50 protein-coding genes (1 of these 50 only partly in view) are annotated in these 56,787 nt (G+C 71.6%); 30 read left to right on the top strand and 20 right to left on the bottom strand.

Features of this window, described 5'->3' with window-relative positions; translation table 11 throughout:
* Nucleotides 1-424 precede the first annotated feature (424 nt).
* The 4 genes from ACFYL6_RS14735 (at nt 425) to ACFYL6_RS14750 (ending at nt 2,641) form a co-directional block, all read left to right on the top strand.
* On the top strand, nt 425-1,057 hold the full coding sequence (locus ACFYL6_RS14735) for a LysE family transporter (protein WP_387171349.1): 633 nt from the start codon (nt 425-427) through the stop codon (nt 1,055-1,057).
* Nucleotides 1,058-1,171: 114 nt separating this feature from the next.
* The gene (locus ACFYL6_RS14740) at nt 1,172-1,819 is read left to right on the top strand and encodes an acVLRF1 family peptidyl-tRNA hydrolase (RefSeq protein ID WP_387171351.1); all 648 of its coding nucleotides are present in this window, start codon (nt 1,172-1,174) and stop codon (nt 1,817-1,819) included.
* A gap of 97 nt (nt 1,820-1,916) precedes the next feature.
* Nucleotides 1,917-2,216 (top strand): muconolactone Delta-isomerase family protein, encoded by a 300-nt coding sequence (locus tag ACFYL6_RS14745; RefSeq protein ID WP_091405207.1) that lies wholly within the window; start codon nt 1,917-1,919, stop codon nt 2,214-2,216.
* A 65-nt stretch (nt 2,217-2,281) separates the two neighbouring features.
* On the top strand, nt 2,282-2,641 hold the full coding sequence (locus ACFYL6_RS14750; protein WP_387171353.1) for a YybH family protein: 360 nt from the start codon (nt 2,282-2,284) through the stop codon (nt 2,639-2,641).
* A 65-nt stretch (nt 2,642-2,706) separates the two neighbouring features.
* Here the strand turns inward: ACFYL6_RS14750 and ACFYL6_RS14755 are convergent, their stop codons facing one another.
* Nucleotides 2,707-3,627, bottom strand: coding sequence for a neutral zinc metallopeptidase (locus ACFYL6_RS14755; protein WP_387171355.1), 921 nt, complete (start codon nt 3,625-3,627; stop codon nt 2,707-2,709).
* A 263-nt stretch (nt 3,628-3,890) separates the two neighbouring features.
* On the opposite strand from ACFYL6_RS14755, the gene ACFYL6_RS14760 reads away from it, so the two are divergent.
* Nucleotides 3,891-5,495, top strand: coding sequence for an ABC-F family ATP-binding cassette domain-containing protein (locus tag ACFYL6_RS14760; RefSeq protein ID WP_091403713.1), 1,605 nt, complete (start codon nt 3,891-3,893; stop codon nt 5,493-5,495).
* A gap of 55 nt (nt 5,496-5,550) precedes the next feature.
* Here the strand turns inward: ACFYL6_RS14760 and ACFYL6_RS14765 are convergent, their stop codons facing one another.
* On the bottom strand, nt 5,551-6,150 hold the full coding sequence (locus ACFYL6_RS14765; RefSeq protein ID WP_387171357.1) for a cadmium resistance transporter: 600 nt from the start codon (nt 6,148-6,150) through the stop codon (nt 5,551-5,553).
* A 216-nt stretch (nt 6,151-6,366) separates the two neighbouring features.
* On the opposite strand from ACFYL6_RS14765, the gene ACFYL6_RS14770 reads away from it, so the two are divergent.
* From ACFYL6_RS14770 to ACFYL6_RS14780, 3 genes are all read left to right on the top strand, one after another.
* Nucleotides 6,367-6,594, top strand: a complete 228-nt coding sequence (locus tag ACFYL6_RS14770; protein WP_007462679.1) for a helix-turn-helix domain-containing protein — start codon at nt 6,367-6,369, stop codon at nt 6,592-6,594.
* A gap of 46 nt (nt 6,595-6,640) precedes the next feature.
* On the top strand, nt 6,641-7,408 hold the full coding sequence (locus tag ACFYL6_RS14775) for an enoyl-CoA hydratase/isomerase family protein (RefSeq protein ID WP_387171359.1): 768 nt from the start codon (nt 6,641-6,643) through the stop codon (nt 7,406-7,408).
* Nucleotides 7,409-7,521: 113 nt separating this feature from the next.
* Nucleotides 7,522-9,498: an ABC transporter ATP-binding protein gene (locus ACFYL6_RS14780; RefSeq protein ID WP_387171768.1), complete on the top strand. Its 1,977-nt coding sequence runs from the start codon at nt 7,522-7,524 to the stop codon at nt 9,496-9,498.
* Nucleotides 9,499-9,509: 11 nt separating this feature from the next.
* Here the strand turns inward: ACFYL6_RS14780 and mug are convergent, their stop codons facing one another.
* From mug to ACFYL6_RS14810, 6 genes are all read right to left on the bottom strand, one after another.
* Nucleotides 9,510-10,100, bottom strand: coding sequence for a G/U mismatch-specific DNA glycosylase (gene mug / locus ACFYL6_RS14785; protein ID WP_387171361.1), 591 nt, complete (start codon nt 10,098-10,100; stop codon nt 9,510-9,512).
* A complete protein-coding gene (locus tag ACFYL6_RS14790; protein ID WP_387171363.1) occupies nt 10,097-10,858 on the bottom strand; it encodes an SDR family oxidoreductase in 762 nt (253 codons plus the stop codon). Before ACFYL6_RS14790 ends, mug begins: the two co-directional genes overlap by 4 nt.
* Complete coding sequence (locus tag ACFYL6_RS14795) at nt 10,843-11,388, bottom strand: hypothetical protein (protein ID WP_387171365.1); 546 nt, start codon at nt 11,386-11,388, stop codon at nt 10,843-10,845. Before ACFYL6_RS14795 ends, ACFYL6_RS14790 begins: the two co-directional genes overlap by 16 nt.
* A complete protein-coding gene (locus ACFYL6_RS14800; protein ID WP_387171367.1) occupies nt 11,385-12,203 on the bottom strand; it encodes a DUF692 domain-containing protein in 819 nt (272 codons plus the stop codon). The genes ACFYL6_RS14795 and ACFYL6_RS14800 overlap by 4 nt, the downstream gene beginning before the upstream one ends.
* Complete coding sequence (locus ACFYL6_RS14805; RefSeq protein ID WP_387171369.1) at nt 12,200-13,132, bottom strand: TIGR04222 domain-containing membrane protein; 933 nt, start codon at nt 13,130-13,132, stop codon at nt 12,200-12,202. Before ACFYL6_RS14805 ends, ACFYL6_RS14800 begins: the two co-directional genes overlap by 4 nt.
* 81 nt (nt 13,133-13,213) lie before the next feature.
* Complete coding sequence (locus ACFYL6_RS14810; protein ID WP_091403732.1) at nt 13,214-13,786, bottom strand: TetR/AcrR family transcriptional regulator; 573 nt, start codon at nt 13,784-13,786, stop codon at nt 13,214-13,216.
* 77 nt (nt 13,787-13,863) lie between these two features.
* Between ACFYL6_RS14810 and ACFYL6_RS14815 the strand changes: the two genes are divergently transcribed.
* The 3 genes from ACFYL6_RS14815 (at nt 13,864) to ACFYL6_RS14825 (ending at nt 16,577) form a co-directional block, all read left to right on the top strand.
* Nucleotides 13,864-14,724, top strand: a complete 861-nt coding sequence (locus tag ACFYL6_RS14815) for a carbon-nitrogen hydrolase family protein (protein WP_387171371.1) — start codon at nt 13,864-13,866, stop codon at nt 14,722-14,724.
* A 65-nt stretch (nt 14,725-14,789) separates the two neighbouring features.
* Nucleotides 14,790-15,434 (top strand): HAD family hydrolase, encoded by a 645-nt coding sequence (locus tag ACFYL6_RS14820; RefSeq protein WP_355431705.1) that lies wholly within the window; start codon nt 14,790-14,792, stop codon nt 15,432-15,434.
* A gap of 210 nt (nt 15,435-15,644) precedes the next feature.
* Nucleotides 15,645-16,577, top strand: coding sequence for a serine protein kinase RIO (locus ACFYL6_RS14825; RefSeq protein ID WP_387171373.1), 933 nt, complete (start codon nt 15,645-15,647; stop codon nt 16,575-16,577).
* Nucleotides 16,578-16,715: 138 nt separating this feature from the next.
* On the opposite strand, the gene ACFYL6_RS14830 is transcribed toward ACFYL6_RS14825, so the two are convergent.
* Complete coding sequence (locus tag ACFYL6_RS14830) at nt 16,716-16,964, bottom strand: DUF2630 family protein (protein WP_091403743.1); 249 nt, start codon at nt 16,962-16,964, stop codon at nt 16,716-16,718.
* Between the two features lie 445 nt (nt 16,965-17,409).
* Here ACFYL6_RS14830 and ACFYL6_RS14835 point away from each other — a divergent pair, with 445 nt between their 5' ends.
* The 9 genes from ACFYL6_RS14835 to ACFYL6_RS14875 all read left to right on the top strand — a co-directional run bounded on the left by ACFYL6_RS14835 (nt 17,410) and on the right by ACFYL6_RS14875 (nt 27,117).
* A complete protein-coding gene (locus ACFYL6_RS14835; protein WP_387171770.1) occupies nt 17,410-18,747 on the top strand; it encodes a cytochrome P450 in 1,338 nt (445 codons plus the stop codon).
* On the top strand, nt 18,744-19,661 hold the full coding sequence (locus ACFYL6_RS14840) for a terpene synthase family protein (protein WP_387171374.1): 918 nt from the start codon (nt 18,744-18,746) through the stop codon (nt 19,659-19,661). The genes ACFYL6_RS14835 and ACFYL6_RS14840 overlap by 4 nt, the downstream gene beginning before the upstream one ends.
* On the top strand, nt 19,654-21,270 hold the full coding sequence (locus tag ACFYL6_RS14845; RefSeq protein WP_387171376.1) for a prenyltransferase/squalene oxidase repeat-containing protein: 1,617 nt from the start codon (nt 19,654-19,656) through the stop codon (nt 21,268-21,270). Before ACFYL6_RS14840 ends, ACFYL6_RS14845 begins: the two co-directional genes overlap by 8 nt.
* A gap of 124 nt (nt 21,271-21,394) precedes the next feature.
* Nucleotides 21,395-23,938 carry a nitrate- and nitrite sensing domain-containing protein gene (locus ACFYL6_RS14850; protein WP_387171378.1) on the top strand — a complete coding sequence of 848 codons (2,544 nt, stop codon included), beginning with the start codon at nt 21,395-21,397 and terminating at the stop codon, nt 23,936-23,938.
* Nucleotides 23,939-24,024: 86 nt separating this feature from the next.
* Nucleotides 24,025-24,447: a roadblock/LC7 domain-containing protein gene (locus ACFYL6_RS14855; RefSeq protein ID WP_091403761.1), complete on the top strand. Its 423-nt coding sequence runs from the start codon at nt 24,025-24,027 to the stop codon at nt 24,445-24,447.
* Nucleotides 24,448-24,452: 5 nt separating this feature from the next.
* Complete coding sequence (locus ACFYL6_RS14860; RefSeq protein WP_030337267.1) at nt 24,453-24,839, top strand: DUF742 domain-containing protein; 387 nt, start codon at nt 24,453-24,455, stop codon at nt 24,837-24,839.
* On the top strand, nt 24,820-25,431 hold the full coding sequence (locus ACFYL6_RS14865) for an ATP/GTP-binding protein (RefSeq protein WP_030337265.1): 612 nt from the start codon (nt 24,820-24,822) through the stop codon (nt 25,429-25,431). Before ACFYL6_RS14860 ends, ACFYL6_RS14865 begins: the two co-directional genes overlap by 20 nt.
* 85 nt (nt 25,432-25,516) lie before the next feature.
* Nucleotides 25,517-25,852: a YciI family protein gene (locus ACFYL6_RS14870; RefSeq protein ID WP_387171380.1), complete on the top strand. Its 336-nt coding sequence runs from the start codon at nt 25,517-25,519 to the stop codon at nt 25,850-25,852.
* Nucleotides 25,853-25,857: 5 nt separating this feature from the next.
* The gene (locus tag ACFYL6_RS14875) at nt 25,858-27,117 is read left to right on the top strand and encodes an RNA polymerase sigma factor (protein WP_387171382.1); all 1,260 of its coding nucleotides are present in this window, start codon (nt 25,858-25,860) and stop codon (nt 27,115-27,117) included.
* 319 nt (nt 27,118-27,436) lie between these two features.
* Here the strand turns inward: ACFYL6_RS14875 and ACFYL6_RS14880 are convergent, their stop codons facing one another.
* Both ACFYL6_RS14880 and ACFYL6_RS14885 read right to left on the bottom strand, forming a co-directional pair.
* Complete coding sequence (locus ACFYL6_RS14880) at nt 27,437-27,625, bottom strand: DUF397 domain-containing protein (RefSeq protein ID WP_387171384.1); 189 nt, start codon at nt 27,623-27,625, stop codon at nt 27,437-27,439.
* On the bottom strand, nt 27,616-28,383 hold the full coding sequence (locus ACFYL6_RS14885) for a Scr1 family TA system antitoxin-like transcriptional regulator (RefSeq protein ID WP_387171386.1): 768 nt from the start codon (nt 28,381-28,383) through the stop codon (nt 27,616-27,618). Before ACFYL6_RS14885 ends, ACFYL6_RS14880 begins: the two co-directional genes overlap by 10 nt.
* A gap of 229 nt (nt 28,384-28,612) precedes the next feature.
* Between ACFYL6_RS14885 and ACFYL6_RS14890 the strand changes: the two genes are divergently transcribed.
* On the top strand, nt 28,613-28,939 hold the full coding sequence (locus tag ACFYL6_RS14890) for a hypothetical protein (protein ID WP_387171388.1): 327 nt from the start codon (nt 28,613-28,615) through the stop codon (nt 28,937-28,939).
* An 88-nt stretch (nt 28,940-29,027) separates the two neighbouring features.
* Here ACFYL6_RS14890 and ACFYL6_RS14895 read toward each other — a convergent pair whose 3' ends face one another.
* Nucleotides 29,028-31,880 carry an aconitate hydratase gene (locus ACFYL6_RS14895; RefSeq protein WP_387171390.1) on the bottom strand — a complete coding sequence of 951 codons (2,853 nt, stop codon included), beginning with the start codon at nt 31,878-31,880 and terminating at the stop codon, nt 29,028-29,030.
* Nucleotides 31,881-32,094: 214 nt separating this feature from the next.
* Between ACFYL6_RS14895 and ACFYL6_RS14900 the strand changes: the two genes are divergently transcribed.
* Nucleotides 32,095-32,886: a DedA family protein gene (locus ACFYL6_RS14900; RefSeq protein ID WP_387171392.1), complete on the top strand. Its 792-nt coding sequence runs from the start codon at nt 32,095-32,097 to the stop codon at nt 32,884-32,886.
* Nucleotides 32,887-32,965: 79 nt separating this feature from the next.
* Here the strand turns inward: ACFYL6_RS14900 and ACFYL6_RS14905 are convergent, their stop codons facing one another.
* The 3 genes from ACFYL6_RS14905 to ACFYL6_RS14915 all read right to left on the bottom strand — a co-directional run bounded on the left by ACFYL6_RS14905 (nt 32,966) and on the right by ACFYL6_RS14915 (nt 35,745).
* Nucleotides 32,966-33,625: a C39 family peptidase gene (locus ACFYL6_RS14905; protein ID WP_387171394.1), complete on the bottom strand. Its 660-nt coding sequence runs from the start codon at nt 33,623-33,625 to the stop codon at nt 32,966-32,968.
* Nucleotides 33,626-34,770: 1,145 nt separating this feature from the next.
* Nucleotides 34,771-35,493, bottom strand: coding sequence for an alpha/beta hydrolase (locus ACFYL6_RS14910; protein WP_387171396.1), 723 nt, complete (start codon nt 35,491-35,493; stop codon nt 34,771-34,773).
* 63 nt (nt 35,494-35,556) lie between these two features.
* Nucleotides 35,557-35,745 carry a hypothetical protein gene (locus ACFYL6_RS14915; protein WP_145794764.1) on the bottom strand — a complete coding sequence of 63 codons (189 nt, stop codon included), beginning with the start codon at nt 35,743-35,745 and terminating at the stop codon, nt 35,557-35,559.
* Between the two features lie 19 nt (nt 35,746-35,764).
* On the opposite strand from ACFYL6_RS14915, the gene ACFYL6_RS14920 reads away from it, so the two are divergent.
* The 5 genes from ACFYL6_RS14920 to pulA all read left to right on the top strand — a co-directional run bounded on the left by ACFYL6_RS14920 (nt 35,765) and on the right by pulA (nt 44,067).
* Nucleotides 35,765-36,460, top strand: coding sequence for a hypothetical protein (locus ACFYL6_RS14920; protein ID WP_387171398.1), 696 nt, complete (start codon nt 35,765-35,767; stop codon nt 36,458-36,460).
* 37 nt (nt 36,461-36,497) lie between these two features.
* A complete protein-coding gene (locus ACFYL6_RS14925) occupies nt 36,498-36,887 on the top strand; it encodes a hypothetical protein (protein ID WP_238658501.1) in 390 nt (129 codons plus the stop codon).
* A 97-nt stretch (nt 36,888-36,984) separates the two neighbouring features.
* Nucleotides 36,985-37,665 carry a hypothetical protein gene (locus ACFYL6_RS14930; RefSeq protein ID WP_387171400.1) on the top strand — a complete coding sequence of 227 codons (681 nt, stop codon included), beginning with the start codon at nt 36,985-36,987 and terminating at the stop codon, nt 37,663-37,665.
* Nucleotides 37,666-37,765: 100 nt separating this feature from the next.
* Nucleotides 37,766-38,461 carry a cellulose binding domain-containing protein gene (locus ACFYL6_RS14935; protein ID WP_387171402.1) on the top strand — a complete coding sequence of 232 codons (696 nt, stop codon included), beginning with the start codon at nt 37,766-37,768 and terminating at the stop codon, nt 38,459-38,461.
* A 110-nt stretch (nt 38,462-38,571) separates the two neighbouring features.
* Nucleotides 38,572-44,067, top strand: coding sequence for a pullulanase-type alpha-1,6-glucosidase (gene pulA, locus ACFYL6_RS14940; RefSeq protein WP_387171404.1), 5,496 nt, complete (start codon nt 38,572-38,574; stop codon nt 44,065-44,067).
* Between the two features lie 80 nt (nt 44,068-44,147).
* On the opposite strand, the gene ACFYL6_RS14945 is transcribed toward pulA, so the two are convergent.
* From ACFYL6_RS14945 to ACFYL6_RS14955, 3 genes are all read right to left on the bottom strand, one after another.
* Nucleotides 44,148-45,800, bottom strand: a complete 1,653-nt coding sequence (locus ACFYL6_RS14945; RefSeq protein ID WP_387171406.1) for a hypothetical protein — start codon at nt 45,798-45,800, stop codon at nt 44,148-44,150.
* Nucleotides 45,801-46,093: 293 nt separating this feature from the next.
* Nucleotides 46,094-48,022, bottom strand: coding sequence for a hypothetical protein (locus ACFYL6_RS14950; RefSeq protein WP_387171408.1), 1,929 nt, complete (start codon nt 48,020-48,022; stop codon nt 46,094-46,096).
* Between the two features lie 854 nt (nt 48,023-48,876).
* Nucleotides 48,877-50,358, bottom strand: coding sequence for an aminopeptidase P family protein (locus tag ACFYL6_RS14955; RefSeq protein WP_387171410.1), 1,482 nt, complete (start codon nt 50,356-50,358; stop codon nt 48,877-48,879).
* 131 nt (nt 50,359-50,489) lie between these two features.
* On the opposite strand from ACFYL6_RS14955, the gene asnB reads away from it, so the two are divergent.
* Nucleotides 50,490-52,451, top strand: a complete 1,962-nt coding sequence (gene asnB, locus ACFYL6_RS14960; RefSeq protein WP_091405235.1) for an asparagine synthase (glutamine-hydrolyzing) — start codon at nt 50,490-50,492, stop codon at nt 52,449-52,451.
* A 119-nt stretch (nt 52,452-52,570) separates the two neighbouring features.
* On the opposite strand, the gene ACFYL6_RS14965 is transcribed toward asnB, so the two are convergent.
* Nucleotides 52,571-53,686, bottom strand: a complete 1,116-nt coding sequence (locus ACFYL6_RS14965) for a lytic polysaccharide monooxygenase (protein ID WP_387171412.1) — start codon at nt 53,684-53,686, stop codon at nt 52,571-52,573.
* Nucleotides 53,687-54,037: 351 nt separating this feature from the next.
* On the opposite strand from ACFYL6_RS14965, the gene ACFYL6_RS14970 reads away from it, so the two are divergent.
* A complete protein-coding gene (locus ACFYL6_RS14970; RefSeq protein WP_387171414.1) occupies nt 54,038-55,258 on the top strand; it encodes an XdhC family protein in 1,221 nt (406 codons plus the stop codon).
* A gap of 113 nt (nt 55,259-55,371) precedes the next feature.
* Nucleotides 55,372-56,307: a carbohydrate kinase gene (locus ACFYL6_RS14975; protein ID WP_387171415.1), complete on the top strand. Its 936-nt coding sequence runs from the start codon at nt 55,372-55,374 to the stop codon at nt 56,305-56,307.
* Between the two features lie 128 nt (nt 56,308-56,435).
* On the opposite strand, the gene ACFYL6_RS14980 is transcribed toward ACFYL6_RS14975, so the two are convergent.
* Nucleotides 56,436-56,787, bottom strand: the 3' portion of a protein-coding gene (locus tag ACFYL6_RS14980) for an MBL fold metallo-hydrolase (RefSeq protein WP_091403816.1). Its footprint extends 479 nt past the window's final position; only the last 352 of its 831 coding nucleotides appear in the window; its start codon lies beyond the right edge, outside the window; its stop codon occupies nt 56,436-56,438.

Raw genomic sequence — 56,787 nt, forward strand, 5'->3', positions numbered from 1 at the left:
GGTTCGAGCGTGACCTTGGCGGCGGATGCCCCCCGAACGCCGCTCCCGGTCCAGTCGGGGGCGGTGTTCGTCGTCAAGATCCGCGCAGTATCGGGGATGTTGCTGCCTGTGGCGTGTCGGAGGCAGCAACATCGGGGAAGTTGCGGAGACCTTGGCGCGGGGCGCGGGGCGCGGGGCGCGGGGCGCGGGGCGCGGGGCGCGGGGCGCGGGGCGCGGGGCGCGGGGCGCGGGGCGCGGGGCGCGGGGCGCGGGGCCCGAGGCCCGAGGCCCGAGGCCCGGAAATTCGGTGGCGGGGGCCCGGGTTCGGCGCGGAGGATGCGCGTGTGATTGAGGCGTACCCGATGCAGGTCCCTGTCCGTGCGGCGACTGCCGTGCGTCGACAGCGGCCGTTCCGGGGACGAGCCTCGATTCGGCACCGACGTCCGTGACCGGGGCGTTCCTCGCCGGTCTCGTGGCCGGCTACGGCGTCGCCATTCCCGTCGGCGCGATCGCGATTCTCATCCTGGGGCTCAGTGCCCGTACCTCGTTTCGGGTGGGTGGGGCCGCGGCGCTCGCGGTGGCGACTGCCGACGGGCTCTACGCGGCGGTGGCCGTGCTCGGCGGCGCCGGCCTGGCCGGGATCATCGCGCCGGTCGCCGGGCCGCTGCGGGTGGTCGCCGCCGTGGTCCTGCTGGGTCTCGCCGCGCACGGCCTCTGGCGGACGTGGTCTGCTCACCGCTCGCAGCGACCACCGACGGCGCGTGCCGGTCGGGGCATGAGCACTCCGGGGCGGGCCTACGCGGCGCTGCTCGGGTTGACCCTGCTGAACCCGATGACGGTGCTCTACTTCACCGCGCTGGTGCTCGGCCGCCGCGACACTGCCGACTCGGGCGTGGTCTCCGTTGCGCTCTTCGTGGCCGGGGTGTTCCTGGCGTCGGCGAGCTGGCAGTTGGTCATCGCCGGCGGTGGCACGGTGGTCGGCCGGGCGCTGACCGGGCCGCGCGGCCGACTGGTCACCGGCCTGGTCTCCAGCGCGCTCATCGCCGCGCTGGCGGTGGCCGCGGTCCTACCGGACTAGCGGTCACCACCCGACTGCTCAGCCACCCGGCCGGCCCGACGGGTCGCCCGACCGCGTGGGAACCAGGTGCCGCCCGGGGGCCCGGACGGGGTGGCTGTGCCGTACGGTCGGGCGGTGACCAGTCGACCCGCAGCCGGCGGAGGCCGGTGGGTCGAGGTCGACCCGGCCCGCGTCGGCCGTTGGGTCGAGGGCTTCGCCGACCGGCACGGCCCGCCCACCACCAGCGCGCAGGAGTACGGCCTACTGCTCGCCGCCCCGGACGGAGCAACCGCCGAGCTGTACGCCCCACCGGGTGCACCGGCGGGCGTGGACGTTGCCGGGTTCGTGGCTGCCGCTGTCATGCCCCGCCGGATCGGCCTGCTGCTGGCCCGCAAGGGCGCGGTGGCGCTCGGGGTGGCCGAGGGCGCCGACCTCGTCGTCTCCAAGGTGGACACCCGGTACGTGCAGGGGCGCACCGCCGCTGGGGGGTGGTCGCAGCACCGGTTCGCCCGCCGACGCGACAACCAGGCGAAGGCGGCGCTGGGCGATGCGGCGGACCTGGCCGTACGGCTGCTGTTGCCGGAGGCGGCGACGCTCGCCGCGCTGGTCTGCGGCGGTGACCGGCGGGCGGTGGACGGGGTGCTGGCCGACCGGCGGTTGGCCCCGCTCGTGCCGTTGCGCGCGGAGCGGCTGCTCGACGTGCCGGAGCCCCGGCACGCGGTGCTGGTCGCGGCGGTGGGCGCGGCCCGGGCGGTACGGATCCTGGTGCGCGATCCCGACTGACCTCGGCCGATCCCCGGCGTCGCCCCTGGGAGAGACGACCGCCACCCAAAACGGGGTTCCCGGCGTGCTGCCCCGCCGGCGGCCGGAGGATGGGCGCGTGGAGTTTCTGGTTGACATGGTGACGACGGTGCCGCAGGGAACCTCGGAGGACGGGGTGGCCGACATGCGCGCGCGTGAGGCGGCGCGTTCGGCCGAGCTGACGGCCCAGGGCAGTCTCCTGCGGCTGTGGCGGCCGCCGCTGGCGCCGGGGGAGTGGCGTACCTGGGGGCTGTTCCAGGCCGCCGACGCCGATGAGCTGGAAGCCGTGCTCGCGTCGATGCCGCTGCGCGCCTGGCGGCGCGAGACCGTGACGCCGTTGACGCCGCATCCGAACGACCCGGGCCAGCCGCCTCGCTGAGCCGGCAAGGGCACGGCGGCTCGACAGGCACGACATGGGACACGTCCGTCAGCAGGGAGATCATCATGTCCGAGGCGCAGATTCTGCGTACCGTCCTCGACCGGTGGAAGTCGGCGGTCGACGCCCACGAGCCCGACCAGGTCGCGGCGTGCTTCACCGATGACGCGATCTTCCAGGGGTTGCACCCGTACACGGTTGGTCGTGCCGGTGTCGCCGCGTACTACGCCGGGCAGCCGCTCGGCCTGACCGCCGCGTACGACATCCGGGAGATCCGCCGTCTCGCCGACGACGTGGTCCTCGGCTACCTGGAGGTGGAGTTCGGCTTCACCGACCGGCCGGCCCTGACCGTCAACCTCGGCGTACTCCTGCGGCGGGTCGACGACGACTGGCTCATCGGCCACTATCAGGTCTCCCGGCTCACCTGACCCGCGACCGCCGTCGGATCGTGGCAGGCCCACCGGGGGCCTGCCACGATCTCAGGGCGAGGTCGTCAGAGCTGGTCGGTGCCGAAGGTGTCGCAGGTCTTCGGGTCGCCGCGGTCGTAGCCCTGGGTGAACCAGCGCTTGCGCTGCTCGGACGTGCCGTGGGTGAACTGGTCCGGGTTGACCCGCCCGCCGGAGCGCTCCTGGATGCTGTCGTCGCCGATCGCCTCGGCGGCCTGCACGGCCTCGCTGATGTCGGCCTCGGTGATGGACGTGAACAGCGGTTCCTGGCCGGTCTTGTCCTTGCTCTCGGTGGCGTGCTTGGCCCAGGCCCCGGCGTAGCAGTCGGCCTGCAGCTCCAGCCGTACGGAGGCGGAGCGGGGGCCGCTCTGGTCGCCCTGGCCGGCCTTGGCGTTGGTGCCGAGCAGGTTCTGGATGTGGTGCCCGTACTCGTGGGCGAGCACGTAGGGCTGGGCGAACTCGCCCTTGGCGCCGAATCGGGAGGCCAGCTCGTCGTAGAAGCTCAGGTCGATGTACACCTGCTTGTCGGCGGGGCAGTAGAACGGGCCGACGCCCGAGTCGGCCTGCCCGCAGCCGGTGTTCACGGCGGCCTGGAAGAAGTTGGTGTCGGTCGGCTCGTACTCTCCCTTGCCCAGCTCCGGGTACGCCTTCTGCCAGTAGGCCTGGATGCTGTTGACGTAGAGCGCGTTGCGGCAGCGCGCGTCGTCGAGACGTTCGGGGTTGTCGCGGGAGCACAGCTGCTCCAGGTCGGTGCCGCCGGCCTGACCGCCCTCGTCGCCGTTGGTCATGGCGTTGAGGCCGAAGCCGCCGCCGAGCAGCGCGATGAGCACGGCCACCACGATGCCGATGATGCCGCCGCGACCGCCGCCACCGGGGATCGGGATGCCCATGCCGCCGCCGGATCCGCCCCCGCGGCCCACGTCGTTGACCTGGGAGGTGTCGATTTCGGCCCGCTCGTTGAGTTCCATGGTGACCCCGATCGCCGTATGTCGGTGATTGTCTGTTGTGTGTTGTTTCGTCCATCGAGTGCCGGACGGGGTCCGGACAGGCGTTCCGGTACCCGATGATCTTGATTGGTAATCCGGGCAGGCCATTCGGTGGCGCCCGGTACACTTGTCAGGTGCTGCGCTGCGAAGGCTGAACCGCCCCGCGCCGTCGGGCCCCTTGAGCCCGCCGGCCGTTTCGCGTGCCCCGAGTCAGCCTTCCGAACCCCGAGAGCGAGCCCGCAAACATGATCACTGCCACCGGCCTGGAACTGCGTGCCGGTTCCCGGATCCTGCTCTCCGACACCACGCTGCGCGTGCAGCCAGGTGATCGGATCGGCCTGGTCGGTCGCAACGGCGCCGGCAAGACCACCACGCTGAAGGTGCTCGCCGGCGAGGGGCAGCCGTACGGCGGCCAGATCGACCAGCGCAGCGCCATCGGCTACCTGCCGCAGGACCCGCGCACCGGTGACCTGGAGGTCACCGGCCGCGACCGGGTGCTCTCGGCGCGCGGGCTGGACGTGCTGATGGCGCAGATGCAGGAGGTCGAGGCCCGCCTCGCCGAGGACGCCAACGACAAGCTGGTCCGTCGGTACGGCGCGCTGGAGGACCAGTTCGCCGCCCTCGGCGGGTACGCGGCCGAGGCTGAGGCCGCGCGGATCTGCGCCAACCTCGGCCTACCGGACCGGGCGCTCGCGCAGACCATCGGCACCCTGTCGGGCGGTCAGCGTCGGCGCATCGAGCTGGCCCGGATCCTGTTCCGGGACGCGGGCGAGAACGGCGGCGGCATCCTGCTGCTCGACGAGCCCACCAACCACCTCGACGCCGACTCGATCACCTGGTTGCGGGGCTTCCTCGCCAACCACAAGGGCGGTCTGATCGTGATCTCCCACGACGGCGCGCTGCTGGAGTCGGTGGTCAACAAGGTCTGGTTCCTCGACGCCACCCGGTCGGTCATCGACGTGTACAACCTGGGTTGGAAGGCGTACCTGGAGGCGCGCGAGACCGACGAGCGGCGCCGCCGTCGGGAGCGGGCCAACGCGGAGAAGAAGGCCGGCGCGCTGATGGCGCAGGCCGACAAGATGCGGGCCAAGGCCACCAAGACCGTGGCCGCGCAGAACATGGCCCGTCGCGCCGAGAAGCTGATCTCCGGCCTGGAGGAGGTGCGCGTCGCCGACCGGGTCGCCAAGGTGCGTTTCCCCAGCCCCGCGCCGTGCGGCAAGACTCCGCTCACGGCGACCGGCCTCTCCAAGTCGTACGGGTCGCTGGAGATCTTCACCGACGTCAACGTGGCGGTGGACCGGGGCTCCCGGGTGGCCATCCTCGGGCTCAACGGCGCCGGCAAGACGACCCTGCTGCGGATGCTCGGCGGTCTGCTCAGCCCGGACACCGGCGAGGTGCACGCGGGGCACGGCCTGCGGCTGGGCTACTACGCCCAGGAGCACGAGACGCTGGACGTGGAGCGGACCGTGCTGGAGAACATGCGCGCCGCCGCCGTCGAGCAGTCCGACACCGACCTGCGCAAGATCCTTGGCGCGTTCCTGTTCTCCGGTGACGACGTGAACAAGCCGGCCGGCGTGCTCTCCGGTGGCGAGAAGACCCGGCTGGCCCTGTCCACCCTGGTCTGTTCCGGCGCCAACGTGCTGTTGCTCGACGAGCCGACGAACAACCTCGACCCGGTCAGCCGGGAGCAGGTGCTCGACGCCATCGCCAACTACCCCGGCGCGATCGTCCTGGTCACCCACGACCCGGGTGCGGTGCTGGCGCTCAAGCCGGACCGGGCCATCCTGCTGCCCGACGGTGACGAGGACGCCTGGAGCGACGACCTGCTCGAACTGGTCGAGCTGGCCTGACCCGGGACGGCTCGGCCCGTTCCCAGGCCTGGCCCGCTCGCAGCCCCGCCGGCTCTCAGCCGAGCAGGTCGACCAGTCGGCCGAGTACACCGGAGCTGACCAGGATCACCAGCCCGATGGCGATGAAGATCGTCGGCACCAGCCAGGCGCCGGCGCGTTCGACCAGCCGGACCACCCTCCGGTGCCCGCCCAGCCAGGCCCCGGCCACGCACCACAGGGCGATCAGCAGCACGAACACCAGCAGGAACACCGCGCTGTCGGCCACCCCGAGGGCCCGGAAGACGGGTACGTAGACCGCGACGTTGTCGGCGCCGTTCGCGATCGTCACCCCGGCCACGCCGAGCGCCCCGGTCACGACCGCGGGCGCCTCGCCGTCGCCCGAACTCCGCAGCGCGCGTACGCCGAGCGCGATCGGCAGCAGGCCGAGCAACCCCGTCCACGGGTCGGGAACCACCAGGAGCCCACCCGCTATCACCGCGCTGGCCAACGCGAGCGCACCGATGCCGAGGTATTGTCCGGCGACGATTTCCCAGGTGCGGGGTCGACCGGTGGTACGAGCCGCGACGAAGAACAGCGTCAGGATGACGATGTCGTCGATGTCGGTGGCGGCGAAGACCACGGCCGCCGCGCCCGCGGTGCTGAGCAGGTCGATCACGGACCGAAGGGTACGGGTCGTCGGCAGCCACCAGCTCGCAGCGGTCGTACGCCCGGACGCCGCGGTGGCTCGATCGCCAGGATCACTCTATCGGGAAGCTGACATTGCATAGCGTGTCGGTTGGCGAAGAGTTGATATCTGGCGCATGATCGTTCGAGGCGGTCTAATAGGTGGGACCGTATCCGAACCGCACAGTCTGGGACGTGAGGACACAGCATGGCAGCCACTGGCACAGCCACCAGCACTGAGAAGGGTCGCCGGATCGTCGGAGCCGAGCGTCAGACGCTCGCCAAGGACCTGGTAAAGCGGTACACCTCGGGGGAGAGCATCCGCGCGTTGGCGGCCTCGACCGGCCGTTCGTACGGGTTCATCCACCGAGTGCTCACCGAGTCCGGCGTGCAGCTGCGTCAGCGCGGTGGTGCCCGGCGCCGCAAGAAGGCGTGACCCGCCCCTCAGCGTCGTCCACCAGCGCCGCGCCCCGGGACGTCCGGTGACCGCCGAGGCGACCGGGGTTCGGCTGACTTGCGACGGGCCGGTCGCCACGGTGACGTTGTGCCGGCCCGACGTGCTCAATGCCCAGACGCCCGCGATGTGGCGCGCGATGAGCGACTTCTCCCGTGACCTACCCGGCGACGTGCGGGTGGTGGTGGTCCGCGGTGAGGGCCGGGCGTTCTCGGCCGGCCTCGACCTCGCGGTGGCTGGCGCCTCCGGTCCGGGGTCGTTCGCCGAATTGGCCACGCTGCCCGAGCAGGAGTGCGCGGAGCGCATCGCGGAGTTCCAGGCCGGTTTCACCTGGCTGCACCGGCCGGATGTCGTCTCCGTAGCGGCCGTGCAGGGCCATGCGATCGGTGCCGGCTTCCAGCTCGCGCTCGCCTGTGACCTGCGTGTGTTGTCCACGGACGCGAAGCTGTCGATGGCCGAGGTGACGCTCGGCCTGGTGCCCGACCTGGCCGGCACGAAGCGCCTCGTCGAGTTGGTCGGCTACGCCCGGGCGTTGGAGATCTGCGCGACGGGCCGCCGGTTGGACGCCGCCGAGGCGGACCGGATCGGGCTGGCCACCCTGGTCGTACCCCCGGCCGAGCTGGACGGCGCGGTGCGGGACCTGACCGCCGGCCTGCTCTCCGGGGCCCGCGACGCGGTGGTGGAGATCAAGGCGCTAATTGCCGGTGCCGCCGGGCGGTCGCACGCCGACCAGCAGCGCGCCGAGCGGGAGGCGCAGACCCGTCGGCTGCGTGACCTCGCCGGCAGGGGAGAATAGTAAGGACCGCACGGGAAGATCCGGGTTACGACTGAGGTTGTCACACTCGTCGGGAGAATTGACCTGACGGTGCGGTCTGCCCGGCAACCCGGAGGTGAGCGATGTCCAACCCGATGTCCGGCGGTGGCATGGCCGGGTGGAGCATGCTCCGGTCGATGCGTAACCGCGACGAGGTCTCCACCCATCGGCTCAAGCGCGGGGTGGCCCGCCGCATCGTCGCGTTCGCCCACCCCTACCGGCGCGACATCGTGGTCTTCCTGGCCACCGTGGTGTTGGCCGCCATCATCGGCGTGGCCACTCCGGTGCTCGCCGGTGACGTGATCAACGCGATCAACCGTGGCGGCACCGAGGCCGGCCGGCTCGTGGTGCGGCTGGCCCTGTTCATCGCCGCGCTGGCCGTCGCCGACGCGCTGCTGTCGCTGGCCCAACGGTGGTATTCGGCCCGCATCGGCGAGGGCATCATCTACAACCTGCGCACCCGGGTCTACGACCACGTGCAGCGGATGCCGTTGCAGTTCTTCACCCGTACCCAGACCGGCGCCCTGGTCAGCAGGCTCAACAACGACGTGCTCGGCGCCCAGCGGGCGTTCACCTCCACCCTGTCCGGTGTGGTCAGCAACGTCATCCAGTTGGTGCTCACCGCGGCGGTGATGTTCACCCTCTCCTGGCAGATCACCGCGCTGTCACTGGTGCTGCTGCCGATCTTCATCATTCCGGCGCGCCGGGTCGGTCGACGGCTGGCGGACATCACCCGCGAGGCGTACAACCTCGACGCCAAGATGAACGCGACAATGACCGAGCGGTTCGGGGTGGCCGGCGCGCTGCTGGTGAAGCTCTTCGGCCAGCCCGAGATCGAGGCCCGCCGGTTCGGCGACCGGGCCGAGCGGGTCCGCGACATCGGCATCCAGTCCGCGATGTACTCCCGCACGTTCTTCGTGGCGATGCTGCTGGTCGCCTCACTGGCGCAGGCGCTGACCTACGGTCTCGGCGGTTGGCTCGCGGTGACCGGCGGCGTCAGCGCCGGCACCGTGGTGACGCTCGCGCTGCTGCTCACCCGCCTGTACGGGCCGCTCACCGCGCTCTCCAACGTCCGGGTGGACGTGATGAGCGCGCTGGTCTCCTTCGACCGGGTCTTCGAGGTGCTCGACCTCAAGCCGGGCATCGTGGAGAAGCCCGACGCGGTGCCGGTGCCCCGGGGCGCCGGCCGGGTCGACTTCCGCGACGTGCGATTCCGCTACCCGAGCGCCGCCGAGATCTCCCTCGCCTCCCTGGAGGAGGTCGCCACGCTCGACCGGACCGTCAACGAACCGGTCCTCAAGGGTGTCTCGTTCAGCGTCGAGCCGGGGCAGATGGTCGCGCTGGTCGGCCCGTCCGGGGCGGGCAAGTCGACCCTGTCGATGCTCATCTCCCGGATCTACGACGTCAGCGACGGGCAGGTGCTCGTCGGCGGGGTGGACGTACGCGACGCGACGCTCGCCTCCCTGCGGGACGAGATCGGTGTGGTCACTCAGGATTCGCACCTGTTCCACGAGACGATCGCCGAGAACCTTCGCTACGCCAAGCCCGATGCCACCGACGACGAGATCTGGGCCGCACTGGCCGGGGCGCAGGTGGCCGATTTGGTCCGGGCGCTGCCCGACGGCCTGGACACCACAGTGGGGGAGCGCGGCTACCGGTTCTCCGGTGGCGAGAAGCAGCGCATCGCGATCGCGCGACTGCTGCTCAAGGCCCCGTCGATCGTGATCCTCGACGAGGCGACCGCACACCTGGATTCGGAGAGCGAGGCGGCGGTGCAGCGGGCGCTGTCGGTGGCGCTGGCCGGGCGTACCGCCCTGGTGATCGCGCACCGGCTCTCCACCGTGCGCGACGCCGACCAGATCCTGGTCCTCGACGGCGGGCGGATCGTCGAGCGGGGGCGGCACAACGAACTGGTCGCGGTCGGCGGGCTCTACGCCGAGCTGTACCGGACCCAGTTCGCGGTCGCCGACTCGCCCACCCCGTTCGTCGACGCGACCGGCCCCGAGCCGGTGGTCATGCCGCTGGGCACCTACCGTGCCGACGAGGTGCTGCCGCCCGCCGCCGCCAACTGACGGCAACCGGATCAAAGGGCCGGTAGCTCGGTCGCCGCCCGCAGCTCGGCGAAGGCCAGGCCCAGGGTGACCGGGGTGAAGTGCGCGTTCAGGCCGCTCGGGTTGGGCAGCACCCACAGCCGGGCGCCGGCCAGCGATTCCGGCTGCGGCCCGAAAGTGGCTTTCGGCCGCTGAAAACCGATCCGGTACGCGGTCACCCCCACCACCGCCACCCAGCGCGGCCGGTACCGGGCCACCTTCTCGGTCAGGATCGCCGCGCCGTCGAGGAGTTCTTCGGTGCTCAGCTCGTCCGCGCGGGCGCTGGCCCGGGCGGCCATGTTGGTGATGCCGAGCCCGAGCGCCGGTAGCTCGTCCTGTTCGCTGGGGTGCAGCAGCCGGGGGGTGAACCCGCCCCGGTGCAGGGCGGGCCAGAACCGGTTGCCGGGCCGGGCGAAGTGCCAGCCCGTCGCCGCCGACCACAGGCCCGGGTTGATGCCGACGAAGAGCACCGCCAGCCCCGGCGCGAGGACGTCAGGAATGGTCCGATCGGCGGCGGCCGCCAGCTCCGCCCGCGTGGGCCGGGGGTGCCGGATGCCGGAGGGGCGGACCGGGTCGGCCGTCACAGGCCGCGCAGCGCGCCGCCGTCTACCGGCAGGGTGATCCCGGTGAGGTAGCTCGCGGCGGGGGAGAGCACGAACGCGGCCACCCGACCGAACTCGGCGGGGTCGCCGAGGCGGCGCAGCGGGATGCTGGCCTCCGCGTCGGCGCGGGCGCGATCCGGGTCGCCGGTCGCGGCGAAGAGTTCCCGGTTGCGGTCGGTCATGATCCGGCCGGGCAGCAGCCCGACCACCCGGACCCCACGCGGGCCGTAGTCGTCGGCGATGTCCTTGGCCGCGCCGACCAGGCCGGGCCGGAGCCCGTTGGAGATGCCCAGGCCGGGCACCGGGCCACGGGCCGAGGTGGAGAGCACCAGACCGATCGCGCCGCCCTCGGGCAGCGCGGCGGCGATCGTGCGGACCGCGCGGACCGTGCCCAGGAAGACGGTTTCGAAGGAGAGCCGCCACTGGTCGTCGGTGATCGCCGCGGCGTTGCCCGCCGGTGGGCCGCCGACCGAGATCAGTGCGCCGTCGAGCCGGCCGAAGTGCTCCTGGGCGGCGGCGACGAGCTGCCCCGGGGTCTCCGGGTCGGTCAGGTCCGCGGTCAGCCCGACGGCGTGCTCGGGGCCACCCAGCCGCTGTGCGGCGGCGGCCACCGCGTCCGGGTCCCGGGCCGAGAGCACCACCCGCGCGCCGTCGGCGACCAGGCTCTGCGCGGTCGCGTAACCCAGGCCGCGGGAGGCACCGGTGAGGACGTACACGCGGTCGGTCAGTCCGAGATCCATGAGTCCGATCCTGCCGCATCCGATACACCGTTGCCAGCACGGGTGGGTGCCCGTGGGGCGGGGCGCAGCAGGCGTACCCGGCCGGCGATCTGCACCGCGACGGCGCCGCCGGCGCGGCCCACCGCCGGCACCCGGCGCGGACGCGGCGCCCGGCGCCCGTCGTAGCGTAGGCGGGCCTCCCGGACGGCCAACTCCTCGGCCGCCGCCGGGGGGAGCGCGTGCTGGTCGTGCAGTGCGCGGGCCAGGTCCCAGCCGTCGCGCAGTGATCCGGTGGTGGGTCGCCGGGCGGCCCAGTCGGCGAAGGTGGCCGACCACCTGGCACCGAGGCCGGCGGCGAGCAGTGGCCAGTGCCGGGCCACCTCGCCGGCCCGCTTGCGCAGGAGGGCCGCGCGGGTGGCGGCCAGCGGGCCCGGCGCGAACCCCGCCGGTGGCGCACCCCCGGCGACCAGCGCCGCGACCAGTTCGGCCTGCCGCTCGGCGAGCCCGGCGCGCGGCGTGGGCACCAAGCCGTTGTCGGGTGTGCCGGTCATGTGACGGCCGGGAAGCCCGCGGCGGCGGCAAGGGCGTCCAGTTCGGCGCGGAGTTCGGCGGCCGGCGGATAGTGGCCGTCGCGTTCCAGCAGCAGCGCCGGTGGTCGCCGCCGGGCGCAGAGCGCGCCGACCAGTTCCAGCACCACCGCCGGCACCGGGTCGGTGTGGGTGTCGTGGTAGAAACCGCCGTGCTCGGCGCCGCCGGCCACGTGGGCGTACGCGACCCGCTCCAGCGGCAGGCGGTCCAGCAACGCGAGCGGGTCGGCGCCCCGGTTGCGGGCGTTGGCGTGCACGTTGGCGACGTCCAGCAGCAGCAGCGCGCCGGTCCGGTCGAGGATCTCGGTGAGGAAGTCCGCCTCGTCCAGCTCGTCGTCGGGCCAGTCGACCAAAGCGGCGATCGGCTCCAGCGCGATCGGCACCGGAAGCTCGGCCTGGGCCCGCGCCACGTTGGCGCAGACCGCGTCGACGGCTTCCCGGCTGCGCGGCAGCGGCAGCAGGTGGCCGGCCTCCAGGCCGCCGGCCCGGACGAACGCGATGTGCTCGCTGACCAGCGGGGCGTCCAGCCGTTGCGCCACCGCGGCCAGGTGGGCGACCCGGGCCGGGTCGACCGGCTCGGCGCCGCCGAGGGAAAGCCGCACCCCGTGCGGTACGACGGTCACCGCGCGTTCCCGCAGCTGCGTCAGACCGGGCGGGAGCGGCCCGGACGCGGGCACCCCCTCGGCCACCACCTCGACGAAACGCAGGCCGGGTAGCTCGGCCACGAAGCCGGCGATCTCCGGACGCCAGCCGATGCCCACGCCGGACGGGCCGGTCATCCGCCGCACCCGCCGCCGCCCCCGCACCCGCCGCCTCCACCGCCGCAGGAGCTGCCGCCGTCTCCACCGGAGCTGTCGCCTCCGCCACCGGACGATCCGTCGGAGCCGCCCGTCCAGCCGCCGCTGCCGGAGAGGGCCTGGCGCTGGATCTCGGCCTGCTCGGCGAAGCCCGGGTCGAGCGCCCACAGCGAGGCGGTGCCGTACAGGGCCACGCCCATCGCCGCGCCGGCCGCTCCGTACGTGGCGTAGGCGGGCGCGGAGGCCGGCGCGAGGTGGGTGTGTTCGCGGCGGACGGAGCGTAGGGCGGCTTGACCGGCCCGGGTGCGGACGGGCGCTCGGCCCAGCAACAGGGCCGCGCCCAGGAGCGCCGCCAGGGTGAGTAGCAGGTAACCCACCGGGCGGCCGCTGAACAGGCCGAAGAACAGTCGGAGCACGCCGAGGCCGAGCAGGGCCCACAGAAACTGGTTCCAGAGTCGGGCGCGGGCGCGCTGCGTGTCGTTCGTCAACAGCCCGCGCTGCTCCAGGCCGTTGCGGATCTGGTCCAGCGCGGTGCGTACGCGCTCGTCCTGGGGCAGGTCACGGACCCGCGAGTGTTGGTGGGCGGCCCAGTGGACGGCCTGATCCAGTGGCGTGAGCCCGGTCGGCGGGGCACCGCCGGTGGTCAGCCGACGGTCCGGTCGTACGCCGACCGCGCCGCTGCCGCGCAGCCCGCCCAGCGCGGCGTGCACCGCGAGCTGGGGGCCGCCGTTGAGGTACGCGACCTGCTGTGGTCCGAGTGGGTCGAGGGTGGCGTGCCCCGGGCCGGCCAGCAGGCGGATCCGGTGGTACGCCACGATCGCCACCACCAGGATGGCCGCCGTGACGTAGTACCGGAGGAAGGTCGGGCCGGAGATGCCCCAGGTGTCGCCGGACGCGGCGTTGACGATCATCGACTGCTCCTGTCACCGGAGGGATCGGCGGCCCCATTGTGGAGCAGCCTCGCCACGGTCGACAGCCCGGTGTCCGTGCGGTCAGTGGCGGCGGACCGCCTCCTCGACCAGGTCGAGCACCGGGCCCAGGTCACCGGCCGGTCGGCCCATGGCGAGGTGCAGCACCAGGCCGTCGTAGGCCAGCTCCAGGAACTGGGCAAGCACGTCGATGGGGACGTCCTCGCGCAGTACCCCGGCGTCGCGTTGGCGGGCCAGCCGGTCCCGGGTCGCCTCCGCGATCGCGGCGGACCGTTCCGCCCACCGGCGAGCGAACGCCGGGTCGGTGCGCAGCCGCCGGGAGACCTCCAGTTGGCTGCCCAGCCAGCCGGTGGTGTCCGGCGAGACGGCGCGGGCGAGCAGGTCGCGCATCACCTGCACCAGACCGTTGCGGGCCACCGTCTCGACCATGGCGGCGGCGTCGTCCTCGGCGACGGCCAGGAAGAGCGAGTCCTTGTCGCGGAAGTGGTGGAAGATCGCGCCACGGGACAGGCCGGTGGCCTCCTCGAGGCGGCGTACGGTCGCTCCCTCGTAGCCGAGCCGGGCGAAACACGCCCGCGCTGCGGCGAGGATCTCCTGCCGGCGCGCGTCGAGCTGGTCCTGGCTTACTCTGGGCACACGTCGATCGTTGCAGGTCACCCCGGGGCATGCAAACCGTACGTACGGCTTGGGACGTCCCGGATTACCATCGCCCGGTGACCCAACCCCGCACCGTGCCCAACTCCCCGCTGACCGTGGCCACCGTCCAGGCCACCCCCACACCGGGCGACGTCGCCGGCAACGCGGTCATCGCCGCCGACCTGATCCGCCGGGCCGGCGAGCGGGGCGCCCGGGTGGCCGTCCTGCCGGAGCTGTTCCTGTGCGCGTACCACCCGCCCGTCCTCGCCGCCGACCCGGCCGGCACGGACGTCGCGGCCGATCCGGCCGGGATGGTCGCGGATCCCCGGCTCGACCCGCTGCGCGTCGCGGCACGCGAGGCCGGCGTGACCGCGCTGGTCGGCGCGGCCGTCCGGCACCCGGACGGCCGGCGGACCATCGCGGCGCTGGTGGTCGACCACGCCGGCGAGGTGCGGGTCGGGTACGACAAGCAGCAGTTGTGGGGCGACGAACGGGAGCTGTTCATTCCCGGCGAGCGGGGTGCCACGTTGCTCGTCGACGACTGGCGGCTCGGGCTGGGCATCTGCTACGACGGCTGTTTCCCCGAGCACGGCCGGGCCGCCGCCCTCGACGGCGCACACGCCTACCTGTGCCCCAGCGGATACCTGGCCGGCTCCGAGCACCGCCGGGATCTGTACTACGCCGCGCGTGCCCTGGACAACACCATGTTCGTGGTCTTCGCCAACGCGGTCGGGGGCGTCGACCCGTGGCGGTTCAACGGCGGCGCGGCCATCTACGACCCCGAGGGGCGGGTGCTGGCCCGCGGGGCCGACGACGGCACGGCGGTGCTGGTGGCGACGCTGGATCCCGCCGTGCTCGCGGCCACCCGGGCGGCCCACTCGATGCTCGTCGATCGGCTGTCGGACCAGGGCGGCCCGCGGCTGTCGATGGCTGGCTGAGCCCTTCGTCAGGTCGACACCCGCCGCATCTGTTGGCGGACACGTCGGTCCCGTAGGGTGCCCGAGTGCCACTGCTCCTGCTGGACCTGGACAACACCCTGCTGGATCGGGCCGGGCCGTTCCGCCGCTGGGGTGAGCGCTTCCTGGACAGCATCGGCGCGCCCCACACCGACATCGACTGGTTGGTCTCGATCGACGCAGACGGTCTGACCGACCGCTGGGACCTCGCCGACGCCATCCGGGACCGCTACGAGCTGCGCATTCCCTCGATCGACCTGGTGGAGGAGCTGCACGACGGGGTGGTGGCGCAGACTCGGCTCGACCCGCTGACCGCCTGCGCGCTGCGGATCGCCGACGACGCCGGCTGGGTTCCGGTGGTGGTCTGCAACGGCACCGTACGCGTCGAGGACGCCAAGATCCGCCAGACCGGCCTGGACCAGTACGTCGCGGACTGGGTGATCTCCGAGGAGGCCGGCGTCAGCAAACCGAATCCGAGGATCTTCGCGCTCGCCGCCCAGCGGGTCCGGATGCCGCTACGGGGAGCGTGGGTGATCGGCGACAGCCCGGAGGCGGACATCGGTGGCGCGGCGGCCGTCGGGCTGCCCAGCGTCTGGCTGCACCGGGGGCGCACCTGGTCGGACGTCCGGTTCGCGCCGAGCCGCACCGTGGACGGGTTGATCGCCGCGGTCGCCACCGTCCTGGCCCGCTGAGGGGTTCCCACGCCGGCGGTCGCGTCCGAGCGGCCGTTCGGGTGGTGGCGCGGTAATTCGGTTGACCAGCCGCCGTGGTGGTACCAGCATTGTCCGCGCATGGTGCATCCCGGGCGTGTGCCCGGTCGAGGAGAGGGGGTCGGTCATGGCCGTCTTCGCAGGTCGCTTCCAGCCGCCTATCTCAGCCTCGACCAAGGGAACCTCACCACAGTGCGCAATCATGATCTTCCGGCGCTTGAGCGCCGTACCCGCGGCAAGAGCCGCTTTGACGACGACGAACCGCAGTTTCTGAAGCGCGGGCGGCCCACCGAGCCGCTCGCCGACCCGGACACCGAGCCCGACCCGGACACCGGCGAGCGCTGGTCGTCCTGGGACGACGCCGTGCACGGGCCGCAGCCGCACCCGGCGTGGCTGGTCACCGAGTTGGCCGCGAAGGACACCGAGCTGGGTGTGCTGAAGACCGGCAAGGAGGCGGACGTCCACCTGGTCCGTCGGGCGGTGCCCGACACCAACCGGTCCTGCCTGCTCGCGGTGAAACGCTACCGCGATCCCGAGCACCGGTTGTTCCACCGCGATGCCGGCTACCTGGAGGGCCGTCGGGTGCGCCGGTCCCGGGAGAACCGGGCGATGGCCAGCCGGACGGCGTTCGGCCGGCAGATGATCGCCGGGCAGTGGGCGGCGGCCGAGTTCGCCGCACTGAGCCGACTCTGGGAGATCGGCGCCGGGCACGACCGGATCGCCGTGCCGTACCCGGTGCAGTTGCGGGGCACCGAGCTGATGCTGGAGTTCGTCGGTGACACCGAGTCGGGGGAGGCGGCGCCCCGGCTGGCCCAACTGCGACCCGAGCCGGCCGAGCTGCGTGACCTGTGGGCTCAGTTGGTGGAGGCGCTGCGGGTGCTGGCTCGGGCCGGCTACGCGCACGGCGACCTGTCGCCGTACAACCTGCTCGTGCACCGGGGTCGGCTGGTCGTCATCGACCTGCCGCAGGTGGTCGACGTGGTGGCGAACCCGCAGGGGCCGGAGTTCCTGGCCCGCGACGTGCGGGTGGTCGGCGCCTGGTTCGCGGCCCGGGGTCTCCCCGCCGAGCAGGTCGACCCCGCCGTGGTGACCGGAGAACTCCTGCACGAGGCGGGCCTGCGCTGATCGGAGCGGGGGGGGGGGGGGCGCCCCCCCCCCCCCCGCCGCCCCCCGGGGGGGGCCCCCCCCCCCCCCGGGGGGGGGGGGGCGGGGGGGGGGGGGGGGGGGGGGGGGGCCCCCCCCCCCCCCCCCCCGCTCCGGCGGCTATTGCAGGTAGCGCTCCACCTCGGGCTTGGGGCGTTCGCCCTGGGCGTCCGGGTCGCCGTGGGTCTCCCGGGCGGCCCGTCGGCGGCGCAGCAGGTCCCAGCACTGGTCGAGGGACTCTTCCAGGGCGCGCAGTCGCTCGCTGGCCTCGCCCTCGGTGCCCGACTCGTGGGCCTGGGCGTCGGCACGCAGCTTGTGTTCCTCGTCGACCAGCTCGGAGATCCGGTTCAGGATGGTCTTGTCGTCCATGCCACAGAGCCTGGCACAGGGTGCGGGGCATCGCCCGGATTCGGGGGTACCGGTGCGTCCCGGGTCACTGACCCGCGCCGGCCAGCCCGACGCCGCCCGTGTGGTGTCGATGCCGCGGTCGGGACGGTGGCACGCGGCAGTTCCGCCCGTCGCGCTGGTTCCTCGACCCGCCCGGGACGGTGTCGTGCCTGAGTATCCTTTCAGGATTTGATCAAGTGACAGACATCGACGGATGTACGTGTGCTTAGATGGAAATTGCGCCGTCCGCAAGTCTGGAGGTGCCCCTCGTTTGGTGAGATGCTTCCGTCGGCCCAGAAGGTGAAAGTTTCATCAACCCACCCGACCGAAGTGGACCACTGCGGTCGCCGGGACGACGAGGAGACGTGGTTCGATGTCGCAGGTGTCCGAGGCACGCCCCCCCAGCGTCAGCACCGAGCCCCGGACGATCCCGTTACGACGCGCGCTGCCGGCACTGGTTCGCGATCCGCTGGGCGCGCTCGTCGACTTCGCGCAGGACGCCGACGGCGACGTCATCCGGCTGAATCTCGGCTCGTTCCGCCCCTACCTGGTCAGCCATCCCGAGCACCTGCAACGCGTCCTGCGGGACAACGTTGCCAACTACACCCGGGACGGCGACGGGTTGCTCTGGCGACCCGTGCGTCGGATCGTCGGTGACGCCATCCTGGTCGCCGAGGGTGAGATCTGGGAGTCCAGCCGGGGCGCCCTGCAACCGTTGTTCACCGCCAAGCGGGCCGAGACGCTCGTCGACAGGATGGCCGAGGCGATCAACGAGGCGGTCGACGAGTGGCTCGAACCGGCCCGCGCCGGTCGCCCGATCGACGGCGGCGCCGAGCTGACCCGGATCGTCCTGCGCACCACCATGCGGGTGCTCTTCGCCGACCGGATCTCGGTCCCCGACGCCCTGCGGATCAGCGCCGCGCTGGACACCGTCACCACCGCGATGCTCCCCCGACTCCTGATGCCCGCCGTGCCGTACGCGGTGCCGATGCCCGGCGACCGGCGCTTCCGCGAGGCGGTGCGCACCATCGACGAGGTGGTGCTGCCGATCATCCGGGAGGCCAGGGCCCGCCCCACCGACGGCGACGACATCATCTCCACCCTCTGCCGGCCACGCGCCGACGGCAGCGAGCCCGACGAGTACGCGATCCGCGGCGACGTGGTCGCGATGTTCTCCACCGCCACCGAGACCACGATCGCCCTGCTCTCCTGGCTCTGGCCGGTGCTGGCGTCGCGGCCCGACGTGGCCGAGCGGATGACCGACGAGATCGAGCAGGTGGTCGGCGCCGAACGGGTCGGCCGCGAACACCTGCCCCAGCTGCGCTACGGCCGGATGGTGCTCGACGAGATGCTGCGGCTCTACCCGGCCGGCTGGATGATCCCGCGTACCGCGGTCGGCGACGACGTGCTGGGCGGGGTGCGGATCAAGGCCGGCGGCACCGTGCTGGTCAGCCCGTACGTCACCCAGCGGATGTCGACGTTCTGGACCGACCCGACGCTCTTCGACCCGGAGCGGTTCGCGCCGGAGCTGCCCCGGCGGCGCTACCGCTACTCGTACTTCCCGTTCGGCGGCGGCCCGCACCAGTGCCTCGGGCAGTACCTGTTCCTGCTGGAGGCCCAGCTCATCGTCAGCACGGTGCTGAGCCGTTACCGCTTCCGACTGCGCGAACCGGTCGACCTCACCCCCCGGATGGGCGCCTCGCTGCAACCCAAGCAGCGGGCCGAGCTCATCCTCACCCCGGTCGAGCGCCCGGCCGTATCGTGACCGAGGCCCCGCGACCGGCGCGGGCCGGTCAGGACGCGGTCGCCGAGCAGGGCCGGGTGTGCGCACTCGCCGTGCGGGGCGTACGCGACCTGCAGGATGTCACCGCCGCCCACCCGGAGCTGTTCGACGCCGCGCCGTTCGACGCGGCGCTGCTCAGCTCGGTGGCCACCGCCATCGCCTTCACCGCGCCGTGGCACGCCGCCGCGGAGCTGCGGATCACCACCCGTACCCTGCTCTGGGTCTTCGCCGCCGACTGGCAGGTCGATTACCTCGCGCGGTCCGTCGACGACGTCCGGACGGTGGTGACCGACTGCCTCGCGGTGGCCGACGGCGCGGCGCCGCCGCCGGGGCGACACCTGGCTCGACTGCTGGCCGACCTGCGCGACGAGCTGACCACCGTGCCGGCGTTCGTCCGGCTGCGGCCGCTCTGGCGCGAGGAGCTGGCCCGGATGCTCGCCGCCGTGGCCCGGGAGTGGGACTGGAAACACCTGCCGACCGACCCGACCACCGGGCGGCGACTGCCGGACCTGGACCGCTACCTGGACAACGCCGACAACCTCGCCTGCTCCTTCGTCAATGTCACCCACTGGATCGCCACCGGCGACGAGAAGACCCTCGCCCAGCTGACCGACCTGCTCGACGCCGGTCGTGGCGTACAGCGCGTACTGCGGTTGGTCAACGACCTGGCCACCCAGGGTCGGGACGCCGAGTGGGGCGACCTGAACGCCCTTCTGCTGGTCGACGACCCGGCGCAGGTGCACGACCGGCTGGCCGAGCTGACCGCCCGGTGCCGGGGAGACCTGGCCGCCCTCGCCGAGCGGTGCCCCCGCCAGGCGGACTACCTCAACCGGCAGATCTCCTTCACCGGCGGCTTCTACCAACTGTCGGACTTCTGGGGGGCGCGCGATGAGTGACCGTGGCACCCTAGCCGGCGCGGCGACCGCCGCCGACCCGGCCGCCGACGCCGCCCGCGAGTTGGTCGCCGGTCTGGCGCTGCGGCCGTGGGGGCAGGTCGCCCCATCGGTGTACGAAAGCGGCCGGCTCGTCGCCGGTGCGGCCTGGCTGCCGGGACACCACCAGCGGATCGGGTTCCTGCTGCGCGAGCAGCGTCCGGACGGCGCGTGGGGCCCACCCGAGGGGTACGCCCTGGTGCCCACGCTCAGCGCCACCGACGCTCTGCTCGCGGCGCTGGCCGACGGCGGATGGGCCGGTGTGGACCTGCTCGCCCCGGTGGCACGCGGACTGGACGCGCTCACCGGCCGGCTGCTCGCCACACCCGCGCGGGCGTTGCCGGACACCCCGGCGCTGGACCTCATCGTCCCCGCGCTTGTCGAGTCGATCAACGGCCGGTTGACCCGGCTGGACCAGGCGACCGCCGAGCGGCTGCCCCGCCCGCCGCTGACGCTGCCCCCGGGGCTCGGGTCCGACCGGCTGCGCGCGGTACGCGCCGCGGTGGCCGCCGGGGCGGCGCTGCCGACGAAGCTGGCCCACTTCTACGAGGTGCTGGACGCGACACCGGCCGACGCCGGACCGACCCTGACCGCGGTCGGCGCGTCGCCCGCGGCTACCGCCACCTGGCTGACCGCCGCCGGTCCGGACGCCAGCCCCACCGCCCACGACTTCCTGCGGGAGCTGATCCGCGAGGCTGACGGGCCGGTGCCCTGCCCGAGCCCGATCACCGTGTTCGAGCGGGCCTGGGTGCTCAGCGGGTTGCGCCGCGCCGGTGTCGCGGTCAATCCGCCGGCGACCGTGCTGCGTACCCTGGCCGCCGCCACCGGCGCCGAGGGCATCGCCACCGGCGAGGGCCTGCCGACCGACGCCGACACCACCTCGGTCACGCTGGACGCGCTGGCCCGGCTCGGCCGTCCGGCGGACCCGGCCGGCCTGTGGGCGTACGAGACGGCGGACGGCTTCTGCACCTGGCCGGGGAGCGAGGACGGCTTCTCGGTCACCACCAACGCGCACGTGCTGGACGCGTTCGGCCAGCACGTGGCCGCACACCCCGACGCGGACGCCCGGTACCACCGGACGGTCGAGCGGCTCAGCGCCGTGCTGCCGGCGCACCAGCTCGCCGACGGCCCCTGGGAGGACCGGTGGCACGCCTCGCCGTACTACGCCACCGCCTGTTGCGTGTTGGCACTGGCCGAGTTCGGGCGGGGCGCGGCCGCCGCCGAGGCGGTGGACCGGGCGGCCGGCTGGGTGTTGAACAGCCAGCGCGCGGACGGCTCGTGGGGGCGCTGGGACGGCACCGCCGAGGAGACCGCGTACGCCCTCCAGGTGCTGCTGGCGGTGCCGACGACGGTGCCACGGGTCGACGACGCCATCGCTCGGGGGCACGCCTACCTGCACGAATCCGCCAGTCGGGAGCACCCTCCACTGTGGTACGGCAAGGAGCTGTACTGTCCGACAGTCATCGTTCGCGCCGCTGTGCTCGCCGCCTGCCGGCTGGCCGGCCTGCGTGCCGCCGGCGTAGACCGTTCGGTGGTGGATTGCGGTTACCAGATAACAAAAACAGCAACTTGAGGGGTTGTGTGGACACTGCTAGCGTACGCAGAGCCTCAGCCCCGGATGCCCCGCTTCGGTGGGACGTCGCCCCCTCTGATCATTCGTTGATGCGCTGAGTCAACGCCCGGCCTGGGACGGTTCAATGCGTTCTCGCGGTACGAGTATCCGCACCAAGGTTGTCGCCCTGCTGCTCTCCCTGGTCGCGCTCTGGATGTTCGCGGCGTGGGTGACCCTGCGGGACGGCTTCAACCTGCTCGGTGTCCAGTTGCTGAACAGCAAGGTCTACACGCCGAGTGAGCCGCTGCTGCAGGAGCTCCAGGTGGAGCGGCGGTTGACCCAGGCGTACCTGAGCAACCCCGAGGCGGCGCAGCGGACGGCTCTCGAGGCCGAGCAGCGCAAGACCGCCGAGTTGGCCGCCGACTTCGCTGCCTCGGTGCGCGACTGGCAGGTCGACATCGCCGGCAGCTCCGCACTGGACACCCAGCTCGGTCTGACGATCGCCCAGGTCAACGCGCTGGAACAGACCCGCGCCGAGGTGCTGGACCGCAAGATCGACCGGATCGCCGCCGCCGAGGCGTACACCGGCGCGATTGAGTCGATCTTCCAGATCTACGACGTGACGGGCAGCCTGGACGACAAGCAGATCGCCGGCGAGGCGGCGGCCCTGATCCAGCTCAACCGGATGAAGGAGCTGATCTCCCAGGAGGACGCGCTGCTCAGCGGCCTCTTCGGCAACGGTCGGATGAGCGGCGCCGAGTACGCCCGCTACGTCGCGCTGGTCGGCTCGGAGCGCTTCCTCGGTGAGGAGACCCGGGTCCGGCTCGCCGACGCCGACCAGCGCCGTTACCAGCAGCTGGTCGAGGGTGAGGCGTTCACCCGTCTGCGTGCCGTGCAGGACAGCATCATCCGCGAGGGCCGGCCGTCGACCCAGCTGCCGGTCGGCGCCGAGCAGTGGCGGGGCACCGTCGAGCCGGTGCTGGTCGAGGTGAACGACGCCGTGACCGCTGGCGGCGAGGGCATCGTCGGTCGAGCCACCGGCGTGGCCGTGATGGTCGTCGTCCGACTGGTGCTCGCCACCGGTCTGGGCCTGCTCGCCGTCATCGCCTCCGTCGTCGTCTCGATCACCACCGCGCGGAACCTGCTGCGCCAGCTGGACCGGCTGCGCGAGGCCGCCTGGCAGCTCGCCGACGAACGGCTGCCCCGGGTGGTGGAGCGGCTCGGGCGCGGCGAGGAGGTCGACGTGGCCACCGAGGCGCCTCCGCTGGAGTTCGGCACCGACGAGATCGGCCAGGTCGGCAAGGCGTTCAACGCCGTTCAGGAGACCGCCCTGCGCACCGCCGTCGAGCAGGCCGACCTGCGTCGCAACGTCCGTGAGGTCTTCCTGAGCCTGGCCCGACGCACCCAGGCGCTCGTCCACCGTCAGCTCACCCTGCTCGACGCGATGGAGCGCCGCGAACACGACGCGGAGGAGCTGGAGGACCTGTTCCGGGTCGACCACCTGGCCACCCGGATGCGGCGCAACGCGGAAAACCTCATCGTGCTCTCCGGCTCCACCCCCGGTCGGGCCTGGCGGCGCAACGTCCCCATGGTCGACGTGGTGCGCGGAGCGGTGGCCGAGGTGGAGGACTACACCCGGGTCAACGTGCTCCCGCTCGGGCCGGTCTCGCTCGCCGGCCGCGCGGTCGGCGACGTCATCCACCTGCTCGCCGAGCTGATCGAGAACGGCCTGTCGTTCTCCCCGCCGCACACGACCGTCGAGGTCCGCGGCCAACTGGTCTCCAACGGTTTCGCCATCGAGATCGAAGACCGGGGCCTCGGCATGAGCGAGGAGGACCTGGCCGCGGCGAACCACCGGATCGTCGACCAGTCCGAGCTGAACCTCGCCAACGCCGCCCGCCTCGGGCTCTACGTGGTGAGTCGGCTGACCGAACGGCACGGCGTGCGGGTACGGCTCAAGGAGTCCGCGTACGGCGGCACCACCGCGGTCGTGCTGATCCCGCTGGAACTGGTCACCGAGGCCGACGTGTCCCCGGAGGACTCCGGCTCGTTCCGGGCCGGTACGGCCATCCCGATGCCGTCGGCGCCCGCCACGGACACCGGTCGTCCGGCGTCCCTCGCACCGGTCGCGCTCGCCGCACCGACGACCACCGCGTCGGAAGTAGCGGTGCCGATGCCGGCCACCACCACCCCGAAGGCGGACGAGGAGGCCGAGGCTGAGACCGTTCTCCCCACCCGACAGCGGACCACCCCGGCAACCGGCACCCCCGACCTGCCCACCCGCGCCCGGCGCGGCCTGGGTCAGCCAGCCCTGGAAGCCCCGACCGTGCCCACCGGCCTACCCGCCGTCGACCGCGTCCGCCCGGAGGCCTCCGACGGAGAGTCGGCCCCGGCCGGCGACGGTGGCCCGGTGCCCGCCCGCGCCGACGCGGAGCGGACCGACTCCGGCCTGCCCGTGCGGGTCCGACAGGCGAACATCGTTCCCGAGTTGCGAGACGACCCGGCGGTGTCCGAGACCGACGACGAGGATGTGGTGCGCCCACCGGAGCAGGTTCGCCGGATGATGAGCTCCTACCAGACCGGCACCCGGCGCGGGCGGACCGACGCGGCTCGGCTGCTCGGCGGCGCCTCCGGCGCCCCGGCGGCGACGCCGTCCGAGCCGACCGACGAGGATCCACAAGCGACCTGACCGAGCATCGACGCGGATTTCCGCGCGGTGTGACGGTCAAGCCCAAACGAACACGGCGCACAGCCGGGCGAGAAGAGGACGACGAAGTGACCCAGAAGACGGCTTCGAGCGCCGACCTGACGTGGTTGCTGGATGACCTGGTGGGCCGGGTGAAGCAGGCCGAACACGCGGTCGCGCTCTCCACCGACGGCCTCTTGATGGCTTCCTCCCAGGGGTTGAGCCGGGACGACGGCGAGCACCTCGCGGCGATGGCGGCCGGCATCCAGAGCCTCGCCCGAGGCGCGGGCAAGCGTTTCGGTGGTGGGCAGGTGCAGCAGACCATCATCGAGATGCAGTCGTCGTTCCTGTTCGTCACCGCGGCCGGCCGCAACGCCTGCCTGGCGGTGCTGGCCAGCGAGGACGCCGACGTCGGCCTGATCGCCTACGAGATGGCGATGCTGGTCACCCGGGTCGGCAAGTACGTCGCATCGCCGTCGCGCGGCACTGATCAGCAGGTCGGCGAGAGGTAGCGGCGATGACGGTCCAGGGGGAGTCCGCAGACCATCAGTGGGTGGATGACCACGCGGGTCCGGTGGTGCGTCCGTACGCGGTGACGCGCGGCCGGGCCCGCCCGGTCACCGGCACCTTCGACCTGATCTCCCTGGTCACGGCGACCCGAGCCGAGGTCACGCCCGAGGTCGGTCTCGGTCCCGAGCATTTGGCGATCGTCGGGCTGTGCCAGCGCATACAGTCCGTCGCCGAGATCGCCGCCCATCTCGACCTGCCGGTGGGCACCATCAGGGTGCTTCTCGGTGATCTGGCAGCCCGCAGCCTGGTGCAGGTCCGCGAGCCGCAGACCACGGCCGGTCTTCCCGACAACAGCATCTTCGAGGCGGTAATCAATGGACTACGGGCACTCTGACCGGCCGGCGGGAGCGACGCCACTGCCCACCGCGATCAAGATCCTGGTCGCGGGCGGCTTCGGCGTGGGCAAGACGACCATGGTTGGCGCGGTCAGCGAAACCCGGCCGTTGCGCACCGAGGAGGTGCTGACGGAGTCGGGGGTCGGCATCGACGACCTGTCCGGGGTGGAAGGCAAGACCACCACCACCGTGGCCATGGACTTCGGCCGGATCACCATCAGCGACGACCTCGTGCTGTACCTGTTCGGTACGCCCGGGCAGGACCGGTTCTGGTTCGTCTGGGACGAGTTGGCGTTGGGTGCGATCGGCGCGGTGGTGCTGGCCGACACGCGCCGGCTCGCCGACTGCTTCCCCTCGATCGACTACTTCGAGGGTCGGGGCACCCCCTTCGTGGTGGCGGTGAACTGCTTCCAGGGCGCTCGGACGTACCGGCTCGACGAGGTGCAGGCCGCGCTGAACCTGGACCCGGGTGTGCCGGTGCTGCTCTGCGACGCCCGGCAGCGCGAGTCCAGCAAGGAGGTGCTCGTCACGCTGATGGAGCACGCCATGAAGACCCGCGAGGCCCGCCGCCGCGCCGCCAGCGGAGACTGACAGAAGTTTTTCGGGGGAGGGTGTCCGGAACGCTGTCGGCCGTTCGTCATGCTGGCGATACCCCGAGAAACCAGGGAGCGACCAGATGAAGTACATGATGTTCGTGTGCAGCGACACCGAGCCGGACACCGACCCCACCGAGCTACCCGACATCCACAAGTGGGTGGCGGAGAACGACTCTCGTGGCCGCCGGCTGACCGGCAACGTCTTCGCGTCGGCCAGCGCGGCCACCACCGTCCGTGTTCGTGACGGTGAGCTGCTCGTCTCCGAGGGGCCGTTCGCGGAGACCGCCGAGGTGATCGTGGGCTTCGACCTGCTCGACTGCGCCGACCTGGACGAGGCGATCGAGGTGGCCCGCACCCACCCGATGGCCCGCGAGGGGCGACTGGAACTGCGTCCGTTCGCGGACCTGTCCGACTGACGGTGTTGTCCACACCCCAGCGCCGGCCGGTGCCCACCTCGGCACCGGCCGGCGCGGTGGCGGCGGAGGCCGTCGCGGCCGCCAGCGTCGAGGCGTACCCCCGGATCGTCGCGACCCTGATCCGAATCACCGGGGACTGGGCGCTGGCCGAGGACTGCGCCCAGGAGTCGTTGACCGTCGCGCTGGAGCGCTGGCCGGCCGACGGTGTGCCGGCCAACCCGGGCGGCTGGCTGATGACGGTGGCGCGCAACCGGGCGATCGACGTGCTGCGCCGGGCCACCGTGGAGCGGCGCAAGCTGCACGACCTGGCGTTGCTCACGCCGGACGACGCGTCGCCGGAGCCGGAGGTGGGCCAGGACGTGGTGGACGACCGGCTACGGCTCATCTTCACCTGCTGTCACCCGGCGCTCGCGCTCGAGGCCCGGGTGGCGTTGACGTTGCGAACCGTCTGCGGCGTGCCGACCGCCGACATCGCCCGACTCCTGCTGGTCAGCGAGTCGACGATGACCCGCCGGCTGACCCGGGCCCGCACCCGCATCGCCCAGGCCGGCATCCCGTACCGGGTGCCGAGCGGGCCGGCGCTGACCGAGCGACTGCCCGGCGTCCTCGCCGTGCTGTACCTGCTGTTCACCCGGGGCTACGTCGCCGACGGCGAGCCGGCCTTCGCCGACGAGGCGGTCCGGCTGGCCCGGCTGCTCGACCGGCTGATGCCCGAGCAGTCCGAGGTCGCCGCGCTGCTGGCGCTGTGCCTGTTCCAACACTCCCGCCGCGACGCCCGCCGCGACGCAGCCGGCAACCTGCTCACCCTGGAGCGGCAGGACCGCGACCGGTGGGACCGCGCCGCCATCGCCGAGGGCCTGGCCGCCCTCGATCGGGTACGCCACTACGGCCCGTACGCGTGGCAGGCCCGGATCGCCGCCTGCCACGCCACCGCCGCCTCGGCCGACGACACCGACTGGCCGACGATCGCACGGGCCTACGACGCGCTCGCCGACCTCCGCCCCTCGCCGGTGATCGCGCTCAACCGCGCGGTCGCGCACGGCTACGCGTACGGGCCCGCCGCCGGGTTGGACCTGCTCGACGCGGCGCGGATCGGGGGAGGGCTGGACGGCAACCCGCTCGCCGTGGCGGTGGAGGCCGACCTGGTGGCCCGGCAGGGGAACCGGACACGCGCCGCCAGACTGTTCCGAGAGGCGGCGGCAGCGGTAGGGTCGGCCGCCGAGCGCCGAGCGCTGCTCGACCGGGCCGACGACCTCACCCGGTAGCGGAGCGTGGACCGGCACCGCCTCGCCGATCATGGAGTTGTGGTGGGCAACAAATCCCCCGTGAACTGCCAAACCAGGCACCACGACTCCATGATCGACGGGCCGGGTCTGTCCCCGCACCGCGATCTTGCATTTTCTGTCCCGACACAAGGGGCATCCCGCTCATGTCGACGACCAAAACTGCAAGATCGGCGCGATCTTCTCGCTCGACACACGTTGATCTACCAGGAGTTCCGTTATCCAGCACGGGTTGACCCGTCGGCCACAGCAACGGTGCTGACTTGCACCGTAGGGCCGCATGCTCGACCGCTGGGAGGGGTCAGCCGCGCTTGGCCATCGCCAGGAACCGGGCCCAGGCCGCCGGGTCGAAGGCGAGCGTCGGACCGGCCGGGTCCTTGGAGTCGCGTACGGCGATGACGCCCGCGAGGTTGTCGGCCACCTCGACGCAGTCGCCGCCGTTGTTGCCACTCTTGCTGCTCTTGCGCCACCGAGCGCCGGTCAGGTCCATGATGCTGCCGCTTCCCTGATGAGATTGAGGGACTGCGCCCGCGACAGGGCGCCGTCGCGAATGCGTTCCCACCGTCGGTCGAATGTAGCAACGTCGGCAACCTGGTCGATGAGCTGCGCTTGCGCCTGGCTGTCGACGTGCGCGACCCGCGCCCCGTCCGGCATCTCTGCCACGGTGAACGGCCCACCGAGGCCCGGATACATGCCGACGTCGGCGGGCACGATGAACAGCGACACGTTCGGCAGCGCGGCCTGCTCGGCCAGCCGCTCGCACTGCTCGCGCATCATGGCCCGGTCGCCGTCGAGGGTCCGCCGGAGAACTCCCTCGTCGAGGACCGCGACGAGCAGCGGCGGGCGTTCCCGGCGCAGGATTGCCTGCCGGCTCAGCCGAGCCTCGGCGAGGTCGTCGGCCTCGGCCGGTGTCAGCGCCTCGCCGACCAGTGTCGCCAGCGCGTACGCCTTCGTTTGAAGGAGGCCCGGTATCCACGCGAGCTGAAACGACCGCAGCGACAGTGCCTCGCGCTCGATCTCGGCCCAGGGCCGGAACCAGGCCGGCGTCCGGCGCTTCAGCGCGTCTGGCCACAGCTCGTCGACGTTTCGACCGAGCAGCTCGGCGACCCGTGCGCGATGGCGTGTCTGCGGAATTCGTCCCGTGCTCGCCCACTTGGCGGCCGTCTTCGGATCGACACCGATCTGAGCAGCGAGACTGTCCGCCGTGTGGCCCTTCTCGGCCATCGCCGCCTGTACGGCTCGATTCATCTCCAGACCCTCCAGAACGTTCCAGACGTCGGAAGGAAATACTTCTACGCGGTGTGATCGCCTGGCAACCCTCGGCAGGGTGCTGTGTAGACAGCATCGAAGAGGGAGCACCGGATGCCCGAGGACAGGTCCTGCAACCGCCCACATCGGCCGGGCAATCGACCGGGCCAACCGGCCTCGCCCCGTGCGAACGTCGCCGGTCCGACCGGGACACGGCACCCTCCGTATCGTGGTCCCGGTCGCGGGGAACGTCGTACCCGAATCACGCTGGCGGTCCCGGTGCGGCCCGCCGGTCGCGCACACCGCCAACGGCCCGCTGTGGACGTGCGACGCCTGCGGTCGGGACTGGCCCTGCCCGGTGCTGCGAGCGACCCCGACGGACGCCGCGCGCCGGGCGACCCTGATCCCCGAGTTCTCTCGGATCACCCGCCGGGCGATCCGAGACCTGCGCGGGCAGCCGGGCGGACCCGACCCGGTCGCTATCGTCCGCCGTTTCCTTTGGTTCCCGCCGCTCACCGACGAGGAGGCCCGCGCGGTCGTACTGCGGCTGCGCTGAGCGGTCCACCCCGTCGGACGCCGAGCGCCGAGAACGACGCAGGCTCCCTCCCGCCGAGAGCGGGAGGGAGCCTGGTGACGTCGGTACGTCAGTTGGCGATCATGCGGCGCAGCACGTACTGCAGGATGCCGCCGTGCCGGTAGTAGTCCGCCTCGCCGGGGGTGTCGATCCGCACCACGGCGTCGAACTCCACGCCGGTGTCGGTGCTGACCTGCACGGTGCGCGGGGTCTCACCGTCGTTGAGGGCGGTCACCCCGGTGATGGTGAACGTCTCGGTGCCGGTCAGGCCGAGCGACTCGGCGGTGACGTCGACGGGGAACTGCAGCGGCAGCACGCCCATCCCGATCAGGTTGGAGCGGTGGATCCGCTCGTACGACTCGGCGATGACCGCCCGAACGCCCAGCAGCATGGTGCCCTTGGCCGCCCAGTCCCGCGACGAGCCGGAGCCGTACTCCTTGCCGGCCAGCACGACCAGCGGGATGCCGGCCTCCTGGTAGGCCACCGAAGCGTCGTAGATCGAGGTCTGCTCGCCGGTGAGGTGGTTGACGGTGAAGCCGCCCTCCACGCCCGGGACCAGCTGGTTGCGCAGCCGGATGTTGGCGAAGGTGCCCCGGATCATCACCTCGTGGTTACCCCGACGGGAGCCGTACGAGTTGAACTCGTGGCGCGGCACACCGTGCTCGGCGAGGTACGTGCCGGCCGGGGAGTCCGCCTTGATCGCGCCGGCCGGCGAGATGTGGTCGGTGGTCACCGAGTCACCCAGCTTGGCCAGCACCCGGGCGGCGGAAATGTCGACCACCGGACTCGGCTCCTGCTGCATGCCCTCGAAGTACGGGGGCTTACGCACGTAGGTGGAGTCGTTCTCCCAGGCGAAGGTGTCGCCGGTCGGGGTCGGCAGCGACTGCCACCGCTCGTCGCCGGCGAAGACATCGGCGTATGCGGCGCTGAAACCGGTGGCACCGATCGCCTGGGCGATGACGTCCTGGATCTCGGCGCTGTTCGGCCAGATCTCGCGCAGGTAGACCGGGTTGCCCTCGGAGTCCTCACCGATCGGCTCGTTGGCCAGGTCGATGTCCATCGTGCCGGCGAGGGCGTAGGCGACCACCAGCGGCGGCGACGCCAGGTAGTTCATCTTGACGTCCGGGTTGATCCGGCCCTCGAAGTTCCGGTTGCCCGAGAGCACCGAGACCACCGACAGGTCGTGCTCGTTGACCGCGGCGGACACCTCCTCGGGCAGCGGGCCCGAGTTGCCGATGCAGGTGGTGCAGCCGTAGCCGACCAGGTTGAAGCCGAGCTTGTCCAGGTACGGCGTGAGGCCGGCCCGCTCGTAGTAGTCCATGACGACCTTCGACCCCGGCGCCAGGGTGGTCTTCACCCACGGCTTGCGGGTCAGGCCCTTCTCCACCGCGTTGCGGGCCAGCAGCGCCGCACCGATCATCACCTGCGGGTTGGACGTGTTGGTGCAGGAGGTGATCGCGGCGATCACCACGGCGCCGTGGTCCAGCTCGTACTCGACGCCGTCGGCGCCGGTGACCCGGACCGGGTGGCTGGCCCGGCCGCCCGCGCCGACCGCTGCGGTCTCCAGGTCACGCGGCTCGTCGGCCGGGTCGCTGAACTCGTTGGCCGGCGGGTCGCTGGCCGGGAAGGACTCGGCGCTGGCCTCGTCGGCCGGGCCGTTGGCGCCGCGCGGCAGCTCCTCGCGGGGGACACCCGGCTTGAGGTCACGCTCACCGACGGAGTCGTCGGCCACGTAGTCGGTCAACGCGGAGCGGAACAGCGTCTTCGCGGCACCCAGCGGCACCCGGTCCTGGGGGCGCTTCGGGCCGGCGAGCGACGGCTCGATGGAGCCCAGGTCCAGCTCAAGGCGCTCCGAGTAGTCCGGCTCGGCGTCCGGGTCGTGCCACAGGCCCTGCTCCTTGGCGTACGCCTCGACGAGCGCGACCTGCGCGGCGTCGCGGCCGGTCAGCTCCAGGTAGCGAATCGTCTCCGCGTCGATCGGGAAGATCGCCACGGTGGAGCCGTACTCCGGGGACATGTTGCCGATGGTGGCCCGGTTGGCCAGCGGAACGGCGCCCACGCCGGGGCCGTAGAACTCGACGAACTTGCCGACCACACCGTGCTTGCGCAGCATCTCGGTGATGGTCAGCACCAGGTCGGTGGCGGTGGTGCCGGGCGGCATCTCGCCGGAGAGCTTGAAGCCCACCACCCGGGGGATCAGCATGCTGACCGGCTGGCCGAGCATCGCGGCCTCGGCCTCGATGCCGCCGACGCCCCAGCCCAGCACGCCCAGGCCGTTGACCATGGTGGTGTGCGAGTCGGTGCCGACCACGGTGTCCGGGTACGCCTGGCCGTTGCGCTCCATGATCGTGCGGGCCAGGTACTCGATGTTGACCTGGTGCACGATGCCGGTGCCCGGCGGGACGACCTTGAACTCGTTGAACGCGGTCTGACCCCAGCGCAGGAACTGGTAGCGCTCCTTGTTGCGCTCGTACTCCAGCTCGACGTTGCGGGCGAACGCGTCCTCGCGGCCGAACAGGTCGGCGATGACCGAGTGGTCGATGACCAGCTCGGCCGGGGCGAGGGGGTTGACCTTGCTGGCGTCGCCGCCCAGGTCGCGTACGGCCTCACGCATGGTGGCCAGGTCGACCACGCAGGGCACGCCGGTGAAGTCCTGCATCAGGACCCGCGCCGGCGTGAACTGGATCTCCACGCTCGGGGCGGCGGTGGAGTCCCACCCGCCGAGCTGGCGGATGTGGTCGGCGGTGATGTTCGCGCCGTCCTCGGTCCGCAGCAGGTTCTCCAGCAGGATCTTCAGGCTGTACGGCAACCGGGCGTGGCCGTCCACCTTGTCGATCTTGAAAATCTCGTAGCTCGCGTCTCCGACGCGTAGCTGGGTCTTCGCACCGAAGGTGTCGAGGCTCGCCACGTCGTACTCCTTCACACCAGCGACCGTGAGTAGTCCTGAGCAGTCTGTCGCACTGGTCGGGGTGCCGCCGAGGTTAGGTGACACTTACCGACCGATTCCGCTTCCAACAAAACCGTACGTCCGTCTTGCTATCTGCGCAACCCGGCGTCACGGGTTGGGCGGCCCACGACCACGCCGCGTCGTCAGGTCGGCGGGGTAGGGTCGGGGCCGATTCGGAAGGGGGTGCCGAGTGATCGACGTTCAGCACTGGCTTTCGGCGCTGCCTCCGGGCGTGATCTACCTGATCGTCGCCGGGGTGATCGGCGTGGAGAGCATGGGCGTCCCGCTGCCTGGCGAGATCGTCCTGGTCAGCTCCGCCCTGCTCGCCGCCACAGGGGTGGTGGAGCCGGAGTGGGTGGCCAGCGCCGCCGCGTTCGGCGCCATCGTCGGCGACTCCATCGGGTACGCCATTGGCCGACGCGGCGGTCGTCCACTGCTCGCCCGGCTGGGCAGGCGGTTCCCCAAACACCTGGGCCCGGCGCAACTCGCCCGTGCCGAACAGAGCTTCGCGCGGCACGGCGTCTGGGCGGTCTTCTTCGGTCGGTTCGTGGCACTGCTGCGCATCCTGGCCGGGCCGCTCGCCGGTGCGCTGCACGTGCCGTACCGCCGCTTCCTGCTGGCGAACGCGGCCGGCGGTTTGGTCTGGGCCTTCGGCACGACGTACCTGCTCTACTCGGTCGGCCGGGCGGCCGAACACTGGCTGAAGGACATCTCCTGGGCCGGGTTGGTCATCGCGGTGCTCGCCGGGCTCGGCAGCACCTGGTGGTTGCGCCGCCGCGCCCATCGGGTCGCGTCGGCCGAGGTTGCCACTGGCGTGGAGGCAGCCTCCGGCGGTCAGCCGGCTGCGGTGGCTCCCGGCGTGGAGGCGGCCTCCGGCCGTCAGTCGGCTGCGGGGGCCCCTGGCGTGGAGGCGGCCTTCGGTGGTCAGTCGGCTGGGGTGGCCCCCGGCGGCGGTCCGGTCCGCTCGGGCGACGAGCACTGACCTCTGGTCATGCCGAAGGGCCGGACCCCGTGGTGGGGTCCGGCCCTTCGCTTCGTGCCTGGTGTCCTGGTGTGCGGGGTCAGCTGGTGGCGTAGCCGCGGGTGGCGATCCAGTCGGCGAGGTGCTCGGTGCTGATCCAGTAGGAGGCGGTGTTCGGGTCGGCGGAGTCGGCGATCTTCACCGTCTCGCCGTTGTCGCGGTAGCCGACGACGCTGATGTAGTGCCCGCCCTCGTAGGAGTGGGTGGTGCCGTCGGTGTCGGTGCTGGTGCCGGCGATGTTGGCGACCACGGCGCGGCCGTCGTCGACGGTCTTGACGATGTCGGCGCGCAGGGTGTCGGTCTGCTTGCCGTCGGCGTCGGGGGTGCTGATCTCGACGGACCGGTAGGCGTTGGTCTTGCCGGTTTCCTTGTTCAGGACGGGGGTGATGTCGTTGATGGAGTTGGTGCCGGCCTCGGTGGTGCCCATCTCCTTGGCCATGTCATCGACGTTGATGTTCTTACCCTGAACGGACAGGGCGTTTCGGGTGGCGGCGGGACCGCAGTAGTAGAAGTTCGGCTGCGCCTCGTAGCGCACACCCAACTCCCGCTCACCATGACCCTTACGATCCGACTGGGTCTGGGTGGCCGGCTTGGCGTCGGACGCGGCGTAGGCGGTGGTGACGGGGCCGGCGATGGCGCCTCCGGTGAAGGCGAGGCCGGCGGCGGTCAGGGCGGTCTTACGAATCAGATCGGTACGCATGATGGCGTGCTCCTCTGCATCGGGGGTGCCTCGCACACAACCTCGGGGGTGTGGTCGTGCGGGGAAAGCTTTCTGCCCGGCGACCCGCGAAGGGGGTCGGCGTCGGGACAGGGTGTAACGGTTCGCGGTGGCGGGTCATTCCGCCTACCTGCGGGGGCCAGCCAGGTTGTGGTGCTCGGCTGATCGGGGGGTGTAACCGAGGCGGCCTGGCGGATGTTCCCGGCGGCTGCCGTGCCCGGCCGCCGTCGTGGTGCTCGGCCGTCCGGGGATGTAACCGGCCCGGCCTGGCGGATGTTCCCGGCGGCTGCCGCACCCCATGACCTGGAAAGTCGCGGTGGTCTGCCAGGTATAACGACCCGGCCCGGCCGCCGATTCCGGCGACGGGGTGGCCCCGACCACCCGACACCAACGGCCAACCCGGACAACCCACCCACCCGACAAACGGACACGGCGGCCAAGACGGCGTGATCCACTCGGGTTCACGGAAAACGGGGTGTCCCGGTGCCGGGGACCCGCCGACTTCATGAAAACCGAGTGGATCACGCCGGTCTGGGCCGGTCGTGCGCCCTGACCGGCCCGACCCAGGGGCGCCCGGCCCGGCGCAAACCGACCCGGCCCCCGGACCCACCGACCTGCTCTGAAACCCACACCACGCCGCTCCGCCCCCAAGAACCGCGCAACTTCGGTGGAACTGCTGCCTCGGCACGCCGTGAGGCAGCAGTTTCACCGATAGTGCGCAGATCTTGGACATGCCACGCCCCGGTGCAGAGCGCCACGCGGGGAGGCCCACTCCGGGGTAGAACGAACCCCAGCCCAAGATCGTGCTCGATCCAGGAAACAGTGCCTTCCCCATGCCACGAGGCCACTACAACAAGGATCGAGCACGATCATGCGCCGGTGGCGACACTGATCGAGCACGATCATGCGCCGGTGGCGACACCGATCGAGCACGATCATGCGCCGGTGGCGACACTGATCGAGCACGATCATGCGCCGGTGGCGACACCCGGATCGGGTAAGTGGTCGCCGGACGGCGAGCCGGTGGCCCGTCGGGGCGGTGCGCCCTGCGGCCTTCGCTGGTCTTGCCCCTTCCGCGGCCTTGGTCATGCGGCCGGCCGAGGCCGGGCCGAAACCGGGGCGAACGGTCAGGTTGCGGTGAGTAGGCCCAGGACGGCGTCGCGGGCGGCCAGTACGGCCGCCTCGGACTGCGGGCCGGGGTTGAGGATGTCGAACGAGTGCTGCCCGTCCGGCACCTCGATCACCCGCATCGGCCAGCCCTGTGCGGTCGCCGCGGGGAGGAACGCGTCGATGCCGGCCACGACCGGTGGGATGTCCTGGCCGGCGCGGGTCAGCACCAGTGGCACGCCCGGGCCGGAGGTAAGGGCTTCGACCGGCAGGAACCGCGCGTCGACCTCCCAGCCGGGGAACGGGATGAGCAGCGGGTACGTCAGTGCGATCCCGCGTAACCATGGCGGTGGGACGCGGAGCCAGTCGGCCGCGAAGAGGCCGCCGCCGGAGAAGAACCACAGCACCACCCGCTCGGGGTCGACCCGCGGATCGGCGCGGACCTGCTCGACCATCGTGGCGATGTCGTCGGCTGCGGCGGGCAGCGCCGACAGGTCGGACACCTGATAGCTGACCAGCGCGGTTACCACGCCGCTCGCGGCGAGCAGCGCGCCGTAGCCGCGGTAGAGCAGCCAGTCGCGGGGGTCGGGCGCGTCGGGTGGCAGCGGAGCGCCGTGCACCACCACGACTGCGGGCGCGGGACCAGTGTGGGTGGGCAGGTGCAGGTCGACGTTGCCGTGTCGTTCGACAGGCGCGGGCGGGGTGGACAGGACGAAGGGCCGTTGTGCGACGGGCGTCGTCATGGCCCCATCGTATCGATCATCAACCTGCCCGGTTGACCCAAACGATCTACAAGGGACAGCGAGTCAGGCAGGGCCACCAGGCTTCGCGGCGTCGCCGGCCTGGGCGTGCCGCTCCAGGAGCCGCTGCCGGATCTCCTCCGGGGTGTACGCGCGCCGACGCCGTTCGGCCCGTGCGATGACCACACCGGAGGCCGCGACGCCGGCGAGGCCGGCCAGCCCGAGAACCTTCCACCACCGCATTCGTTGCCGCATCGGCCTAGGCTAGACCCTCATGAGCATCAGCCTGGATGAGGCCGTCGAGTTGACCCGCACCGGTGACGTGTGGGTGTTCCGGGGTCGCAGCGTGCCGGACCGGGCGATCCAGTTCACCACCAACAGCCCGGTGAACCACGTCGGGATGGCGGTGGTGCTGGACGACATGCCGCCGCTGATGTGGCACGCGGAGTTGGGCAGGTCGTTGCCGGACCTGTGGTCGGGCACCCACCAGCGCGGCGTCCAGCTGCACGACCTGCGGAACGCGGTATGCGTCTGGGCCAACCGGTACGGCCAACGGGCCTGGCTACGGCAGCTCGACCCGCCTGCCGACGCGGAGATGGAACGGGCGGTGCTCCGGACGATCGCGCGGTTGGACGGCACGCCGTTCCCGTCGACCGCGCAGTTGGCGTGGCGCTGGGTGCGTGGTCGGGTGCCGGCGCTGCCGCGCCTCGGCCAGCCGACCCCGGCGGACCGCGCCAACCCCTCCGGTCCGGGCAGCCCTGCCCGGTCGGCGGGGGAGCGGGACCGGGCGCTGGAGACGGCGTACTGCGCCGAGGTGGTGGCGGTGACCTATGAGGCCATGGGGTTGCTGCCGGCGGGTCGGCGTCCGAACTGGTACGACCCGGGGCGGTTCTGGAGTGGGGACGACCTCGGTCTGGCCGCCGACGCCCGGTTGGGTTCGGAGATCGAGGTGCGGGTGCCGCCGCGCTGAGGTTTGACCTGGGCGGTGACCGGCAATTGCTGTGACCGTGAACGCCTCCACGGATCTTGACACGTTGGCCGACTTCTTCGACCGGTACGGCGTGGCGTTGACCTCCGGCGATCTGCCGGCCATCGCCGGCTGTTACGCGCTGCCCGGGTTGGTGGTGGCCGACACCTACAGCTTCTCGTTCACATCCGCGGCGGCGGTGGCGCTGTCCTTCGTGGGCGCCGCGCCCGACTACCAGGACCGGGAGTTGGTCGCGGCCCATGCCCGCATCGAGGACGTGCAGCCGGTCTCCGCGCTGTTGACGATGGTGGCGGTGGAGTGGGAGTTCCTGGACAGTCAGGGGCAGGCGGTGCCGGGGGAGCGGTACCGCTATCTGCTGCGTATCTCGGATGACGGACCACTGATCTGCACGGTCGTCCGGACGGGCTGACCGACCGGGCCCGGTCGGTCCGATCCGTACCCGCCCGGTTTCCGGTCCGTGCGGCGCTGGCTACGCTGTCGCGTCGGTGGGGACGAGGGGAGACCTGATGGCGGTACGGCCGGACGGTGCGGCAGCTTCGCGGGCGGCGCGGGTGTTGGCGTCGGTGCCGTGGATCGTGGTGCTGCTCGGTGTGTGCGCGCTGGTGGTGCTCCTGGTGATCGCGCTGTTGTCGTTCCGGACCAGGGAGCGGGATGCCCCGCCGCAGGCCGCGCCTCCGGCGTTCCTGCCGACCGTGCCGGCCGCCGCGTCGGCCACCGGTGGGCCGACGCCGGCCGCTGTGGAACGCCGCTCGATGTCGCCGCGACCGTCGCGCAGTAGTCGGACGCCGTCGCCGCGGGCGACCGTGACGGGATCTCCGACTCCGGGGCGGACGAGCGTCCTGGTGGCGCCGCCGGCACCGGCGGACGACCCGGTCAGCGCCCGGTACCAGGTCGGTACGAATGGCTGGGACGGGGACGTGGCGGAGCTGTCGATCGCCAACGAGTCGAGTCAATCGATCGACTGGCAGGTGGAGTTGGCGTTCGACGACGACACGTGGTCTCTGCGAGTGGGTGATGACTCGGGCATCTCGGTATGGGGGCGCGGGGACGGGAAGTTCGTGGTGCGGGGCACCCGTTCGCTGGATGCGGGTGACTCTCGGACGCTGCGGCTGCGCGTCGGCTGGGGTGACTCGGCGCAGCGACCGCTCAGCTGCACGATCAACGGGGTCGACTGCCGGATCGGCTGAGTTGGAGCCGGTGGGTGGCACGGCGGCGCTGCGCCGCCAAGGCTTTCCGGCCCGGGCCGTCGATCGTTACGCTGCGCGGACGGTCGGCTGAAGGAGGTACATGTCCGGCATGCGCCGCCGCGCTCCGCGCCCGCCGCACGGTCCGGTCGCGATCGCAACGTCGCCCTGGATCGTGGTGGGCGCCGGTGTCGTCGTGATGGTGGTCCTGCTCTTCGTGGCCCTGGGCGCGTACCGGGGACGTAGTCCGGCGCCGGACGGCGCGCAACCGCCGGCGCTGCCGGTGCCGACGGCGGTGGCGGCGCCGAGCGTGCCGACGTCTGTGCCGTCTCCGGCGCCGGTGCTGCCGGGGTTGTCCGGGCGTGCGAGTGGGTTGCCGCCGAGCCCCGCGGCCGGGTCCGGTTCACCCTCGGCCCACCCGACGGTCAGTCCGACCGGGAGGGCGACGGCGACCCGGTCGCCGAGTCGGGCGGGGCAGGGGCAGCCAGCGATGACCGGGCGGTACCGGGTGGTGCAGAGCTTCGACGGGGGTTTCATCGGCGAGGTGGCGATGGTCAACACGTCCGCCCAGAGCCGGGGTTGGACGGTGCGGTTGGAGTTCTCCGGTGGACGGTTGGTGACCGCCTGGGTGGAGGGCGTCCCACAGGGGACGGTCCGGGAGAGCGACGACGGCTTCACGTACGTCAGCGGGGTCGACGTGTCACCCGGTGGTTCGGTGTCGTTGCGGTTCCACATGGAGCGGGCATCCCACACGCCACGGGAGTGCACGGTGGACGGGGCGCGCTGCAACGGGTTCTGACCGGCGCTTCCGCAAGGATGCTGCTTTGTTGCGACCATGTTTGCAAGGTATTGCAGAATGTTTCGGCAAGGGTTAGCGTGCGGCCAATCAGCGACCAGAGGAAGGCGTCGATGAAACCCCCGCCGATACCGCGTACCGCCCTGCTGACCCTTGCCTCCCTGCTCACCGTCACGCTCGTCGGCGCTCCGGTCGCCGTGCATCCCGCGGCCGCGGACCCCCGGTCGTCCGATCGTGCCGCGCTCTCGGTCGGCGGCTCGACCCAGTGGCGTGCCGAACCCACCGCCGATGCGCTGCTGAAGGCCGGCGGCAACTCCGCCCGAGCCGAGCAGTTCTACTTCGTCCTGCCGGACCGGTTCGCCAACGGAGACCCCCGCAACGACCGGGGTGGTCTCACCGGCGACCGGCTGCGGACCGGCCTGGACCCGACCGACAAGGGCTTCTACCACGGCGGCGACCTCAAGGGCGTCATCGACAAGCTGGACTACATCCAGGGGATGGGCACCACGGCCATCTGGCTCGCCCCGATCTTCAAGAACCGGCCGGTGCAGGGCGCCGGCAACGACGTCTCGGCCGGCTACCACGGCTACTGGATCACCGACTTCACCCAGGTGGACCCGCACTTCGGCACCATGGAGGAGATGAAGCGGCTGGTCAAGCTCGCCCACCAGCGCGGCATCAAGATCTACCTCGATGTGATCGTCAACCACACCGCCGACGTCATCAAGTACGCCGAGGACAAGTACGCGTACGTGGACAAGGCGACCTCGCCGTACACCGACGCGCAGGGCCGGGCGTTCGAGGACCGCAACTACGCCGACGGCAGCCGGGCGTTCCCGCCGGTCAACCGGGAGTCCTTCCCGTACACGCCGACGTTCGCCGAGCCGAAGGACGCCAGCGTCAAGGTCCCGGCCTGGCTGAACGACGCCACCATGTACCACAACCGGGGTGACTCCACCTTCGCCGGAGAAAACAGCGAGTACGGCGACTTCTTCGGCCTCGACGACCTGTGGACCGAGCGTCCCGAGGTCGTCCGCGGGCTGACCAAGGCGTACGGGGACTGGATCGGCGCGACCGGCGTCGACGGGTTCCGACTGGACACGGTGAAGCACGTCAACATGGACTTCTGGCCGCAGTTCAGCCAGGGCATCGAGCGGGCCGCCGAGAAGGCCGGCAAGAAGGACTTCTTCATGTTCGGCGAGGTGTACAGCGCCGACCCGGAGATCAGCTCCAGCTACGTACGCCAGGGTGGCCTGCCGGCCACCCTCGACTTCGCCTTCCAGGAGGCCGCGCGGGGCTTCACCGCCGGCGCCGGCTCCGCGAAGGCGCTCGCCGACGTGTACGCCCGCGACGACCTCTACGCGGCCCGGGACACCGACGCCGGCCGGTTGACCACCTTCCTCGGCAACCACGACATGGGCCGGATCGGTTCGTTCATCGCCGCTGGTGGCAGCGACCCGGCCAGCCACCTTCGTCGCGACCAACTCGCCCACCAGTTGATGTTCCTGACCCGAGGCCAGCCGGTGGTCTACTCCGGCGACGAACAGGGCTTCACCGGCCCGGGCGGGGACAAGGACGCCCGCCAGGACATGTTCGCGTCGAAGGTTCCCGACTACCTCGACGACGACCTGCTCGGCACCGACCGCACCCACGCCAGCGACCAGTTCGACCCGACCCACCCGCTGTACCGGACCATCGCCGACCTGGGCCGACTGCGCCAGGCCCACCCGGCACTGCGCGACGGTGTGCAGGTCACCCGGTACGCGGACGACGGGCCCGGCGTCTTCGCCGTCTCCCGGATCGCCCCGGCCGACCGCACCGAGTACGTGGTGGCCGTGAACAACGCCGACACCGCGCAGACTGTCACCGTGGACACCTGGTCGGCCGGCGCCACCTTCACCGGCATCTACGGCGGCTCGGGCGACGCACAGGCCGGCGGTGACGGCGAGTTGACCCTCACCGTGCCGCCGCTGTCGGCGGCGGTGTACCGGGCCGGCAGCCCCATCGCGCCGGCGGCCGACAAGCCGACCATCACCATCACCAGCCCGGCTCCGGACGCGCCGGTCGCCACCCGGGCGGCGGTCAGTGCCCGGGTGACCGGCGATCCGCTGGCCACCGTCACCGTCGCGGCCCGGGTCGCCGGCGGGCGGTGGACGCTGCTGGGCAGCGCCGACCACGCCCCGTACACCGTGCAGCACGACCTGACCGGCCTGGCCGGCGGTACCCGGATCGAGTACAAGGCGGTGGTCCGCGACGGCCGGGGCCGTACCGCCACCGCCCGGTCCACAGCGGTGGTGGGCACCCCGGCGCAGGGCAGTTCCCGGGAGTGGGCGGTGGTGCACTACCAGCGCCCCGCCGGGGGGTACGACGACTGGGGGTTGTACGCCTGGGGGGACATCGACCCGGCGTACGTCACCGAGTGGCCGAAGGGGCAGCCGTTCGCCGGTGAGGACTCCTACGGCCGGTTCGCCTGGGTGAAACTCAAGCCGGGCGCGACGTCGGTGAACTTCCTGGTGGTCGACGCCAACGGCACCAAGGACGTCGCCCAGGACCGCAGCATCGACGTCACCCAGACCGGCGAGATCTGGCTCAAGCAGGGCGACCCGGCGATCTACCCGAGCCGGCAGGCGGCCACCGGTGAGCCGGACCCGCCGGTCGAGGAGGGCACCGCGGTGCTCCACTACCGGCGGGCCGACGGCAACTACGACGGCTGGGGCCTGCACGTGTGGGACGGCGCCGCCAACCCGACCGAGTGGTCCGCGCCGCTGAAGCCGACAAGGACCGACGCGTTCGGGGCGGTGTTCCGGGTGCCGCTGGCGGCCGGCGCCACCGGCCTTAACTACATCATCCACCAGGGCGACACCAAGGACCTGCCCGACGACCAGCGGCTCGACTTTGCCAGCGCCGGCCGGGAGGTGTGGTTGCTCGCGGCCACGCCGGGTCGCCTGCTGCCGTCGACGGCCACCACCGCCAGCGGGGACACCGACATCAGCAAGCAGAAGGCGCACTGGATCGACAGGTCCACCGTGGCGTGGCAGACACCGCCGACCGACGGCAAGACGTACGCGCTGGTCGCCGCACCCGACGGCGGGGTCAGCGTGGTCGACGGCGAGCTGACCGGCACGTACACCACGCTGCCGCTGCGGGCGCAACGCAACGGGCTCACCGAGGCCCAACGCGACAAGTTCCCGCACCTGTGGTCGTACCGTAGCTTCGCCCTGGACCGCGCGGACCTGGCCAAGGTCCCGGCGGCGCTGCGGGGGCAGTTGCTGGTCACCGAGCGCGACGCCGAGGGTGCGCTGCTCGCCGCGACCGGCGTGCAGATCCCCGGCGTGCTCGACGACGTGTACGCCCGGGCGAGCGACGCCACCCTCGGGCCCACGTTCGCGGGCCGGACGCCGAGCCTCGCGCTGTGGGCGCCGACCGCCCGCAGCGTGCGCCTGCAACTGTTCGACTCGCCCACCGCCGCGCCGAAGGCGGTGCCGATGCGCCGCGACGACCGCACCGGCGTCTGGTCGGTGCGCGGCGACCACACCTGGACCGGCACGTTCTACCGGTACGAGGTGCTGGCGTGGCAGCCGGCGACGCAGCAGATGGTCACCGCGTCGGTCACCGACCCGTACTCGGTGGCCCTCGCCGCGGACTCCACGCACAGCCAACTCGTCGACCTGAACGACGCGGCGCTGGCCCCTCCCGGGTGGCGCACGCTGCGCAAACCGGCACCGGTGCCGGCCGCGAAGGCGCAGATCACCGAGCTGTCCGTGCGGGACTTCTCCATCGCCGACGACAGCGTGCCGGCCGAGCGGCGGGGGACGTTCCTCGCGTTCACCGACCCGAAGACCGCCGGCATGACCCACCTGCGGGCGCTCGGCGACGCCGGGGTCACCCACCTGCACCTGCTGCCGGTGTTCGACTTCGCGACGATCCCCGAGAAGCGGGCCGACCAACGCCAGCCCGCCTGCGACCTGGCGGCGCTTCCACCAGACTCCGCCGAGCAGCAGAAGTGCGTGGCGGCGGTCGCCGAGACCGACGGCTACAACTGGGGGTACGACCCGCTGCACTACACCGTGCCCGAGGGCGGTTACGCCGTCGACCCCGTCGGCGCGGCGCGGACCACCGAGTTCCGGGGGATGGTCGCCGGGGCGAACGACGCCGGGCTGCGGGTGGTCATGGACGTTGTCTACAACCACACCTCGGCGGCCGGCACCGACGCGAAGTCGGTGCTCGACCAGATCGTGCCCGGCTACTACCACCGGCTGCTGGAGGACGGCACGGTGGCCAACTCCACCTGCTGCGCCAACACCGCTCCCGAACACGCCATGATGGGCAAGCTGGTGGTCGACTCGCTGGTGACCTGGGCCCGGCAGTACAAGGTGGACGGCTTCCGCTTCGACCTGATGGGCCACCACCCGAAGGCGAACATCCTGGCCGTCCGCACGGCCCTGGACCGGCTCACCGTCGCCCACGACGGCGTGGACGGCAAGGCGATCATGCTCTACGGCGAGGGCTGGAACTTCGGCGAGGTCGCCAACGACGCCCGTTTCGTCCAGGCCACCCAGGCCAACATGGCCGGCACCGGCATCGGCACCTTCAACGACCGGCTGCGCGACGCGGTGCGCGGCGGCGGACCCTTCGACGCCAACCCACGGGTGCAGGGTTTCGCCTCCGGGCTCTACACCGACCCGAACGGCGACGCGGTCAACGGGTCGCCGGCCGAGCAGAAGGCCCGGCTGCTGCACGCCCACGACCTGATCAAGGTGGGGCTCACCGGCAACCTGCGCGGCTACCGGTTCACCGACACCGCCGGGCGTGAGGTCACCGGGGCGCAGGTGGACTACAACGGCTCCCCGGCCGGCTACACCGCCGCGCCGGGGGAGGCCGTCACCTACGCCGACGCACACGACAACGAGATCCTGTACGACGCGTTGGCGTACAAACTGCCGCAGGCCACCACGGCAGCGGACCGCTCCCGGATGCAGGTGCTGGCGCTGGGCACGGTGGTGCTCGGGCAGGGCACCGGGTTCGTCACCGCCGGCACGGAACGGCTGCGGTCGAAGTCGCTGGACCGCAACTCGTACAACTCCGGTGACTGGTTCAACCAGATCCGCTGGGGCTGTGAACGGGGCAACGGGTTCGGCGCCGGTCTGCCACCCGCGCCCGACAACGAGGACAAGTGGTCGTACGCGAAGCCGCTGCTGGCTGACCCGGCGCTGGTGCCGGACTGCGCGGCGATCAACACCACCGACGCCCGGTACGCCGAGTTGCTGCGCATCCGGGCGTCGTCGCCGGTGTTCGGGCTGGCCACCGCCGAACAGGTGCAGCAGCGGGTCGCGTTCCCGCTGTCCGGCGCGCAGGAGACGCCGGGGGTGCTGACCATGACCCTGGACGCCCGGGGGCTGGGCGGGCCGTGGAAGTCGGTGACCGTCGTCTTCAACGGGAGCCCGTCGGCGGCCAGCCAGACGGTGACCGGACTGCGCGGAGCGGACGTGGCACTGCACCCGGTGCTTGTCGACTCGGCCGACCCGGTGCTGCGTACCGCCTCGTTCGACCGGGCGGCCGGCACGTTCACCGTACCGGCGCGCAGCGTGGCGGTCTTCGTCCAGAGGTGATGTGAAACCGGCCCCCTTCCGCGTCTCGCGGAAGGGGGCCGGTTCGTTGGTGCTCTGCTATCTCGTCACCCGAAGGGTGATCAGGCGAAGCAGTTCTCGATGGTGCCGCCCGGGATGGCCAGGCAGTTGGTCGGACGGTTCGCGGTGATGGCGGACTTGTCGTCCACGTTCACGTCTCCGTAGAAGCTGAAGACACCGCCCGGCTCGAAGGTGGAGAAGTTGTGGGCGACCTTCGTCTTCGACAGGTTGACCTCGCCGAAGATGTTGAAGATGCCGCCGCCGACCCCGATCGGGCCGATGGCCCGGTTGCCGACGACCTCGCTGTCGCGCAGCGTGGTGACGCTGCCGACGTTGAAGAGCCCGCCGCCGAAGAAGCCGGCGGTGTTGTCCTTGATGCTGCTCTTCTCGAACGTGGCCACGCTGTCGAAGGCGATGGCCACACCACCACCGACGCCGGCGGTGCTGTTCTTCTCGATCGTGGCGTTGTGCAGGTTCAGCTGGCTGTCCGCCGCAGCGATACCGCCGCCGGCGAGAACCGCGGTGTTCGAGACGAACTTGGTCTCGTACGCCGTGGTGTTGCCCTCGATGTCGAGGTAGCCGCCACCGAAGCCCAGCGTCTCGTTGTCGGTGATCTCGGCCTTCTTGAGCTCGACCGTTCCGCCGTCGACGTCGTCGGTGAAGATCCGCGCGGCGCCGTTGGAGATACCGCCACCACCGATGACGGCGGTGTTGTCACTGATCTTCGACTCCTCGACCTTGAGCAGGCCGGCGTTGAAGACACCGCCACCGAAGAAGAAGGCGGTGTTACGGGTGACGGTGCTGTGCCAGATCTTCGTGGTGCCGAAGTTGGCCACGCCACCACCGTTGCCGCCCGCCTGGTTCAGGACGACCTCGGACTCCAGGATCTCGGCGGTGCCACCCGGCTGGACCAGGATGCCGGCGCCGTCGGTGGCCTCCGGGTACTCCACGAGCGGCGTGACGACGCCCGGCGTGGCCTTCGGGGTGACCTTCGGCGCGGCCTTCAGGCCCGCCTTCGGGTTGGCCTGCCGCGCGGTGAGCGCCTGGGCCAACGGGGTGCCCGCCTTCACCTGGGCGGCGATCGCCTCGGAGTCCGAGTACGACGCCCAGACGGCCGCCGGCTCGACGCTGTTGTACCGCTCCAGGGTCTGGCCACCCTTGATGGTCAGGCCCTTGATCGTGAGGTGACCACCGGCGCCGACGTTGAGGATGCGGAAGTAGTCCGCCGTGGCTTCCCGAGAGATTGTGGTGTGCTCACCCTTGAGCGTGATCCGCTCGGTGATCACCGGCAGGCCGTTGCCCTCGTAGTCGTTGCGGGTCAGGTTGTAGGTGCAGCCCTTGGCCAGCTCCAGCACACCGCCGTGCTTGTTGTTGGCGAACACGATCGCCTGAATCAGCTTGTCGGTGTCGCAGGGCACCTCCTTCCCGCGCTCGTCGTTCTTGTCCTTGTCCTTGTCGTTGTTCTTGTCCCGGTCCTTGTTCCGGTCCTCGTCCTTGTCCCGGTCGCGCGCCTCGTCACCCCGCTGGTCACCGTCCTTGCTGACCTGCGCGGTGTTCCAGTTCAGGCCGACCGCTCCGGCGCTGCCCGCGACGCCCACCGCCGCGAGACTGATCACGCCCGTCAAACCGGCCACGCCACTGGCGAGCCAGAGCTTGCGGCGGCGCTTGGCCGTCGCCCGCCCGGAGGCTTCGTTGTTCGTTAGGTAGTTGGACATCGGAGCTCTCTGCCCTCTCCTCGTACCAGACAGGGTCGCCGCCGTCAGACGGGTGTCCCCTGCTACAAATCGGTTGTAGCTCCCAAAACCACCGTATGAGAAGGTTCCTCGCCTCGCGGGCTTATCCGAGAGAAGCCCACATTCGGTTCATGTTGCCCCCAGCGGGGCCCGGACCGACACGCCGCCACCCAAGCCGGCCTGCAAGCCCGTGACCTGCCCAAATGGGTACGCCCCTCCGAGCCGGTCACGGCTCGGAGGGGCGCGCCTCTTCTATGTGGTTCAGCCCCACCCGATCAGGCGAAGCAGTCCGTAACGTTGAAGCAGTTGTCCGGGCGGTTGGCAGTGACGGCGGACTCGTCGTCCAGCGTCACGGTGCCGCCGATGCTGTTGAAGATGCCGCCCGGCGAAAGGGTGGAGAAGTTGTGCGCCACCTTCGTCCGGTGGAGCGTGACCTCGCTCCCCTCGCCGTTGACGATGCCGCCGCCACGGCCGAACGGACCGACGGCCCGGTTGCCCACCACCTCGCTGTCGCGCAGCGTGGTGACGCTGTCGTCGTTGAAGAGGCCGCCGCCGGAGAAGCCGGCGGTGTTGTCCTTGATCCTGCTGTTCTCGATCGTCGCGACGCTGTCGGAGGTCACGGCCAGGCCGCCGCCGTCGCGAGCGGCGCTGTTCTTGGCCACCGTGGCGTCCTTGAGGGTGAGCTGGCTGTCGGCCACCGCGACGCCACCACCGTCGAGTAGCGCGGTGTTGTCGCTGACTGTCGTCTGGTGCAACGTCGTGGTGCCCTCGACGTCCAGGACGCCGCCGCCGAAGCCGAGCGTCTCGTTGTCGGTGACCTCGCTCTTGTAGACCCAGGCCGAGCCGCCGTCGACGTCGTCGGTGAAGATCTCCGCAGCACCGTTGGAGATGCCACCGCCGCCGATGATCCCGGTGTTGTCCTTGATCTTCGATTCGTCGACCTGGAGCACCCCCGCGTTGAAGATGCCGCCGCCGAAGAAGAAGGCGGTGTTGTGGGCGACCGTCGTCTTGCTGAGCCGGGCGCTGCCGAAGTTGGCCAGCCCGCCGCCGTTGCCGCCGGACTGGTTGTAGAGCAACTCGCTGTCCAGGATCTCCGCGCGCCCACCGGGCTGCACCAGCACCCCGGCGCCGTCGGTGAACCCAGGCTGCTCGACCAGCGGCACCACCGCCGTACCGGCACCCGCCGGCTTCGCCGCCGCGGCTACCGGCTTGGCGGCCGTCGTTGTGGCGGCCTTGGCGGCCTTTGCGGCCGTCGGTGCGGCCTTGGTGACTGCCGCCGCAGCCTTGGCGGGCGCTGCCTTGGCTGGCGCTGCCTTGGCGGCGGCCTTCGCGGCCGGCTTGGCGGCGGTCGCTGCGGGCTTCGCCGCTGCCGCCGGCTTGGCGCCGGGTGCGGCCGTGGTTGCCGGCTTGGCGCCAGGCGCCGCCGCGGCCGACGGCTTGGCCACGGTCGAGCGGACCGGGGCCGAGTACGGCGCCCAGACCGTCGCCGGGTCAGCGGTCATCGAGGACTGAAGGGTCTGGCCACCCCTGATGCTCAGGCCCTTGACGGTGAGCTGCCCGCCGGCGCCGACATTGAGGATGCGGAAGTAGTCGGCGGTGGCCTCGCGGCCGATGGTGGTGTGCTCACCCTTGAGGGTGATGTGCTCGGTGATCACCGGGAGGCCGTTGCCGTCCTGGTTGCGAGTCAGGGTGTAGGTGCAGCCCTTGGCCAGCTCCAGCACTCCGCCGTCCTCGTTGTTGGCGAAGGTGATCGCCTGGATCAGCTTGTCGGAGTCGCACGGGACCTGCTTGGTGCGGTCCTTCTCGTCGTGCTTGTCGTCCTTGTCGTCCTTGCCGTCCTTGCCGTCCTCACCACTCTTGCCGCTCTTGCCGTCCTTGCTCTCCCTGCCGGACTGCTCGTCGAAGCCGCTCCAGTCGCCGCCGCTCCACTCGTCGTCCTGACCGCCGTCGTCCTTGGCGTCGTCCTTGGCGCCGTTCTTGTCCGCGCCGCCGTCGTCGCTGACGCTCTGCCGGTTGGTCGACGGTTGCGCGTCGGACACCTGGTCGGACTTTGGCTTGTCGTTCCGAGCGGCGACGCCGCCGAGGGCCGCCAGGCCGACCACGCCGGTCAGCCCGGCCACACCGGCGACCCAGAGCGCCCGCCTTCGCCGTGTTGGCGGAGCTGTCGAGGCCCCGCCGTCGGTACTCGTTACGTCGTTGGACATCAGAGCCTTCCGCCCTTTCCTGCTACCAGACGGGATCGCACCGCCCGAGGCGCCACGACCAGCTACAAATGGGTTGTAGCCACTGATCCTCACCGTATGAGAACCATCTTCGCGATGCGGACGTATCCGAGATAACCACGCATTCGGCGCAGGTCAGGTGAGGGCGGGCAACCGGCTCGGGCTGACCGAAAGGGCCCGAGCAGCACAAACACCGACGGACGGCGCCGCTGGGGCAGCCAACCTCGTCTCGCTCCGTCGAAGGCATCGCCTTGCCGACATCGCCGAACGTTGCTCGCCCTCCGGGCGTGATCCACTCGGTTTTCTGGAAAGCGCGGTGTCCGTGCGGCGGGAACAGCGCGACTTCATGAAAGCCGAGTGGATCACGACAGGGGTCCGTGGACGCCAGCCCCAGCGAGGGCTGGGCGGGCCTGGGCCGGGCCGGAGGGCGGCTGGGTCGGGCAGGCGTGGGCCGAAGTGCGGCTGGGTCGGGCGGACGTGGGCCGAAGTGCGGCTGGGTCGGGCGGGCGTAGGCCGAAGGGTGCCGCGGACCGCACGTCGGGGACGGCATCGCGTCGCACCGCGATGGAGTGGCCGTTGGGGTGGGCAGACACCGATCGGTGGTTGCCCTCCGGGCGTGATCCACTCGGTTTCCCGGACAGCGCGGTGTCGGTGTGGCGGGGACAGCGCGACTTCCCGGAAACCGAGTGGATCACGGCCGAGGCCCCTGGCCGCCGGACCTCAACGAGGGCCGGGCCGGCCAGGGGCGGGGCTTGACCCGCCGGCCCCGGGCGAGAGGCAGGCGGTTAGCGGGGCAGCCGGTTTAGCAGGGCAGCCGGTTTAGCAGGGCAGGCGGGTTAGCCGGGCAGGCGTGGGCCGGCTTCGCGCTGCTCGGCCAGCCAGGTCTCCACCTCGTCGGAGGTGCGGGGCAGCCCGGCCGACAGGTTGACCGCGCCGGTCGCCGTGACCAGCACGTCGTCCTCGATCCGGATGCCCACGCCGCGCAGTTCGGCGGGGACCAGCTCGTCCTCCGGCTGGAAGTACAGACCGGGCTCGACGGTGAGCACGTAGCCCTCGCCCAGCGCGCCGTCGCGGTAGGTCTCCTTGCGGGCGTTGGAGCAGTCGTGCACGTCGATGCCGAGCATGTGGCCGAAGCCGTGCAGCGTCCACCGCCGGTAGACGGTCGACTTCTCGTCCATCGCCTCGTCCACGCTCACCGGCAGCAGACCCAGCTCGGCCAGACCCTCGGCGAGCACCCGCATGCAGGTCAGGTGGACGTCCTTGAACTTCACCCCGGGGCGGATGGCCTCGATGCCGGCCTGCTGCGAGGCGTACACGATGTCGTAGACCTGGCGCTGGAGCGCGGTGAACCGGCCGCTCACCGGCAGGACCCGGGTCACGTCGGCGGTGTAGAGGTTGTGGCCCTCGACACCCATGTCCATCAGCAGGAGGTCACCCGGTCGGGTGGCGCCGTGGTTGTGCACCCAGTGCAGGATCGTGGCGTGCTCGCCGGCGCCGACGATCGAGCTGTACCCGACGTCGTTGCCGTCGTGGCGGGCCCGCAGCGCGAAGACGCCCTCCAGCAGCCGCTCGGAGACCGCCCGGTCGGCCGGCAGGATCCGGGCCACGTCCTCGAAGCCGCGTACGGTGGCGTCGATCGCGTCCTGGAGTTGGCCGATCTCCCACTCGTCCTTGACCAGCTTCATCTCCGAGATGGCGATCGCCAGCTCCCGGTCCCGGGCCGGCTGGCCCTCGACGCGGGGCCCGTCGTAGGGGCGGACGGCCGCGTCCACCTGGGCGTCGAAACCGCGCAACACCCGGGTACGCCCCGGAGCCAGGTCGGCGAGCGTCGCCTCCAGGCCGGTCAGGTCGGCGGTGGGCAGGCCCAGCTCGGTCGACTTCTCGCCGAGGGTGTGCCGCCGGCCCACCCACAGCTCGCCGTTGCGGCTGCGGAAGAACTCGTCGGTCTCCCGAGAGGACCGGGGCCGCATGTACAGCGTCGCGTCGTGCCCCGAGCCGTTCGGGCGCAGCACCAGCACGCTGTCGGCGTCGTGGTCGCCGGTCAGGTAGGCGAAGTCGCTGCCCGGCCGGAACGGGTAGTCGGTGTCGTTGGCCCGGACCTTCTCGGTGCCGGTGGGGATCACCAGCGTCTCCCCGGGGAAGGCCGCCGAGAGAGCCGCCCGCCGCTTGGCGTAGTTGGGTGTCTCCGGGCGGGGCGTCACGGGAAGCGCGGTGTCGCGCCAGCCCTGCCGCATGAAGGACAGGAACGCCTCCGGGAAGTCCGGATCGTGCGATTCCGTACCGTCCGTCGGCGTACCGTCGGTGCGTCCCTCGGTCATTGCGCCGCTCCCTCCGCTTCGTTGCTGTTCCCGACGGTACCGCGCGCCCGGTTGGCGGTAACGCCCCCTGTGATCGGGTGGATCGACGGACGGCTGCAAGGGCCGACAGCGCGCGTGGAAAGATGGCCACCATGTGCGGACTTCTGGCCTTCTTCAGCGCGAACGGCAACGCCGCCGCGCATCGCGACCACATCGCCGGAGCGTTGGAATGCCTGCACCACCGCGGCCCCGACGAGACCGGGGTCGAGGTGGTCGGCGACGCCTCCGGCCGGTACGCGGACGGCGTGTTCGCCCACAAGCGGCTGGCCATCATCGACGTCGCGTCGAGCCACGAGCCACTGCCCTACGCGAACGGCCGTTACCTGCTGACCTTCAACGGCGAGATCTACAACTACATCGAGCTGCGCGAGGAGTTGATCAGAAACTTCGGCGCCCAGTTCGCCACCGCCGGTGACGGCGAAGTGATCGTCGCGGGCTACCACTTCTGGGGTGAGCAGGTGCTCACCCGGCTGCGGGGCATGTTCGCCTTCGTCATCTGGGACCGGCAGGAGCGCCGGGCGTTCGGTGCCCGCGACTACTTCGGCATCAAGCCGATGCACTACCTGGAGACCGCCGACGGCCTCTACCTGGCCTCGGAGAAGAAGGCGCTGCTGCCGTTCGCGCACAGCAACTACCAGGGCGACGCGGGCGTCGACACGGCCAACCTGAGCCACTACCTGACCCTGCAGTACGTTCCCGAGCCCGGCACCCTGCACAAGGGCATCAGCCGGATCGGCTCCGGGGAGTACCTGAACTGGACCCCGGGCGGCCGGATCGACGTACGCCGGTGGTACCGGCCGGTGTTCCGGCCGGCGCCGGTCGACGACGAGCAGAAGCTCTACCACGAGATCCGCGAGACGCTGCGGGAGAGCGTGCGCATGCACATGCGCTCCGACGTGCCGGTCGGCTCGTTCCTGTCCAGCGGCATCGACTCCACCGCGGTGGTGGCACTGGCGCGGGAGTTCAACCCGAACATCCTCACCTTCACCGTCGGCTACGACGTGCCGGGTTACTCGGAGATCGATGTCGCCCAGGACTCGGCCCGGCACCTCGACGTCACGACGATCCCCACCAAGATCGGTCCGCAGGACATGATCGACGCGCTGCCGAAGATCGTCTGGCACCTGGACGACCCGGTGGCCGACCCGGCGCTGGTGCCGCTCTACTTCGTGGCCAAGAAGGCCGCCGAGCACGTCACTGTGGTGCTCTCCGGTGAGGGCGCCGACGAGTTCTTCGGCGGCTACACGATCTACCGGGAGCCGTTGTCGCTGGGCACCGTCAACGGCCTGCCCGGCGGTGTCCAGAAGGGGCTGCGCGCGGTCTCCAAGGCGATCCCGCAGGGGGTCAAGGGCAAGAGCTTCCTGGAGCGCGGCACCACCCCGATCGAGGAGCGCTACTACGGCAACGCCCGGATGTTCACCGAGGAGGAGAAGCAGCACCTGATGCGCCGCTACGACCCCTCGGTGCGCTACACCGATGTCACGGCCCCGATCTATGCCGAGTGCACAGAGCTGGACGACGTCACCAAGATGCAGTACGTCGACCTCTACACCTGGCTGCGCGGCGACATCCTGGTCAAGGCCGACCGGATCTCGATGTCGCACTCGCTTGAGGTGCGGGTGCCGTTCCTCGACCGTGAGGTCTTCGACGTCGCGGCGAAGATCCCGGTCGACCTGAAGCTGCCGCCGCGCTCCGACGCGACCAAGTACGCGATGCGTCAGGCGTTGCAGGGTGTCGTACCGCCGGCCATCGTCAACCGCAAGAAGCTGGGCTTCCCGACCCCCACCCGGGTCTGGCTGCGCGGCGAGATGTACGAGTGGGCCCGGCACGTGCTCAGCACCTCGGGTGCGGGGGACCTGCTCGACCTGTCGTACGCGCTGCGGCTGCTCGACGAGCACAAGCGGGAGGAGGCCGACCACTCCCGCAAGGTGTGGACGGTGCTGATCTTCTGCATCTGGCACGCGATCTTCGTGGCCAAGACGCTCGACCCGGGCATCCAGCGCAACCAGTCCGCGTTGCTCACGAAGCCGGTCGTCGGTTCCATGGTCCGCTGACCCGGCCCCGTTGACCCGGTCCCCAACCTGTTGATCAAGAGGTTTGCGTCATCCGGAGCGGTTCCGGTGACGCAAACCTCTTGATCATTTCAGGTGGTGGTGATCACTTCAGGTGTTGGTTAGCGGCGGGCGCAGGTGACTGTGGGGAGTCCGTTGGTTCCTGAGCTGCTGGCCAGGAAGCCGAACGTTGCGGTGCCCTCCGGTGCGACCGTGCCGTTGTAGGCGACGTTTGTCGCCGTCACCGTCGAGCCGGACGACGTCTGGGTGGCACCCCAGATCTGACTGATCGACTGCCCGTTGGGCCAGGTCCAGCTCGCGGTCCAGCCGGCGAACGGCGTACTGCCGTGGTTCATGATCGTGACCTCGCCCTGGAAGCCGCCCTGCCAGGTGCTGCTCACCTTGTAAGCGGCCATGCAGTCACCGCCGGCCGGCGGCGGGGTGGTCGGCGGCGGGGTCGTGGGCGGCGGGTCGGTGGGCGGCGGGGTGGTCGGCGGCGGGGTGGTGGGCGGCGGGTCGGTCGGCGTGCCACCCGGACCCACGCCGGTGACCTGGCCGTTGCCGCCGTCGAAGGTCACGTCGGAGCAGCCGAAGAAGTTCTCCTGCGAGTCCGATCGGACCCAGCGGGAGTAGATGATGTGCCGGCCACTCTTGCCCGACGGCAGGTTGCCGCTGAAGTAGTAGTGCCCGTCGTTGCTGCCGACCGAGCCGCGCTGCGGCGGGTTGGTCACCGTCAGGAACGGCTCCTCCAGGTCACTCCAGGCCAGGGCCCGGGTCGGGCTCCAGCTGTTCTTCGTCACGTAGAAGTAGAACGTGCCCGGGTGGTGCGCCCAGTTGCTGTACTTGAAGTCCAACCGCGCCCCGGCGGTCAGGTGGGTCAGTGGCCAGTCGGTGCGGGGCAGGTCGTAGCCGCGGAAACCGGTGTTGCCGCCGCTGCACAGTTGCCCGTCCGGGATGAAGCCGGTGGTCCGGCCGCCAGCGTCGGAGCGCAGCACGCTGAACCAGTTGTACAGCGAGTTCGCCCCGCTCTGCGCCACGGCGGCGGAGCACGCGGGGTTGTTCGGCCTGATCTCACCGGTCTGGCTGCGGCCGTCCTGCCAGCACAGGTAGGTGCGGCTGCCCGGCGTCATCGCCGCGCCGTGCGCGGCGGCCGGCTGCGGATTGGACGCCAGGGCGACAGCGCCCAGCGCGATGGTCACGGCCGCGGTGAGCAACGCGGCCGTACGGGAACGATTCACGGGTTCTCCTGACTCGCGAGGCGCGCTGTCTGAGCCGCCTCGCCGCAATCGGGTGGGATGTGGCCTGATCGCCCCGCTGTCGTGAGCGGTGCGACGAGCACGGTGACGTGCCCCGGCGGACAACAGCCGGTGGACGTGCGCCGTCGACGGTCCTGTCCTGGACCGGTGCCCTCGCGTCTAACCAACCCGGCAACCGGCGGCGCCGCAGCCCTCGCACCGCCCGGTACGCGTCATCCCACCATGCCGCACGGCCGAGCGCAATAGGTGTTCCTCGATGCATGAGAAGACCCGCCGGTCGCCGTCGGACGCCCATATCCTGCGTACGGGGAGCGGGACGGAGAGGCGGCCGCGGTGCCGGACGTGTTCGACGAGGTGCACCGCCGGTGCCGCGACGGCGAGCCGATCGCGCTGGCCACCGTCGTGGCCACCTGGCACTCCGCCCCGCAGCCGCCCGGCGCCGCCATGGTGGTCGCGGCCGACGGCACGGTCATCGGCAGCGTTTCCGGCGGCTGTGTCGAGGCGGATCTCTACGAGCGGGCCCGCCGTGTGCTCGACACCGGCCGACCCGAGCTGCGCCGCTACGGGATCAGCGACGACGACGCGTACACCGTGGGCCTGACCTGCGGCGGCATCCTCGACGTGTTCGTGGAGCGGGTCGACGCGAACGCCCTACCGGCGTTGGACGCGGTCGCCGCCGCCCGCCGCAGTGGCCACCCGGCGGCAATCGTCACCTGCGTGGCCGCCGACGCCAACGACCCACCCGCCGACACCCCACCCGCCGACGCCGACACCCCACCCGCCGACGCCGACGACCGACCCGCCGACGTTCACGACGGCCCGGCAGCCGACCCGGCCCGGAGGCTTGGCCGGCGGCTTGTGCTGACCGGCCAGCGGTCCGTCGGTTCGCTCGGCGACGACCGGCTCGACGACGCCGCCAGCGCCGACGCCCTCGGGCTGCTCGCCGCCGGACGCAGCGGGATGCTCCGGTACGGGTACCACGGGCAGCGCCGGGGCCGCGGCGTCAGCCTCTTCGTGACCACGTACGCCACCCCGCCCCGGATGATCGTCTTCGGGGCGATCGACTTCGCCGCCGCGGTCGCCCGGATCGGCGCGTTCCTCGGCTACCGGGTCACCGTCTGCGACGCCCGGCCGGTCTTCGCCACCGCGCACCGCTTCCCCGAGGCGGACGAGGTGGTGGTGCAGTGGCCGCACCACTACCTGCGAACGGAGTTGGCGGCCGGTCGGCTCGACGAGCGGACGGTGGTGTGCGTGCTCACCCACGACCCGAAGTTCGACGTGCCGTTGCTGGAGTTGGCGCTGCGCCACCCGCTGGCGTACGTCGGCGCGATGGGCTCACGGCGCACCCACGACGAGCGACACAAGCTGCTGAGCGAGGCGGGGCTCGGCCCGGCGCAACTCGCCCGGCTCGCCTCCCCGATCGGGTTGGATCTCGGTGGTCGTACCCCTGAGGAGACCGCCGTGAGTGTGGCCGCACAGATCGTCGTGGCCCGGTGGGGAGGCACCGGCCGCCCCCTCGCGGCGCTCGACGGGCCGATCCACCAGCCGGGGTAGTCGCGCGTCGGTGCGGGGCCTTCGGCGCCCATCGGGCCGTGCGCTGTGCCAGCCTGGTGCCACGGCGATCGGCTCGGCGAGCGGCGGCCGGTGGCGACGAAGAGGGGATCGGCATGGGATACGCGGTGGTGCTCGGCGAAGCGCTCGTCGACCTGCTCGACAGCGAACTCGACGGGGAGCGGGTCTATCGGCAGGCCATCGGCGGCGGGCCGCTCAACGTCGCCGTCGGGGTGGCCCGACTCGGCGCCGCGGCACAGTTCGTCGGCTCGCTCGGTGACGACGCGCTCGGCGGCCGGATCCGCGCCTTCCTCACCGCGGCCGACGTCGGGGTGGCCGGTGCGATCACGGTCCCGGCGCCGACCACGCTCGCGGTGGTCACGTACGCCGGGCCGGAGCCGGACTTCCGTTTCTACGGCGAGCCGGCCTCCTATGGACTGCTCGGCCCCGACGATCTGGACCTGGCGCTGCTGGAGGGTGCCGACGTGCTCTACTGCGGCTCGATCGTGCTGCTCCGACCCGACACGCTGGCCGCCGCCCGACGTGCCTGGTCGCTCGCCACCGGCCTGCGGGTCTTCGACCCGAACGTACGGCCCCGGCTGCTGAACGGGCCGGCCGCGCTGGAAGGGCTGCGCGAGGTGGTGGCCGAGTTCGCCGCCGGCGCGCACCTGGTCAAGCTGAGCGCCGCCGACGCCGTGCTGCTCTATCCCGGTGAGCCGGTCGAGGGAGTGGCGGCGTACCTGCGTGAGTTGGGGGCGGCCACGGTGGTGGTGACGCTCGGCGCGGCCGGTGCGGTGCTGGCCGCCGCCGACGCCGACCCGGTCCGGGTGCCGGCCCCCAAGGTCGACGCGATCGACGCCACCGGCGCGGGTGACTCGGTGATGGCCGCGCTGATCGCCGACCTGCTCGTCGACGGCGAACCGGAGGGCCCGTCCGGCTGGACCGACCGGGTGGCCTTCGCTCTGCGGGTGGCCGGCCTGGTCTGCGAATCCCCGGGCGGCGCCACCGCCATGCCCACCCGCGCCGCCGTACAAAAACGCTTCAACACCTAACCCCCGCCCCGCGCCCCGCCTCCTGCGCCGATCTTGCACTTTCGGTCGACGTTTGGTCCGCTTTGCTCACCTTTGGTCCCGCACAAAGTGCAAGATCGCGGCAGGGGTGGGGGTGGGGGCCGGGTGGGTCAGGCCGTGCCGGTCAGTTCCAGGTAGCCGCGGTGGGCGGCGACCAGGGCGGGGCGGGCGCCGAAGGGGGCCTCCGCGGCCACCCGCTCCGGAGGGGCGCTGCCGGTGTGCGCGGCCCGGATCAGCCAGGCCAGCTTCGCCAACTCCGCGTGCTGGGCCCGGACGAAGTCGACGTCCACCGGGTCGCCGTGGCCCGGGATGACCACCGTGCGCGCGGTGGTGAGCCGCAGCAGGTCCGCGACCGCGTCCGGCCACTGCAGGGGGTACGAGTCCTCGAAGGCGGGCGGGCCGCTCTGCTCCACCAGGTCGCCGGCGACCAGCACGTCGGCGTCCGGCACGTGCACCACCAGA

Origin of the sequence: Micromonospora sp. NPDC007208, assembly GCF_042869175.1 — a bacterium.
Classification (GTDB): Bacteria; Actinomycetota; Actinomycetes; order Mycobacteriales; family Micromonosporaceae; genus Micromonospora; species Micromonospora foliorum.

What these genes read in the sequence shown, in the direction of transcription:
- ACFYL6_RS14935 (WP_387171402.1), top strand. Translation starts at nt 37,766, where the DNA reads ATGTCCGGCATGCGCCGCCGCGCTCCGCGCCCGCCGCACGGTCCGGTC.
- ACFYL6_RS14885 (WP_387171386.1), bottom strand. Translation starts at nt 28,383, where the DNA reads ATGAATCGAGCCGTACAGGCGGCGATGGCCGAGAAGGGCCACACGGCG.
- ACFYL6_RS14795 (WP_387171365.1), bottom strand. Translation starts at nt 11,388, where the DNA reads ATGACCGGCACACCCGACAACGGCTTGGTGCCCACGCCGCGCGCCGGG.
- ACFYL6_RS14955 (WP_387171410.1), bottom strand. Translation starts at nt 50,358, where the DNA reads ATGACCGAGGGACGCACCGACGGTACGCCGACGGACGGTACGGAATCG.
- asnB (WP_091405235.1), top strand. Translation starts at nt 50,490, where the DNA reads ATGTGCGGACTTCTGGCCTTCTTCAGCGCGAACGGCAACGCCGCCGCG.
- ACFYL6_RS14865 (WP_030337265.1), top strand. Translation starts at nt 24,820, where the DNA reads ATGGACTACGGGCACTCTGACCGGCCGGCGGGAGCGACGCCACTGCCC.
- ACFYL6_RS14860 (WP_030337267.1), top strand. Translation starts at nt 24,453, where the DNA reads ATGACGGTCCAGGGGGAGTCCGCAGACCATCAGTGGGTGGATGACCAC.
- ACFYL6_RS14945 (WP_387171406.1), bottom strand. Translation starts at nt 45,800, where the DNA reads ATGTCCAACTACCTAACGAACAACGAAGCCTCCGGGCGGGCGACGGCC.
- ACFYL6_RS14870 (WP_387171380.1), top strand. Translation starts at nt 25,517, where the DNA reads ATGAAGTACATGATGTTCGTGTGCAGCGACACCGAGCCGGACACCGAC.
- ACFYL6_RS14800 (WP_387171367.1), bottom strand. Translation starts at nt 12,203, where the DNA reads ATGACCGGCCCGTCCGGCGTGGGCATCGGCTGGCGTCCGGAGATCGCC.
- ACFYL6_RS14790 (WP_387171363.1), bottom strand. Translation starts at nt 10,858, where the DNA reads ATGGATCTCGGACTGACCGACCGCGTGTACGTCCTCACCGGTGCCTCC.
- ACFYL6_RS14755 (WP_387171355.1), bottom strand. Translation starts at nt 3,627, where the DNA reads ATGGAACTCAACGAGCGGGCCGAAATCGACACCTCCCAGGTCAACGAC.
- ACFYL6_RS14930 (WP_387171400.1), top strand. Translation starts at nt 36,985, where the DNA reads ATGGCGGTACGGCCGGACGGTGCGGCAGCTTCGCGGGCGGCGCGGGTG.
- ACFYL6_RS14830 (WP_091403743.1), bottom strand. Translation starts at nt 16,964, where the DNA reads ATGGACGACAAGACCATCCTGAACCGGATCTCCGAGCTGGTCGACGAG.
- ACFYL6_RS14760 (WP_091403713.1), top strand. Translation starts at nt 3,891, where the DNA reads ATGATCACTGCCACCGGCCTGGAACTGCGTGCCGGTTCCCGGATCCTG.
- ACFYL6_RS14770 (WP_007462679.1), top strand. Translation starts at nt 6,367, where the DNA reads ATGGCAGCCACTGGCACAGCCACCAGCACTGAGAAGGGTCGCCGGATC.
- ACFYL6_RS14975 (WP_387171415.1), top strand. Translation starts at nt 55,372, where the DNA reads ATGGGATACGCGGTGGTGCTCGGCGAAGCGCTCGTCGACCTGCTCGAC.
- ACFYL6_RS14920 (WP_387171398.1), top strand. Translation starts at nt 35,765, where the DNA reads ATGAGCATCAGCCTGGATGAGGCCGTCGAGTTGACCCGCACCGGTGAC.
- ACFYL6_RS14805 (WP_387171369.1), bottom strand. Translation starts at nt 13,132, where the DNA reads ATGATCGTCAACGCCGCGTCCGGCGACACCTGGGGCATCTCCGGCCCG.
- ACFYL6_RS14780 (WP_387171768.1), top strand. Translation starts at nt 7,522, where the DNA reads ATGTCCGGCGGTGGCATGGCCGGGTGGAGCATGCTCCGGTCGATGCGT.
- ACFYL6_RS14850 (WP_387171378.1), top strand. Translation starts at nt 21,395, where the DNA reads ATGCGTTCTCGCGGTACGAGTATCCGCACCAAGGTTGTCGCCCTGCTG.
- ACFYL6_RS14915 (WP_145794764.1), bottom strand. Translation starts at nt 35,745, where the DNA reads ATGCGGCAACGAATGCGGTGGTGGAAGGTTCTCGGGCTGGCCGGCCTC.
- ACFYL6_RS14750 (WP_387171353.1), top strand. Translation starts at nt 2,282, where the DNA reads ATGTCCGAGGCGCAGATTCTGCGTACCGTCCTCGACCGGTGGAAGTCG.
- pulA (WP_387171404.1), top strand. Translation starts at nt 38,572, where the DNA reads ATGAAACCCCCGCCGATACCGCGTACCGCCCTGCTGACCCTTGCCTCC.
- ACFYL6_RS14910 (WP_387171396.1), bottom strand. Translation starts at nt 35,493, where the DNA reads ATGACGACGCCCGTCGCACAACGGCCCTTCGTCCTGTCCACCCCGCCC.
- ACFYL6_RS14905 (WP_387171394.1), bottom strand. Translation starts at nt 33,625, where the DNA reads ATGCGTACCGATCTGATTCGTAAGACCGCCCTGACCGCCGCCGGCCTC.
- ACFYL6_RS14845 (WP_387171376.1), top strand. Translation starts at nt 19,654, where the DNA reads ATGAGTGACCGTGGCACCCTAGCCGGCGCGGCGACCGCCGCCGACCCG.
- ACFYL6_RS14880 (WP_387171384.1), bottom strand. Translation starts at nt 27,625, where the DNA reads ATGGACCTGACCGGCGCTCGGTGGCGCAAGAGCAGCAAGAGTGGCAAC.
- ACFYL6_RS14950 (WP_387171408.1), bottom strand. Translation starts at nt 48,022, where the DNA reads ATGTCCAACGACGTAACGAGTACCGACGGCGGGGCCTCGACAGCTCCG.